The organism is Salegentibacter sp. BLCTC, assembly GCF_015143665.1.
Classification (GTDB): Bacteria; Bacteroidota; Bacteroidia; order Flavobacteriales; family Flavobacteriaceae; genus Salegentibacter; species Salegentibacter maritimus.
Genome location: NZ_WYEW01000004.1, coordinates 288357 through 345139 on the forward strand (window position 1 = coordinate 288357; position 56783 = coordinate 345139).

59 protein-coding genes and 1 other RNA gene (1 of these 60 only partly in view) are annotated in these 56783 nt (G+C 36.5%); 24 read left to right on the forward strand and 36 right to left on the reverse strand.

What is annotated here, in order from left to right:
- Nucleotides 1–159: 159 nt before the first annotated feature.
- Genes GUB10_RS07500 through GUB10_RS07515 form a run of 4 tightly spaced genes read right to left on the reverse strand, consistent with a single transcriptional unit; the run spans nucleotide 160 to nucleotide 5275 of the window.
- Nucleotides 160–1989, reverse strand: a complete 1830-nt coding sequence (locus tag GUB10_RS07500; protein ID WP_193710820.1) for an ABC transporter ATP-binding protein — start codon at nucleotides 1987–1989, stop codon at nucleotides 160–162.
- A 12-nt stretch (nucleotides 1990–2001) separates the two neighbouring features.
- Nucleotides 2002–3732, reverse strand: a complete 1731-nt coding sequence (locus tag GUB10_RS07505; RefSeq protein ID WP_193710821.1) for a phospho-sugar mutase — start codon at nucleotides 3730–3732, stop codon at nucleotides 2002–2004.
- A 48-nt stretch (nucleotides 3733–3780) separates the two neighbouring features.
- Nucleotides 3781–4740, reverse strand: coding sequence for a glycosyltransferase family 2 protein (locus tag GUB10_RS07510; RefSeq protein WP_193710822.1), 960 nt, complete (start codon nucleotides 4738–4740; stop codon nucleotides 3781–3783).
- 4 nt (nucleotides 4741–4744) lie between these two features.
- Nucleotides 4745–5275, reverse strand: coding sequence for a DUF4199 domain-containing protein (locus tag GUB10_RS07515; protein ID WP_193710823.1), 531 nt, complete (start codon nucleotides 5273–5275; stop codon nucleotides 4745–4747).
- Nucleotides 5276–5425: 150 nt separating this feature from the next.
- On the opposite strand from GUB10_RS07515, the gene GUB10_RS07520 reads away from it, so the two are divergent.
- Together GUB10_RS07520 and GUB10_RS07525 are read left to right on the forward strand one after the other, a co-directional pair.
- A complete protein-coding gene (locus GUB10_RS07520; protein ID WP_079722006.1) occupies nucleotides 5426–5677 on the forward strand; it encodes a type B 50S ribosomal protein L31 in 252 nt (83 codons plus the stop codon).
- A gap of 160 nt (nucleotides 5678–5837) precedes the next feature.
- Nucleotides 5838–7010: a GlmU family protein gene (locus GUB10_RS07525; RefSeq protein WP_193710824.1), complete on the forward strand. Its 1173-nt coding sequence runs from the start codon at nucleotides 5838–5840 to the stop codon at nucleotides 7008–7010.
- 204 nt (nucleotides 7011–7214) lie between these two features.
- Here the strand turns inward: GUB10_RS07525 and GUB10_RS07530 are convergent, their stop codons facing one another.
- Nucleotides 7215–8909, reverse strand: a complete 1695-nt coding sequence (locus GUB10_RS07530; RefSeq protein ID WP_193710825.1) for a M23 family metallopeptidase — start codon at nucleotides 8907–8909, stop codon at nucleotides 7215–7217.
- Between the two features lie 185 nt (nucleotides 8910–9094).
- On the opposite strand from GUB10_RS07530, the gene GUB10_RS07535 reads away from it, so the two are divergent.
- The 4 genes from GUB10_RS07535 (at nucleotide 9095) to rny (ending at nucleotide 11470) form a co-directional block, all read left to right on the forward strand.
- A complete protein-coding gene (locus GUB10_RS07535; protein WP_193710826.1) occupies nucleotides 9095–9385 on the forward strand; it encodes a DUF4164 family protein in 291 nt (96 codons plus the stop codon).
- Nucleotides 9386–9390: 5 nt separating this feature from the next.
- Nucleotides 9391–9681 (forward strand): cell division protein ZapA, encoded by a 291-nt coding sequence (locus GUB10_RS07540; protein WP_193710827.1) that lies wholly within the window; start codon nucleotides 9391–9393, stop codon nucleotides 9679–9681.
- Between the two features lie 55 nt (nucleotides 9682–9736).
- Nucleotides 9737–9857: non-coding RNA, 6S RNA (gene ssrS, locus GUB10_RS07545), on the forward strand.
- A 50-nt stretch (nucleotides 9858–9907) separates the two neighbouring features.
- A complete protein-coding gene (gene rny / locus GUB10_RS07550; RefSeq protein WP_193710828.1) occupies nucleotides 9908–11470 on the forward strand; it encodes a ribonuclease Y in 1563 nt (520 codons plus the stop codon).
- Nucleotides 11471–11595: 125 nt separating this feature from the next.
- Here rny and GUB10_RS07555 read toward each other — a convergent pair whose 3' ends face one another.
- Entirely contained in the window at nucleotides 11596–12558 is a 963-nt protein-coding gene (locus tag GUB10_RS07555) for an aldo/keto reductase (RefSeq protein WP_193710829.1), read from the reverse strand.
- A gap of 208 nt (nucleotides 12559–12766) precedes the next feature.
- On the reverse strand, nucleotides 12767–13663 hold the full coding sequence (xerD, locus tag GUB10_RS07560) for a site-specific tyrosine recombinase XerD (protein ID WP_193710830.1): 897 nt from the start codon (nucleotides 13661–13663) through the stop codon (nucleotides 12767–12769).
- Between the two features lie 116 nt (nucleotides 13664–13779).
- Between xerD and GUB10_RS07565 the strand changes: the two genes are divergently transcribed.
- The 4 genes from GUB10_RS07565 to GUB10_RS07580 all read left to right on the forward strand — a co-directional run bounded on the left by GUB10_RS07565 (nucleotide 13780) and on the right by GUB10_RS07580 (nucleotide 16303).
- The gene (locus GUB10_RS07565) at nucleotides 13780–14379 is read left to right on the forward strand and encodes a porin family protein (RefSeq protein WP_193710831.1); all 600 of its coding nucleotides are present in this window, start codon (nucleotides 13780–13782) and stop codon (nucleotides 14377–14379) included.
- A gap of 144 nt (nucleotides 14380–14523) precedes the next feature.
- Nucleotides 14524–15018, forward strand: a complete 495-nt coding sequence (locus tag GUB10_RS07570) for a hypothetical protein (RefSeq protein ID WP_193710832.1) — start codon at nucleotides 14524–14526, stop codon at nucleotides 15016–15018.
- A gap of 137 nt (nucleotides 15019–15155) precedes the next feature.
- Nucleotides 15156–15578, forward strand: coding sequence for a type II 3-dehydroquinate dehydratase (aroQ, locus tag GUB10_RS07575; RefSeq protein ID WP_193710833.1), 423 nt, complete (start codon nucleotides 15156–15158; stop codon nucleotides 15576–15578).
- A complete protein-coding gene (locus GUB10_RS07580; RefSeq protein WP_193710834.1) occupies nucleotides 15578–16303 on the forward strand; it encodes a diphthine--ammonia ligase in 726 nt (241 codons plus the stop codon). The genes aroQ and GUB10_RS07580 overlap by 1 nt, the downstream gene beginning before the upstream one ends.
- 383 nt (nucleotides 16304–16686) lie before the next feature.
- Here GUB10_RS07580 and lpdA read toward each other — a convergent pair whose 3' ends face one another.
- From lpdA to GUB10_RS07605, 5 genes are all read right to left on the reverse strand, one after another.
- Nucleotides 16687–18078 (reverse strand): dihydrolipoyl dehydrogenase, encoded by a 1392-nt coding sequence (gene lpdA / locus GUB10_RS07585; protein WP_193710835.1) that lies wholly within the window; start codon nucleotides 18076–18078, stop codon nucleotides 16687–16689.
- A 419-nt stretch (nucleotides 18079–18497) separates the two neighbouring features.
- Nucleotides 18498–19052 carry a collagen-like protein gene (locus GUB10_RS07590; protein ID WP_193710836.1) on the reverse strand — a complete coding sequence of 185 codons (555 nt, stop codon included), beginning with the start codon at nucleotides 19050–19052 and terminating at the stop codon, nucleotides 18498–18500.
- Nucleotides 19053–19071: 19 nt separating this feature from the next.
- Nucleotides 19072–19464 carry a peptide-methionine (R)-S-oxide reductase MsrB gene (msrB, locus tag GUB10_RS07595; protein ID WP_193710837.1) on the reverse strand — a complete coding sequence of 131 codons (393 nt, stop codon included), beginning with the start codon at nucleotides 19462–19464 and terminating at the stop codon, nucleotides 19072–19074.
- A gap of 108 nt (nucleotides 19465–19572) precedes the next feature.
- On the reverse strand, nucleotides 19573–20058 hold the full coding sequence (msrB, locus tag GUB10_RS07600) for a peptide-methionine (R)-S-oxide reductase MsrB (protein ID WP_193710838.1): 486 nt from the start codon (nucleotides 20056–20058) through the stop codon (nucleotides 19573–19575).
- Between the two features lie 89 nt (nucleotides 20059–20147).
- A complete protein-coding gene (locus GUB10_RS07605; RefSeq protein WP_193710839.1) occupies nucleotides 20148–21017 on the reverse strand; it encodes an alpha/beta fold hydrolase in 870 nt (289 codons plus the stop codon).
- 188 nt (nucleotides 21018–21205) lie between these two features.
- On the opposite strand from GUB10_RS07605, the gene GUB10_RS07610 reads away from it, so the two are divergent.
- Nucleotides 21206–22024, forward strand: a complete 819-nt coding sequence (locus tag GUB10_RS07610) for a M48 family metallopeptidase (RefSeq protein WP_193710840.1) — start codon at nucleotides 21206–21208, stop codon at nucleotides 22022–22024.
- Nucleotides 22025–22107: 83 nt separating this feature from the next.
- Nucleotides 22108–23445, forward strand: a complete 1338-nt coding sequence (locus GUB10_RS07615; RefSeq protein WP_193710841.1) for an MFS transporter — start codon at nucleotides 22108–22110, stop codon at nucleotides 23443–23445.
- A 37-nt stretch (nucleotides 23446–23482) separates the two neighbouring features.
- On the opposite strand, the gene GUB10_RS07620 is transcribed toward GUB10_RS07615, so the two are convergent.
- Genes GUB10_RS07620 through GUB10_RS07635 form a run of 4 tightly spaced genes read right to left on the reverse strand, consistent with a single transcriptional unit; the run spans nucleotide 23483 to nucleotide 26431 of the window.
- A complete protein-coding gene (locus tag GUB10_RS07620) occupies nucleotides 23483–24217 on the reverse strand; it encodes a head GIN domain-containing protein (RefSeq protein WP_193710842.1) in 735 nt (244 codons plus the stop codon).
- Nucleotides 24218–24245: 28 nt separating this feature from the next.
- The gene (locus tag GUB10_RS07625; protein WP_193710843.1) at nucleotides 24246–25331 is read right to left on the reverse strand and encodes a hypothetical protein; all 1086 of its coding nucleotides are present in this window, start codon (nucleotides 25329–25331) and stop codon (nucleotides 24246–24248) included.
- On the reverse strand, nucleotides 25315–25881 hold the full coding sequence (locus GUB10_RS07630) for a DUF4179 domain-containing protein (protein WP_193710844.1): 567 nt from the start codon (nucleotides 25879–25881) through the stop codon (nucleotides 25315–25317). The genes GUB10_RS07625 and GUB10_RS07630 overlap by 17 nt, the downstream gene beginning before the upstream one ends.
- Complete coding sequence (locus tag GUB10_RS07635; RefSeq protein WP_193710845.1) at nucleotides 25871–26431, reverse strand: RNA polymerase sigma factor; 561 nt, start codon at nucleotides 26429–26431, stop codon at nucleotides 25871–25873. Before GUB10_RS07635 ends, GUB10_RS07630 begins: the two co-directional genes overlap by 11 nt.
- 216 nt (nucleotides 26432–26647) lie before the next feature.
- Between GUB10_RS07635 and lon the strand changes: the two genes are divergently transcribed.
- From lon to hemG, 4 genes are all read left to right on the forward strand, one after another.
- Nucleotides 26648–29098: an endopeptidase La gene (gene lon, locus GUB10_RS07640; protein WP_193710846.1), complete on the forward strand. Its 2451-nt coding sequence runs from the start codon at nucleotides 26648–26650 to the stop codon at nucleotides 29096–29098.
- Nucleotides 29099–29311: 213 nt separating this feature from the next.
- The gene (gene cmk, locus GUB10_RS07645) at nucleotides 29312–30004 is read left to right on the forward strand and encodes a (d)CMP kinase (protein WP_193710847.1); all 693 of its coding nucleotides are present in this window, start codon (nucleotides 29312–29314) and stop codon (nucleotides 30002–30004) included.
- 179 nt (nucleotides 30005–30183) lie between these two features.
- Nucleotides 30184–32034, forward strand: coding sequence for a 30S ribosomal protein S1 (rpsA, locus tag GUB10_RS07650; protein ID WP_193710848.1), 1851 nt, complete (start codon nucleotides 30184–30186; stop codon nucleotides 32032–32034).
- A 118-nt stretch (nucleotides 32035–32152) separates the two neighbouring features.
- The gene (hemG, locus tag GUB10_RS07655) at nucleotides 32153–32743 is read left to right on the forward strand and encodes a menaquinone-dependent protoporphyrinogen IX dehydrogenase (protein ID WP_193710849.1); all 591 of its coding nucleotides are present in this window, start codon (nucleotides 32153–32155) and stop codon (nucleotides 32741–32743) included.
- Nucleotides 32744–32797: 54 nt separating this feature from the next.
- Here hemG and GUB10_RS07660 read toward each other — a convergent pair whose 3' ends face one another.
- The 9 genes from GUB10_RS07660 to GUB10_RS07700 all read right to left on the reverse strand — a co-directional run bounded on the left by GUB10_RS07660 (nucleotide 32798) and on the right by GUB10_RS07700 (nucleotide 38988).
- Complete coding sequence (locus tag GUB10_RS07660) at nucleotides 32798–33259, reverse strand: hypothetical protein (protein ID WP_193710850.1); 462 nt, start codon at nucleotides 33257–33259, stop codon at nucleotides 32798–32800.
- Nucleotides 33260–33325: 66 nt separating this feature from the next.
- Nucleotides 33326–34180: a pirin family protein gene (locus GUB10_RS07665; protein ID WP_193710851.1), complete on the reverse strand. Its 855-nt coding sequence runs from the start codon at nucleotides 34178–34180 to the stop codon at nucleotides 33326–33328.
- A 111-nt stretch (nucleotides 34181–34291) separates the two neighbouring features.
- The gene (locus GUB10_RS07670; protein WP_193710852.1) at nucleotides 34292–34909 is read right to left on the reverse strand and encodes an alpha/beta hydrolase; all 618 of its coding nucleotides are present in this window, start codon (nucleotides 34907–34909) and stop codon (nucleotides 34292–34294) included.
- Nucleotides 34910–35079: 170 nt separating this feature from the next.
- On the reverse strand, nucleotides 35080–35316 hold the full coding sequence (locus GUB10_RS07675; RefSeq protein WP_193710853.1) for a hypothetical protein: 237 nt from the start codon (nucleotides 35314–35316) through the stop codon (nucleotides 35080–35082).
- Nucleotides 35317–35359: 43 nt separating this feature from the next.
- Complete coding sequence (locus GUB10_RS07680; RefSeq protein WP_193710854.1) at nucleotides 35360–36178, reverse strand: GIN domain-containing protein; 819 nt, start codon at nucleotides 36176–36178, stop codon at nucleotides 35360–35362.
- 63 nt (nucleotides 36179–36241) lie between these two features.
- The gene (locus tag GUB10_RS07685) at nucleotides 36242–36385 is read right to left on the reverse strand and encodes a hypothetical protein (protein WP_193710855.1); all 144 of its coding nucleotides are present in this window, start codon (nucleotides 36383–36385) and stop codon (nucleotides 36242–36244) included.
- A 5-nt stretch (nucleotides 36386–36390) separates the two neighbouring features.
- On the reverse strand, nucleotides 36391–38115 hold the full coding sequence (locus tag GUB10_RS07690; RefSeq protein ID WP_193710856.1) for a PspC domain-containing protein: 1725 nt from the start codon (nucleotides 38113–38115) through the stop codon (nucleotides 36391–36393).
- The gene (locus GUB10_RS07695) at nucleotides 38108–38452 is read right to left on the reverse strand and encodes a PadR family transcriptional regulator (RefSeq protein WP_057480798.1); all 345 of its coding nucleotides are present in this window, start codon (nucleotides 38450–38452) and stop codon (nucleotides 38108–38110) included. Before GUB10_RS07695 ends, GUB10_RS07690 begins: the two co-directional genes overlap by 8 nt.
- On the reverse strand, nucleotides 38449–38988 hold the full coding sequence (locus tag GUB10_RS07700; RefSeq protein ID WP_193710857.1) for a DUF4870 domain-containing protein: 540 nt from the start codon (nucleotides 38986–38988) through the stop codon (nucleotides 38449–38451). Before GUB10_RS07700 ends, GUB10_RS07695 begins: the two co-directional genes overlap by 4 nt.
- Before the next feature lie 144 nt (nucleotides 38989–39132).
- On the opposite strand from GUB10_RS07700, the gene GUB10_RS07705 reads away from it, so the two are divergent.
- The 3 genes from GUB10_RS07705 to GUB10_RS07715 all read left to right on the forward strand — a co-directional run bounded on the left by GUB10_RS07705 (nucleotide 39133) and on the right by GUB10_RS07715 (nucleotide 40720).
- Nucleotides 39133–39585: a DUF4442 domain-containing protein gene (locus tag GUB10_RS07705; protein ID WP_193710858.1), complete on the forward strand. Its 453-nt coding sequence runs from the start codon at nucleotides 39133–39135 to the stop codon at nucleotides 39583–39585.
- 1 nt (nucleotide 39586) lies between these two features.
- The gene (locus tag GUB10_RS07710) at nucleotides 39587–40387 is read left to right on the forward strand and encodes a TIGR00266 family protein (RefSeq protein ID WP_193710859.1); all 801 of its coding nucleotides are present in this window, start codon (nucleotides 39587–39589) and stop codon (nucleotides 40385–40387) included.
- Between the two features lie 135 nt (nucleotides 40388–40522).
- Nucleotides 40523–40720, forward strand: coding sequence for a hypothetical protein (locus tag GUB10_RS07715; RefSeq protein ID WP_193710860.1), 198 nt, complete (start codon nucleotides 40523–40525; stop codon nucleotides 40718–40720).
- Nucleotides 40721–40850: 130 nt separating this feature from the next.
- On the opposite strand, the gene GUB10_RS07720 is transcribed toward GUB10_RS07715, so the two are convergent.
- From GUB10_RS07720 to GUB10_RS07755, 8 genes are all read right to left on the reverse strand, one after another.
- A complete protein-coding gene (locus GUB10_RS07720; RefSeq protein ID WP_193710861.1) occupies nucleotides 40851–41801 on the reverse strand; it encodes a LysR family transcriptional regulator in 951 nt (316 codons plus the stop codon).
- A 99-nt stretch (nucleotides 41802–41900) separates the two neighbouring features.
- The gene (locus GUB10_RS07725; RefSeq protein ID WP_193710862.1) at nucleotides 41901–42317 is read right to left on the reverse strand and encodes a DUF2141 domain-containing protein; all 417 of its coding nucleotides are present in this window, start codon (nucleotides 42315–42317) and stop codon (nucleotides 41901–41903) included.
- A 202-nt stretch (nucleotides 42318–42519) separates the two neighbouring features.
- Entirely contained in the window at nucleotides 42520–43851 is a 1332-nt protein-coding gene (locus GUB10_RS07730) for a DUF58 domain-containing protein (protein ID WP_193710863.1), read from the reverse strand.
- Entirely contained in the window at nucleotides 43851–44852 is a 1002-nt protein-coding gene (locus GUB10_RS07735; protein WP_193710864.1) for a MoxR family ATPase, read from the reverse strand. The genes GUB10_RS07730 and GUB10_RS07735 overlap by 1 nt, the downstream gene beginning before the upstream one ends.
- Nucleotides 44833–46047, reverse strand: coding sequence for a DUF4350 domain-containing protein (locus GUB10_RS07740; RefSeq protein ID WP_193710865.1), 1215 nt, complete (start codon nucleotides 46045–46047; stop codon nucleotides 44833–44835). The genes GUB10_RS07735 and GUB10_RS07740 overlap by 20 nt, the downstream gene beginning before the upstream one ends.
- Nucleotides 46040–46798 carry a DUF4129 domain-containing protein gene (locus GUB10_RS07745; protein WP_193710866.1) on the reverse strand — a complete coding sequence of 253 codons (759 nt, stop codon included), beginning with the start codon at nucleotides 46796–46798 and terminating at the stop codon, nucleotides 46040–46042. The genes GUB10_RS07740 and GUB10_RS07745 overlap by 8 nt, the downstream gene beginning before the upstream one ends.
- Nucleotides 46798–47655, reverse strand: coding sequence for a hypothetical protein (locus GUB10_RS07750; RefSeq protein ID WP_193710867.1), 858 nt, complete (start codon nucleotides 47653–47655; stop codon nucleotides 46798–46800). Before GUB10_RS07750 ends, GUB10_RS07745 begins: the two co-directional genes overlap by 1 nt.
- Nucleotides 47636–48613, reverse strand: coding sequence for a stage II sporulation protein M (locus tag GUB10_RS07755; RefSeq protein WP_193710868.1), 978 nt, complete (start codon nucleotides 48611–48613; stop codon nucleotides 47636–47638). Before GUB10_RS07755 ends, GUB10_RS07750 begins: the two co-directional genes overlap by 20 nt.
- 35 nt (nucleotides 48614–48648) lie before the next feature.
- Here GUB10_RS07755 and GUB10_RS07760 point away from each other — a divergent pair, with 35 nt between their 5' ends.
- Nucleotides 48649–49365: an RDD family protein gene (locus GUB10_RS07760; protein ID WP_193710869.1), complete on the forward strand. Its 717-nt coding sequence runs from the start codon at nucleotides 48649–48651 to the stop codon at nucleotides 49363–49365.
- Here GUB10_RS07760 and GUB10_RS07765 read toward each other — a convergent pair whose 3' ends face one another.
- The gene (locus GUB10_RS07765; protein ID WP_193710870.1) at nucleotides 49366–50124 is read right to left on the reverse strand and encodes a peptidylprolyl isomerase; all 759 of its coding nucleotides are present in this window, start codon (nucleotides 50122–50124) and stop codon (nucleotides 49366–49368) included. It abuts the gene before it with no gap.
- Between GUB10_RS07765 and GUB10_RS07770 the strand changes: the two genes are divergently transcribed.
- From GUB10_RS07770 to GUB10_RS07780, 3 genes are all read left to right on the forward strand, one after another.
- Nucleotides 50123–50764, forward strand: a complete 642-nt coding sequence (locus GUB10_RS07770; RefSeq protein WP_193710871.1) for a CoA pyrophosphatase — start codon at nucleotides 50123–50125, stop codon at nucleotides 50762–50764. The two genes, GUB10_RS07765 and GUB10_RS07770, sit on opposite strands and share 2 nt — an antisense overlap.
- A 163-nt stretch (nucleotides 50765–50927) precedes the next feature.
- Complete coding sequence (locus tag GUB10_RS07775) at nucleotides 50928–51725, forward strand: 1-acyl-sn-glycerol-3-phosphate acyltransferase (RefSeq protein WP_193710872.1); 798 nt, start codon at nucleotides 50928–50930, stop codon at nucleotides 51723–51725.
- Between the two features lie 33 nt (nucleotides 51726–51758).
- Nucleotides 51759–52550 (forward strand): tRNA pseudouridine(38-40) synthase TruA, encoded by a 792-nt coding sequence (locus GUB10_RS07780; RefSeq protein ID WP_193710873.1) that lies wholly within the window; start codon nucleotides 51759–51761, stop codon nucleotides 52548–52550.
- Here the strand turns inward: GUB10_RS07780 and recQ are convergent.
- Nucleotides 52547–54664, reverse strand: coding sequence for a DNA helicase RecQ (recQ, locus tag GUB10_RS07785; RefSeq protein ID WP_193710874.1), 2118 nt, complete (start codon nucleotides 54662–54664; stop codon nucleotides 52547–52549). The two genes, GUB10_RS07780 and recQ, sit on opposite strands and share 4 nt — an antisense overlap.
- 173 nt (nucleotides 54665–54837) lie before the next feature.
- Complete coding sequence (locus GUB10_RS07790) at nucleotides 54838–55776, reverse strand: C1 family peptidase (protein ID WP_193710875.1); 939 nt, start codon at nucleotides 55774–55776, stop codon at nucleotides 54838–54840.
- Nucleotides 55777–56084: 308 nt separating this feature from the next.
- Between GUB10_RS07790 and ychF the strand changes: the two genes are divergently transcribed.
- Nucleotides 56085–56783 carry the 5' portion of a redox-regulated ATPase YchF gene (ychF, locus tag GUB10_RS07795; protein ID WP_193710876.1) on the forward strand. 396 nt of this gene lie beyond the right edge of the window, so the window shows 699 of its 1095 coding nt (coding positions 1–699); it begins with the start codon at nucleotides 56085–56087; its stop codon lies beyond the right edge, outside the window.

Genomic DNA, 56783 nt, shown 5'->3' on the forward strand with positions numbered 1-56783 from the left:
TTCATCGCTTAATTGAGCGATACCGGAAATTTAAATATTTTCAGAGTTTGATTTTTGAATTCATTTATTGGCACCGCCAAAGGTGTACTACCTCGAGGCTTGCCTTGAAATTAAAAATTTGTTTTCAACGAATGCCTCGTGGGTTTGTTCAGAGGTAGCTTACTCGAAAGATTGCATCTCCACTAATTTTTGATACGTGCCTTTTTGGGCTAGTAATTCGAGATGCTTTCCCTGTTCTACAATTTCTCCACGATGTAGCACTATAATTTTATCGGCGTTTTGAATGGTGGAAAGCCTATGGGCAATAACGATAGATGTTCTGTTTTTCATCATATTCTCCAGGGCTTTTTGTACAAGTTTTTCACTTTGGGTATCAAGGGCAGAAGTGGCTTCGTCCAGGATCATGATTGGCGGGTTTTTAAGTACGGCACGGGCAATGGAGAGTCGTTGTTTTTGACCGCCACTTAGTTTATTGCCGCTGTCACCAATATTTGTGTTTAATCCTTCAGGCAGCTCTTTTACAAACTCCCAGGCATTGGCTATTTTTAAAGCCTCAATAATTTCATCTTCGGTAGCGTGGTCTTTCCCCAGGGAAATGTTGTTTTTTACCGTATCATTAAATAGAATAGAATCCTGGGTAACCAATCCCATTAAATCTCTGAGTGATTTTTTAGTGATTCTTTTTATATTATGCCCATCCAGCTTTATTTCGCCTTCATTAACATCGTAAAATCGTGTTATTAGGTTGGCAATGGTAGATTTTCCGCTCCCAGACTGGCCAACAAGCGCCACCATTTGCCCTTTTTCAACCTGCATAGAGAAATTCTTTAATACATTCTCTTTCTCATACCTAAAGTTGATGTTTTCTACTTTAATAGTATTATCAAAGCTTTCTTTTTTTACGGCATTTTTATCGTCTTGTATCGTTGATTCTGTCTCTAAAATTTCCAGGATTCGTTCTGCACTGGCATTTCCTTTTTGGATAGAGTAGGTTGCTTTAGAGATCGCTTTTGCCGGGGTTAAAATATTATAGGTTAAGACAAGAAAACCAATAAAAGTTTCAGGCTCTAATGTGTTGTCAAATAAAACCATTCGTCCTCCAAACCAAAGAACGATAGTGATAACTACCACTCCCAAAAACTCACTCATTGGAGAAGCCAGGTTTTGCCTATGTAAAAGTGTATTTAAGATTCGATTTAAACGACCTGTACTGCTATAGAACTTTTCCTTAAATTTATTTTCAGCATTAAAGCCTTTAATAATCTTTAAGCTTGAAAGTGATTCTTCAACTATGGTGAGAAAATTTGCATTTTCCTGCTGCGCCTGGGTAGATTTCGATTTTAATTTTTTTCCAATAGAAGAAATTAGTAGCCCGGAGATTGGTAGAAATACCAGCACAAAAAGCGTGAGTTTAGGACTTAATGCAATCATTGCCACTAACGTGAAGATAAGTGTAAGCGGTTCTTTTACAAAAAGCTCTAACATACTTAAAAATGACGTTTGAATTTCCTGAACATCACTGGTAATCCTGGAAATAAAATCTCCTTTGCGTTTTTCAGAAAAGTATGAAACTGGTAATTCTACAATTTTATCGTAGATGCGGTTTCTTATGTCTTTAAGCATTCCGTTTCTAAGGCTGGCAATAAAATATAAGGCTAAATAATTGAATAAATTTTTAAGAAAAAATAGTACGATTACGGTGATACAAATACTTACAAGTGCTGCAAGTTGCCCATATTCCTCAACCTGTTGATTTAGGAAATAGTTGGAGTACTCGTTGGCAAAATCTTTTAAGCTACCAAAATTTCGGTCCCATACCGGTTTTACGTATACGGGCTTCTCCTGGCCAAACAAAACCCTAAGCATTGGAATAAAAGAGATAAACGCCAGGGTGCTAAATAGCGCATAAAAAATATTACTAATAATATTGAGTATTGCAAAACTTTTATAGGGTTTTGCAAACCTGAGGATCTTTCTTAAATACGTCATAGATACGAGCAACTAGCCCAGTTGTAATTCGTTTTTAATTCGCTGAATCTTATCGGCAAGTTTTGCATTTTCCGTTTCAAAATCTTCAATTTTATCCAGTTGCGAATTCACGCTGAAATAAAATTTGATTTTTGGCTCTGTACCACTAGGCCTGGCAGCGATCTTTGTGCCATTTTCGGTATAGTAGATAAGCACATTAGATTTTGGGATAGTTAATTCTTGCTCTCCACGTTCCTGAAAGTTTGTTGCAATAGAAGTGTGGTAATCTTCAATAAGTACTACTTTTTCCCCGTCTATTTCTTTCCAGGGCTTTTCCCTTAAATCTATGAGCATTTGTTTTATTTCGGCCTCGCCTTTAATACCCTTTTTTACCAAGGAAGTAAGTTCTTCGCGGTAAAGGCCATACTCTGTATAAAGTTGCAATAATTGTTGGTAAAAAGAAGTTCCTTTTGCTTTCATTTGTGCCGCAATTTCGCAGGCAAGTAGGGTAGCAGTTGCCGCATCTTTATCGCGTACAAAATCGCCTACCATAAATCCAAAACTTTCTTCACCACCACCCACAAAATCAAGTTCAGGATTATCTTTTATCAATTTAGCAATCCATTTAAACCCGGTTAAAACTTCGTGATATTGTGCGCCATAGGCTTCCACAATATTTTTAAGCATAGGAGTAGAAACAATAGTGGAGGCTACAAAAGAATTTTCAGAAAGCTTGTTTTGTTCTTTATGCTTCTCTAGTAAAAACCAGGTCATCATTAGCATGGTTTGGTTTCCGTTAAGGAGAATCATTTTTCCATTTAAATCACGTACAGCCACACCCAGGCGATCTCCATCGGGATCTGTACCAATTACAATGTCGGCATTTTTTTCTTCAGCCAGTTCTAATGCCATTTGCAAGGCTTCCGGTTCTTCAGGGTTTGGCGATTTTACCGTAGGGAAATTGCCGTTAGGTTCTTTTTGGTCTTCCACCAGGAAAACATTTTTATAACCTGCCTTTTCTAAAATTTGCGGATTGGTTTTGCAAGCCGTTCCGTGTAGAGAGGTAAAAACTATTTTTAGGTCGTCTTTTGCCGCAGGTGTGGTGTCGAAACTGCCATTTTGTACCGAAGCTTGCTGGAATGCCTTATCTACATCGCTATCAATTTTATTTATAAAGTCTGGTTTGGCTTCAAAATTAACCTGGTTGTAGTCTAACTTATTAATTACATCTATAAGTTTTGCATCTTGGGGAGGTACCAATTGGCCACCATCCTGCCAATACACTTTATAGCCGTTATATTCAGGCGGGTTATGGCTGGCGGTTAATACGATCCCTGCGTGACAATCTAGATACTTAACAGCAAAAGAAAGCTCGGGGGTTGGCCTTAATTCTGAAAACAGATAAACTTCAATCTCATTTGCCGAAAATACTTCAGCCACCATCTGTGCCAACTCTTTTGAGTTGTTCCTGCAATCGTAGGCAATAACTACTTTTAATTTTTCTCCGGGAAACTCAGTTTTTAATAAATTTGAGAGTCCCTGGGTGTTTTTTCCGAGGGTATATTTATTGATTCTGTTAGTGCCTACGCCCATAATTCCGCGCATACCTCCTGTACCAAAAGCGGCATTTTTATAAAAAGAATCCTCTAGTTCGGTGGGGTTGTTATCTATAAGATTTTTGATCTCTTTTTGGGTATCTTCATCAAATATATCGGTAAGCCAGGCTTGAGCCTTAGCCAGGATTTCTGGTTTATTTTGAGCCATAATTATCTGTTTAGGAGAACAAAAATAAGGATTAATGCCTTAATGGCATTATAAATTAGAGGTGGTTTTATTGATTAAATAGCGTTCTTTCTCTCGTTTGGAGCGTAAAATGAGTTCGCCAAGGAAACCGGCAAGAAAGAGCTGAGAACCAATTATCATTACTGCCAGGGCTATATAAAACCAGGGATTAGAGGTAACTAAAACATTGGGAAGCCCATGGTATAGTTTGTAGAGTTTAGATATACCAATCCATCCGGCAGAGAAAAAGCCAAATATAAACATAAGTACCCCTAAAGCACCAAATAGGTGCATAGGCCTTCTACCAAATTTAGAAAGAAACCAAATGCTAATGAGGTCTAGGAAGCCGTTAATAAAACGTTCTGCGCCAAATTTTGTTTTACCAAATTTTCGGGCCTGGTGCTGTACTTCTTTCTCGGTGATTTTTGAATAGCCTGCATTTTTTGCTAAAACCGGGATATAGCGATGCATTTCACCGTAAACATCAATGTTTTTGATTACTTCTTTTCGGTAAGCTTTAAGTCCGCAATTAAAATCATGCAGTTTTACTCCCGAAGTTTTTCTGGCGGCGGCATTAAAAATTTTTGAAGGAATATTTTTTGAGATTACCGAATCGTAGCGTTTCTTTTTCCAGCCCGAAACAAGGTCGTAGCCTTGCTCTTTAATAAGTTGGTAAAGTTCAGGGATTTCCTCAGGGTTGTCCTGCAAATCGGCATCCATGGTAATCACTACATCGCCTTGTGCCCTTAGAAAACCTGCGTGTAAGGCCTGCGATTTCCCGTAGTTTCGGTTAAATTTTATGCCTTTAACTGCATTATCATTTTCTGCAAGGGCCTCAATGGTATTCCAGGAGCCATCGGTACTCCCATCGTCAATAAAAATAATCTCGTGTGAAAAGGAATTGGATCGCATTACTTTTGCGATCCAATTGTATAATTCAGTTAAAGATTGTTCTTCGTTTAAAAGAGGAATAACGACGGAAATTTGCATGTATCTATACGTCTTGTGGATTCTTATTTTTCATAATTAAACCGGCTATAAGAGCAATAATAAAACCAAAAAACAAGTTGCCAATAATTGCAAATGCGGCAATAATCCAGGGAGAAGAAAATTTGGCATTCATCTCCATAGCGTCGTTAATTTGGGATTCGCTCATATTAGGAAAATTTTCTGTCATTTGAGTTCGTTGTACCTCTGCCATTTGACTCATGTAATCTGGTTCAAGGATATTCATTAATATTAATTGCCAAACCACGCTTACTAAAGCACCAATTAGTGCAATGCCCAGGCCTAATTTAAAAGCCTCTTTTAAAGATAAATAATTGTTGTTTTGAGCCTTGTAAGCTTTTATTCCTAAAACGATAGCTGCAACTATAAGTATAAAACCAATTGTACCAAAAATCCAACTAGGATTTAAGTAGGCGTTGGTAACATACATTATAACACCAAGAACTATAGATAAGATACCAAGTAAAAGACCATAATTAAGAATTATACTTTTAGAATTTGCGTTAGAATTTTCCATAATTTTAAGATTGTTTAGTTACAACCGGTTAGTAAGCAAATATAATAAAACGTTACATTGCATAGGAATTAAAAATAATTTTGTCTAATACTTGTTTTTATAATTGAAATCCTTAAATTTGCACTTCGAAAAATTAAAAGAACTAAAGCGATGAAGCAGGGAATCCATCCGGAAAATTATAGATTAGTAGCATTTAAAGATATGTCTAACGAAGATGTATTCATTACTAAATCTACCGCAAACACTAAAGAAACTATTGAAGTAGACGGTACAGAATATCCACTTATTAAGTTGGAGATCTCAAGAACTTCTCATCCATATTACACCGGGCAAACCAAATTGGTAGATAGCGCCGGACGTATCGATAAGTTTAAAAACAAATACAAGAAATTTAAGAAATAAGTTTTTGTTATATATAATACTAAAAGTCGTCTTTTTAAGGCGACTTTTTTTTGCTTAAAACTTTTTAACCAGCCGTATTTACAAATTTAGGAACATTTTAAAAAGCGAAACTTTTCAGTTTTAATTTTACTTGTAACTTTGAGTTCTAAAATTTGTGCGGATGAATTATATATTATTTGACGGTTCTGCCAGGAACCGATTACTCCCTTTTACCTTTACACGGCCAGTTGCCGATATTAGGGTGGGGATTCTTACCATTAGAGAAAAATGGGAGTTACTTTTAAAAACTACCACTTCTACAATTACCGAAGATTACTTAGCCGAAAAGTGGCCTATGGTAGAGTTGCAGGAAAATGTAATGATTAATGCTTCGTTTTTGCCTAATCCCGAATTTTTAGAGCAGGTAAAAACCCTGAAGCCCAATCAGGCTATTTTTTATAAGGAAGATATTGTTGCTTTTCATGCTTACGAAGACCAGGAGGTTGATTTAGATGCTTATGAGGCACTGGAATTGGCAGGAGCTGTAATTCAAATAGACAATAAATGGGATATCTTTTTAAAAAATGGAGCGGCCATAGAAGCGGACTTCGAGTTTGTAACACAGGGCAGGAGTTCAAAACCTATTCCAGACTCTAATTTTGTGAAAAACCCGGAACGTATTTTTCTGGAAGAAGGTGCAGAAGTGGAAAATTGTTCCCTAAATGCATCATCAGGGCCTATTTATATTGGTAAAAATGCAAAAGTGCTTGAAGGTAGCCTAATTAAAGGAGCGTTGGCAGTTTGCGAAGAAGCCCTGGTGAAAATGGGGGCTAAAATATATGGCCCTACTACTTTAGGCCCCGGTTGTAGGGGTGGAGGTGAGATGAACAATGTTGTGTTTTTTGCAAACTCTAATAAAAGCCACGATGGCTATTTGGGGAATTCAGTTTTAGGTGAATGGTGCAATCTTGGCGCCGATACCAATACCTCTAACTTAAAGAATAATTATGCCGAAGTGCGAACCTGGAACTACGAAACAGAAGGTTTTGCTAAAACTGGTTTACAGTTTTGCGGATTATTAATGGGAGATCATAGTAAGTGTGGTATAAACACCATGTTTAATACCGGAACCGTGGTTGGTGTAAGTGCCAATATTTTTGGTTCTGGGTTTCCAAGGAATTTTATACCTAGTTTTAGTTGGGGAGGTAGTGCTGGATTTACTACTTATAAAACACAAAAAGCTTTTGAGGTTGTAGAAATTGTGATGAGGCGCCGAAACCTGGATTTTACAGCAGAGGATAAAAAGATTTTGGAACATGTTTTTGAAGAAACCGCTAAGTGGAGAAGAGCTTAGGTAGGTGCTTCAACCTTTTAAAACATCAATTTTGAAAGGCTTAAAATAGAGGCTATCTGAAATATCTTTAACGCGTCATCCTGAATTTATTTCAGGATCTAAGCTGTTTCAAGTGTTCATGCTAGAAGTTGAAACAAGTTCAGCTTGACGAAAATTTGATATTTCAGATAGCCTTTTCTTTCATTAAAAATCTATTTATCCCGGTTAAGAATTCTTTCTAAAAAACGTGGCTTCATAGGTGTTGCTATTTCCAACATTATCAGTGACAATAATTTTTAACTGATTTTCTGTTTCAGTCACTACATCATCACTAAAGTCATGAGTTAATGTATTATTTTTATATTCATATTCCATCAATATAAATTTACCATTAACTGTAGCGCGATAACTTTTTATTCCCGATAAATCATCACTTATTCCAACTTGTAAAGTACTGTTGTTCGAGATCCATTGGCCGTCATTAAAATTTTTGGGCCATATTTTTGGAGGGGTAACATCTGAAGCTAGCGTATATTCCCCAAAGGTTCTTGTTCTGGTGGTGAAACGATTTGCTTTCTTGTAAGTTGAAGAGTAATTAAAACGGTCTCTATAACCCAGCCTGGCAATAAATAGTTTTTCTTTTTCTTCTGCTGAATAGTTGCTCACATCAAATCCTATGCTAATGTTTTTGTGAAGCGGGGTGTGCTCGTTGTGAACTTTTACTTTATCATCTTTAAATTCTATGTCCAGGAAAGTATCTGTGTAAAGGCTTCCTTTGGGAATGTAAATGTCCATTCCGTTGGCTTCGGCGGAAAACGGCTGATTTACCTGTGCAAAATAATCGGTTTTTTCTTCTTCTTTAGGAGGTAAGTCAGTTACGTGTGCTCCCTGAATAGGAATTCTTATTATTCGTTTATTTCCGGCGAAGTCGCTCACTTTAATTGTGTAATTGTAATTTAAGCTATCCTGAATGTGAAGCTCCCCTTTATTAACCACATTTGAATATAGGCTTAGTGGATTGCTATCTTCAACAAAAAGCTTTTGTATGCGCTTTTTGGTTTTACTGTAATGCCCGTAATCAATAAGTTGATTTAAATGACGGGTTTCCGAAAAGGAAAATCGGTTAAAGGGTAGGTTGAGTATTTGGTCTCCATTTAACTCAGTTTCAATTTGATAGATTCCATTTCTGTTAGGTGCCCCATCTTGCTGATCTACAGTAGAAACACCAAAACCTATATTTCCGCAGGCATCTATTTCAGAAGCGATATAGCTACCGTCTTTTAAAGGAGTAAGGTTTATTTTCTGCATTTCACGAGAATTATTTATGTGAGCATCGGCATCTAAAGGATAGGCGTATACACCGTCTATAATGGGGGCGCGGCCATCAGATACAGATATTCCGAAGAGTTTTGGGTTCATAGGGCGTTGGTTACCATCACGAATTTCAAAATGGAGGTGTGGGCCGCCACTACCGCCTGTATTACCACTGTAAGCTATAAGTTCATCAGCAGCTACAGGTAATTCACCTGCTTCGGGAAAAAGTTCTATTTCGTAAGATTCTTTGGCGTATTGTCGCTTTTTTACATATGCTTCAATTTCAGGAGAAAACTCTTTTAAATGGGCATAAACACTGGTATAGCCGTTAGGGTGCTGTATATAAAGAGCTTTTCCGTAGCCATAATGCTGAATATTAATTCGGCTTACATAACCTTTTGCTGAGGCTACTACTTTTAATCCCTGCCGCTGTTGGGTTTTAATATCCAGGCCACTATGAAAATGATTAGATCTTAATTCTCCAAAAGTCCCGGATAATACCAGAGGGACATCTAAAGGGTTTTTAAAATAATCTTTTGGTACGTTTGACTGGGCAAGTAAAACTGCGCTAAAACAAAAAAGAAAAACGCTTAAAACAACTTTCATATAAAATTATTATTTGAGGTCTAAATGAACCGGTAAAGTTAATCAAACTTTAAGTGAAAATTAAATCCTTAGTGCTTAGAAACTTAGGATATGTCCTGCCAAATTTTAAAAATAGACGAAAAAACTATTGGCATATTAAAGTGCGAATGTTAACTTTGTGGGGATAAGCATTACATTTGGCTTTTATGAGTGAATTGACAGAAATCGTTGATAGCCTTGAAAATAGGATCAGTAAACTGCTTCATAAGTATGAAAATTTAAAGCAGGTTCATGGTGCTTTAGAGGCAGAAATGGCTTCTGTAAAAGAAGAAAACAACAGATTGGCTCATAAATTAGAAGGTTCTAATTTAGAAGTTCAAAACCTTAAAGCCGCCAATGCAATGCTTGGCAGTAGCGAATTTAAAACAGAAACTAAGCTTAAATTAAACAGCTTAATAAGAGAAATTGATCAATGTATTGTTCAATTATCTGAATAATAAATATGGCCGATAAATTAAAAATAAAACTTTCTATTGCAGATCGTGTATACCCTTTAACTATTAATCCCGAACAGGAAGAAGGTTTGCGAAAAGCAGCTAAGAAAATTGAGGCTATGATTAAGCAGTTTGAGCAAAGTTATGCCGTAAGGGATAAGCAAGATGTATTGGCTATGTGCGCTTTACAATTTGCTGCCCAAACCGAGCAAAAGGATATAGATAGATCTAAAGAAACACTTCAAGCAGAAGATAAACTCAAATCACTTAATGATTTGTTACAGAAGCATTTAGTGTAATAAACGTTCTTTAAATAAATAAAGGTTACTGCCTGTATTAGTGATATTTTGATAAACTCAACAGAGATTCTTTAAAAAGGGTGAGTCTAAGTTGTAAAAGCGCGCCGCTCCCGATTTTTCGGGATGAGCGGATTCTTGATCAGCTTGTTAGCCCTAAACTTGTTTTTAAGGAGTTTAATACAAAAACCTATCTAATACAGGCTTTTTTTTTACTTAAATCTTAAATATGGAAATATTACTAAATATAGTTATTGGATTAGTTGGTGTAGCAATAGGTTTTGCAATCGCCAAACAGTTAGAGCGGAAAAGAGCTTCGCAAACCATTAAAAATGCCAAAAAGACGGCAGCAAACATTCTAAAAGAGGCGAAGTCTGAAGGAGAAAGTATCAAAAAAGATAAGATACTTCAGGCTAAAGAAAAGTTTATCGAGTTAAAATCGGAACATGAAAAAGTAATCATGAGCCGTGACAAGAAGATGAATGATGCTGAAAAGCGTATTAGGGATAAAGAATCTCAGGTTTCCGGAGAACTTTCCAAAAACAAAAAACTGAATAAAGAGTTTGAGAATAAGCTACAGGATTACAATCACAAGCTGGAATATGTAGAGAAGAAACAGCAGGAAATCGATAAACTTCATAACAGCCAAATCCAGCAATTGGAAGTTATTTCTGGTCTTTCGGCCGAAGAAGCCAAAGCGCAACTTTCTGAAGCTTTAAAAGATAGTGCCCGTACAGATGCTATGGCGCTTATTCAGGACACGGTAGAAGAGGCAAAATTAACGGCGCAACAGGAGGCCAAAAAGATTATTATCAATACTATTCAACGAATTGGAACCGAGGAAGCTATAGAGAATTGTGTTTCGGTCTTCAATTTAGAAAGCGATGATGTAAAAGGTAGAATTATTGGTAGGGAAGGTAGAAACATTAGGGCTTTAGAAGCCGCTACCGGAGTAGAGATTATTGTAGATGATACACCAGAGGCTATTATTCTATCTTGCTTTGATTCGGTAAGGAGAGAGGTTGCCAGGTTGTCTTTACACAAGCTGGTTACCGACGGTAGAATTCACCCGGCCAGAATTGAAGAAGTGGTTAAAAAGACCCGTAAACAAATAGATGAAGAGATCATAGATATAGGCAAACGAACGGTAATAGACCTGGGAATTCACGGATTAAACCCCGAATTGATCAAACTGGTTGGCCGAATGAAATATCGTTCTTCTTACGGGCAAAATTTATTACAACACTCTCGTGAGGTTGCAAAACTTTGTGGTGTAATGGCTTCAGAACTTGGAATTAATCCTAAGCTTGCTAAACGTGCCGGGTTACTGCATGATATTGGTAAAGTGCCTGAAACTGAAACAGAGGTGCCGCACGCAATCTTAGGGATGCAATGGGCCGAGAAACATGGAGAAAAACCGGAGGTTTGTAACGCTATTGGAGCGCACCACGACGAGATAGAGATGAACTCATTGTTATCTCCTATTGTTCAGGTTTGTGATGCAATTAGCGGTGCAAGACCGGGAGCCAGAAGACAGGTGCTTGATTCTTATATTCAACGCTTAAAGGATTTGGAAGAGATAGCTTTTGGATTTGGAGGTGTTAAGAAAGCTTATGCTATTCAGGCAGGTCGTGAACTTCGTGTAATTGTAGAAAGCGAAAAAGTAAGCGACGAAAAAGCCAATAATCTATCTTTTGAAATTTCGCAAAAAATTCAAACCGATATGACTTATCCGGGGCAGGTTAAAGTAACCGTAATAAGGGAAACCAGAGCGGTTAATATTGCGAAATAGGATTAAAGCTTATAGTTTTTAATTAAAAAAATGCCTTAGAATTTTTCTAAGGCATTTTTTTTGGCACAGCCAAAGGCTACAATACCCATAGGCTTGCGACTTAAGATAGTTTACTGTGAATCTTTTTAAGCTTTATAATCGTCGTCATCAAAGATGTTTTCGTAAGAATTACCTTTGGTTACAAAAAACTCTCCGGTTACATACCTAAAATGGCTGTCTAATTTTGCTATCTCTTTAAAGTCGGATTCATCTAGATTTACCCCGGTGCTTTCAAGATTTTCTTTAATTCTATTTTCATTTGTAGACTTTGGAATTACCGCAGTACCGCGCATTTCACTCCATTTAATTAAAATCTGGCCGGCACTGGCGCCGTGTTTTTTAGCGATTCGGTTTATCACCGGGTTTTCTAATAATGACGGCTCGTCTTTAGCTTTCATTCCATCTGGTCTATCTCCACTTCCAAGAGGGGAGTAAGCGGTAAGGTGTATATTATGACGGCTACAAAACTCCAGTAAATCGTTCTGTTGCAGGTAAGGGTGTAATTCTACCTGGTTCATTTCGGGGTTTTCAGACGTTTCTTCCAGTAGTTCTTCTAACTTCATACTGCTAAAATTAGATACTCCCACGTGCTTCACCAACCCTTGCTTTTTAGCTTCCAACATCATATTCCAGGTTTCTATAATTGGAGCTTCTTCTAAAGATAAATAGTCTTCGTCTTTCTCAGGAAAATCCACATCAGGCTTAAAGGCGACCGGCCAATGAATAAGATATAGGTCTAAATAATCTAATCGCAGGTCTTTTAAAGTTTGTTTTAAAGCAGGGATTACATCTTCTTTTTTATGAGCATTATTCCATAATTTTGAAGTAATCCAAACTTCTTCCCGCTTTATTTTACCTCCATTGAAAACTTCCGAAAAAGCTTCTCCAATAGCATCTTCATTTCCATAAGTGGCTGCACAATCTATATGTCTATACCCATTATTTAATGCTATTTTTACGGCTTCTTTAACTTCATCTTTCCCAGATTTCCAGGTTCCTAAACCTATGGCTGACATTTTATCGCCATTTTTAAATTCTAATGTTTTCATTATTTTAAATTTGATTGGAAATAATTTTTCTTCGATTTTATACTTGTAATCGAGATTTAATAGTTCAAGGCTCGCCTCTAAATAAAAACTTTTATTTTATGCTCTGTTGGCTTGCCAGGAATTTATCTATTATACGTTTGCCTGAAAATACTAATAAATAAAAGTAATAGGAAGTCCTGGAGTGGCTTTAACCCAAATTTAATAGCATTTAGCGCCTGGGGTGAAACTGTTCTACTACTTCTCGAAGATGTTTGCGATCTACGTGCATATAGACCTCGGTAGTAGTGATGCTTTCATGACCCAACATTTGCTGAATGGCCCTTAGGTTTGCGCCGTTTTCCAATAGGTGGGTAGCAAAAGAATGACGAAATGTATGCGGACTAATCTTTTTTTGAATGCCTGCTTTTTTAGCCAGTTGCTTTATGATAGTAAAAATCATAGCCCTTGTAAGTTTCCCTCCCCGCCGGTTTAAAAATAAAATGTCTGAATCTTCTTTGTTTATTTTTTGATGAATTCTAACTTCATCCTTATAAATGTTAATAAACTTTTTAGTGTAGTCTGATGTAGGTACCAGGCGCTGTTTGTTACCTTTTCCGGTAATTTTAATAAAGCCCTCTTCAAAATAAAGATCAGAGATTTTTAAATTGGTAAGTTCGCTAACACGCAAGCCGCAGCCGTATAAAGTCTCTAAGATAGCGCGGTTGCGTTCTCCTTCAGCTTTACTTAGATCTATATTTTCAATAAGTAAATCTATTTCATTAGTAGAAATAGTATCAGGTAGTTTTCGGCCTATTTTGGGCGACTCTATTAAGTCTAAAGGATTGTCTTTTCGGTAATCTTCAAAAATTAAATAGTTAAAAAAACCGCGTATGCCAGATATTATGCGTGATTGTGAGCGTGCATTGACTTTCTTTGCCGTATCATAAATAAACTCTTGCACGATTTCTGCCGAAATTTGGGTAGGAGAGACCTTTAGTTTTTTAACGTCTAAAAAGTTGATAAGTTTGACAATATCCATCCTGTAATTGGTGATTGAATTGTCTGAAAGTCCGCGTTCTATGCGTAAGTAGTTACAATAATCCCGTAGTGCTGAAGCCCATTTCATACGTTAAAGATATAAACAATTAGCCTGAATCTTAGTAATACTTTAGGTTTAGGTAACTTTTTTTTAAGAAGCCTGTTCCTACATTTGCCTCAGTAAAACAAATAAAAATAAAAGTCATGAAAAAGTCGATTTTAATTATCGCAATGGTATTGTTTGGAGCAACTACAGTGTCTGCTCAGGAATATTGGAATTTTGGTGTAAAAGGTGGTGTGAACTTCTCTACCGTAACAGGAGATTATTTTGATAGCCCAGATTCACGAACCGGGTTTAATATTGGTGTCTTAGCTGAAATACCACTAGCTGATCGTTTTTCTATTCAGCCAGAGGTATTATATTCAGCCCAGGGATTTACAGAAGCTAGTATAGATCAGGAGAATTTTGCTGATGTAGACGATAATGTAGAATATCAACTAGATTATGTTCAGGTTCCAGTTTTAGCTAAAATTTATCTTGTAGATGGACTTAGCTTGCAGGCAGGTCCGTCGTTTAACTTCCTGGTAAATGAAGAGTTAGACTTTCAACCGCTAGAAGATGGTGGGGATGTTAACCTTGAAAATGCTCAGGATTTTGAATTTGGAGGAGCCGCCGGATTGGAATATAAGTTTAACAATGGTTTCTTTGTTCAGGGACGTTACACTTATGGATTTACCGATGTTATTGAAGATACAGATATTAACAACTCAACTTTTCAAGCTGGGATAGGGTATACTTTCTAAGATAACATAATAACAACACCTATAAAAAAGCGGAGGTCTTGAACTTCCGCTTTTTTTATACGTAAAAACCTGTAAATATTTGCTTTAGTGTGCTCTATTAGCTATTTGTGGTAACTTTAGATAAGTAACCCAAAATGTTTAATTATGAAGCGATTAGTACTTATTGTTTGTTTTGCATTAATTGGAACAACTTTTATGCAGGCTCAAAATGGTCTCCGTGTGGGAGCTAATATAGGTTTACCCGTAGGTGATATTGAAGAAATTAGTGATTTTGCAATCGCTGCAGATCTTGCTTATATGGTGGGTGTTGCCGATATGCTCTACATAGGACCTAAAATAGGATACACACGTTTTTTTATAGAAGATATAGATACTGAATTTGGAGATTTTGAAATTGACGATCCTTCTTTTCTACCTATAGCTGCTACCGGTCGAGTTTCATTGGCAAAGGGCTTTTTCTTTGGTGCAGATCTTGGTTATGCCGTTGGCTTAAACGACGGGAATGACGGAGGTTTTTACTATAGACCCCAGGTAGGGTACAACTTTGGCGTTATTGGGCTTTTTGGATCTTACACAGGTATTATTGTAGATGGCGGCAGTTTTAATTCAGTGAACATAGGAGTTGAATTTGGTCTTTAAGTACAATTAACCAACCAAAAATAACCCTTCAAAAAATGAAGTTTCCAATTTGGAATGTTTGTTTTTCTGAAGGGTTTGTTATGATTTAACTGGATCTTATTTTTACCTTTACCCTTATAACCAGTTAATCGGTAAAAATGAAGATAATGATTATTAACGGCCCCAACCTTAATTTGTTGGGGACCCGGGAACCTGATACCTACGGTAACAAAAGCTTTGAAACTTATTTTTCTGAACTGCAGTTTAGATTCAAAAACACCGAGCTTTCTTATTTTCAAAGTAATATTGAAGGTGAAATTATTAGCGAAATCCATAAGGCAGATGAAGATTTTGACGGGATTGTTTTAAATGCAGCCGCATATACACATACTTCAGTAGGAATTGCAGACGCTGTGAAAGGCATAAAAACACCCGTGGTAGAAGTGCATATCTCCAATACCCATTCCCGGGAAGAATTTCGGCATAAATCTTATATAGCACCTAATGCTAAAGGAGTCATTCTTGGTTTTGGCCTTTTAGGCTATGATTTGGCTATTCAGAGTTTTTTAAAAGTAAACTAATGAAAAAGGCCTACCTAAACTGGAGTAGTGGTAAGGATGCTGCGTTAGCGCTATATAAACTGCAAGAGCATTATAAGTATTCAGTAGAAAAGCTGGTTACAACCGTAAATAGTGATGTTAATCGAATCTCCATGCACGGTGTTAGAATCGAAATGCTAAAAAAACAGGCTGAGAATATTGGTTTGCCGTTGCAGCAAATTAAATTAAATGGAGAAGTTTCTATGCAGGAATATACCAAAATTATGGAAACTGAAACTAATAGACTTCTGCAAGAAGGTTTTGCCTATAGTGTTTTTGGAGATATTCTGCTTGAAGATTTAAAGCGTTACCGCGAAAACCAACTGGAGAAAGTTGGCTTGAAGGCAATTTTTCCACTCTGGCAGGAAGATACCACTCAACTCTTAAAAGAGTTTATAGATAAAGGATTTAAGGCGATTGTGGTCTGTGTAAATACCGATAAACTCAATAAATCTTTCTGCGGAAGAGTCCTGAATGAAAGCTTTTTAAATGACTTGCCTAAAGATGTAGATCCTTGCGGTGAAAATGGAGAGTTTCATACCTTTGTTTTTGATGGGCCTATCTTTAAAGAGCCAATTAGGTTTAAAATTGGGGAGCTGGTTGAAAAATCGTATAAACCTGCTAAAAACTCAAATGATAATTGCTTTACAGAGAACCAAAAATCATGGGATACCAGCTTTGTGTTTTGTGATTTATTGTTGGAATAAATTTTATTGGCACCGCCAAAGGGGTGTAATACCCTGAGGCTTACCTCGAAATTAAAAAATTGTTTTCAACGAATGCCTCGTGGGCTTGCCCCGAGGTAGTTTACTCAGAAAGAAGATTATTGCGAGTATACAGGTTATAGTAATAATTAGATTGCTATTTTTAGAAAAGGCTCTATTTGTCATCCTGAATTTATTTCAGAGCCTGCCCCGATTTTTTATCGGGGATCTAATGTGTTGATATTTGTAGATAATAGAAGCTGAAACAAGTTCAGCTTGACGAAATAATAAATTTAACTAAAGGTTGTTAATTACAAAACAAAAACCCCCGAAACCTTAATGCTTCGGGGGTTTTTTATATAAAATTATTTAGTAAAATATGCTTTTTAAATATGAATTACTTCATCGTAAGCAGCGGCGACAGCTTCCATAACCGCTTCACTCATTGTTGGGTGAGGGTGAACTGCTTTTAATACTTCATGACCGGTAGTTTCCAGTTTACGACCAAGAACTGCTTCTGCAATCATATCGGTTACACCGGCACCAATCATATGGCATCCTAACCATTCGCCGTATTTGGCGTCGAAGATCACTTTTACAAAACCATCAGACTTTCCTGCGGCTTTAGCTTTTCCTGAGGCAGAGAATGGGAATTTACCAACTTTAAGTTCGTAACCGGCTTCTTTAGCTTGCTTTTCGGTCATTCCAACCGATGCAATTTCAGGGGTTGCATAGGTACAACCAGGGATATTGCCATAATCAAGCGGCTCTACATCCATGCCTTTTATTTTTTCAACACAAAGAATTCCTTCAGCAGAAGCAACGTGTGCCAGGGCAGGGCCGTGAACAACATCACCAATTGCGTAAATTCCGTCTACATTGGTTTTATAGAAATCGTCTACAACAATTTTATCCTTTTCGGTCTTTATTTTAAGGTCTTCAAGGCCTATATTTTCAATATTGGTTTTAATACCAACAGCAGAAAGTACAATATCGGCTTCAAGGGTTTCTTCACCTTTTTTGGTTTTCACCTTTGCTTTTACTTTCTTACCAGAAGTGTCTACACTTTCTACCGAAGAACTGGTCATTACCTTAATTCCGGCTTTCTTAATGCTTCTTTCAAATTGTTTAGAAACCTCCTCGTCTTCTAAAGGCACTACATTTGGTAAAAATTCAACAACGGTAACCTCGGTTCCCATAGCATTATAGAAATGTGCAAACTCAACACCAATAGCGCCAGAACCAACCACTATCATAGATTTTGGTTGCTTTTCAAGGCTCATGGCTTCACGGTATCCAATTACTTTTTTACCATCTTGCTTAAGGTTTGGTAATTCGCGTGAACGAGCACCGGTAGCCACAATAATATTATCGGCCTGGTATTCTTTGGTTTTGTCGTTTTTGTCGGTTACAACAACTTTTTTACCGGATTTTAATTTTCCGAATCCTTCAATTACGTCAATTTTATTTTTCTTCATTAAAAATTGAACACCTTTGCTCATCCCACCGGCCACATCGCGGCTACGCTTAATAACTTTAGAAAAATCCTTATCGGCTTTTTCAAGGCTTAAGCCGTAATCTTCGGCGTGTTTCAGGTAATCAAAAACCTCTGCACTTTTTAGAAGTGCTTTGGTAGGGATACATCCCCAGTTTAAACAAACACCCCCAAGGCTTTCTTTTTCCACAACTGCGGTTTTAAACCCTAATTGTGAAGCTCTAATTGCGGTTACGTAACCTCCGGGGCCACTACCTAAAACAATGATATCATATTTACTCATATTCGGAAATTTTTATTAGGCTTAATAAATCTTAGCTCGCTTAGCGAGTGAAGTTGCGAATTTAAGGAATAATCACTTAAACTGAAAAGTTTTAAAAGAGAGTATAAAGGGAAATAATAAAGAGGCTACAAGAATAGCGTTTTCATATATTTTTATACTGAAGATTTCGCGTTTTTCCATATTTCTAAGCCAGGAATAAAATTTAACTGATCAGTTGAGCTAGGGGAGGTGACAATAGTTTTTTATTGGCACGACCAAAGGCTGTGATACCCCTAGGTAGTTTACTCTTAATATCTAAATAAAAAAGCTGCCTGGAAAGTCTCTTAAGATCATCGCACTGAAATAAATTCGGCTTGATGAAAATAGAGCTTTTAGGCAGCTTTGTTAAATTTTATAGGACCTGGGTTTTTACCCCCGGTTTATTTGAGCATACTTACTTTTTTTACATCGCTTTCTTTTAAATCAAGTGCATTCATAACGGCTTTATAATTTGCGACATCTACACCTGTAGTTTCAGCGAAATTTGCTGGAACTATTACTATTCTAATCACCTGGTCTTGTGTGTAAGCAGGATCCAAATTAGAAAAATTGGCAGTACCCTCCATAAAGATTCTCACATCAAAAAAAGTGAAATCGAAATTATATTGTACTTCCCCATCTTCTACATAATAGGTTTGTGGTAATTGTCTAAAAACTTCAACTGGCGCACCATCAGAAGTGCCATCTTCACCATCCTTTAAATAAACCAAAACAGCATCAGATTCAAAAACTTCAATATCATCAAATTCAATCAAAGCAGAATAATCGTTTTCTTCCGTAAAATCTATACCTTCATACTCTATTGTTGTACCAATTAGAGCCTCTCCCGGAGGTCCTTGCGGTCCTTCTGGTCCTTGTGGTCCACGTTCGCCATCACTAGAACAAGCGGCGAATAAAAAAGTTGTCATAAATAAAATTGGAAATATTTTTTTCATAATTATAGGTGTTAGGTTATTATTTATTAAAATTAATACTTGCAGAATTTACGCAATAGCGCTGGCCTGTCTCTGTAGGTCCATCATCAAAAACGTGGCCAAAATGGCCTCCGCAATTAGCACATAGAATTTCGGTTCTTATCATACCAAAACTTTTATCCTGTACATATTCAATTTTTCCGTCTAGGGCTTTATCAAAACTTGGCCAACCGCAGCCGCTATCAAATTTAGCTTCACTATCAAAAAGTTTTTCACCGCAACCGGCGCAAAAATACTCCCCGTCTTCAAAATGCATATTGTATTTGCCGGTATGTGGTGCTTCAGTACCTTTTTTTCTCAATACCCGAAACTGTTCTTCAGAAAGCTGTTCTTTCCATTCGGTTTCAGGTTTTTCTATGCTGTATTTTTTCATATTTAATTTTTAATTATTTCCGCAGCTTGTGTTAAATTATTTCAGTAGACAGAAATCTTATTTTTTTCATTTTCCTTTCAGAAAAAGGGATAAACCCTGAAGTTAATCTTAATTTTTCTCCGGTTTAAAATCCATTGCTACTCCGTTTATACAGTGTCTTTTTCCGGTGGTTTCTCTAGGCCCATCGTCAAACACGTGTCCTAAATGGCCTCCGCATCGGGCACAGTGTACCTCGTTTCTTTGATATCCCAATTTAGAATCTGTACCATAAGCAACCCCGCCTTTAATAGGTCGGTCAAAACTTGGCCACCCGGTACCGCTCATAAATTTATGTTTCGTTTTGTATAATTCATTTCCGCAGGCAGCGCAAACAAAAGTTCCGGGTTCTTTAATATCGTTTAAGGGGCTGGAGAATGAAGGTTCAGTGGCTGCTTTTCGTAAAACCCGGTATTCGGCATCGGTTAATTGTGCTTTCCACTCTTTATCAGATTTAGTAACTTCAAATTTATCCTGATTTTTCTTTTGGTCTTTTTGCGCATTTCCCTGGCAACTAATTATAAAAATGGTCAGTAAAATAGGTATTATCTTTTTCATAGCTTTTAAATTTTAATTCCCACTCCGGTGCATGCTAGCGTACATGCATAAAATATCCGTTATGTGTTTTTATTTTAAAAGTACAAAGATTATACCGCGATGAACGTTGTGATTTTGTTAATTACCTTTGGATCGCCCAAAATGCGCCTATGTCCTAATCCTTTTGTGATATATAGTTCGCTGTTTTCCAACGCTTCGTGAATATCGTGGGCCGAAGAGATTTCTACATCAACATCGTTCTCATCGTGTACTACAAGGCTGGGTGTTTTCACCTCTTTAGCCGAAATAGCGCCGGAATAGCTATCTAAATCTATACCGAATTTTTTATCGAAATGGGCTTTCATCTTATCGGCTACTTTTCTATTCATCTTTAGGTTCCTGGCAAACTCACGGGTTATGTGGGTTATACTATTTGCTGTGCCAATTATTACGAGCTTTTTTGTATCAAGGCCTTCCTTTACAGCTCTAAGAGTAGCCATACCTCCTAAAGAATGCCCAATTACTGCATCAAAACGACCATACTTTTTATCCAGTAGATGGATGGCATCAATAAAATCTAACATCATGCTTTTTCGTCCGGGTGCTTTGCCGTGGGCGGGAGCATCAAAACTAACAGTGCTGTAGCCTTTTGCTTTTAAGGCTTCGGCTATTTTGGCCAACTGGGTCCCTCGGCCACTCCAACCATGAACCAATAATATTTTTTTACTGCTTTCTCCAAATTCATAGACTACTATTTCTCGCTGTGTTTTTGGAATACTAATTCGGTATTGATTGGAGAGCTCATCCATATTTTTTTCCCGCTCCGGAAGTTTATATTTAAATGGCGTTAAAAACAGCTGCGCAGCAAATCTACTGGCGGCCAGGGGGGAAAGTTTAGAAAGTAAGCTTCCTGTATACCTTATATAATTGGGTACTAATAATCTTTGTACCGGGATTTGATCTTTTTTTTGCTGACTCATTTTTTTAATGATAAGAACGGCCAATTTACATATTTCTTATTTGCTTATGGCTTATAAATAATAGCTTTATACAGAGGTTTGTAAATTATGGTATTGTTTTTGAAAACTTGTTATTTGTTAAATGATGCTTAAAACAATAAGCAGGCTTTCGTGGCTTTTGTAATTTTAACAAAACTAAACCAATAAACATGAGACTTATAAAATCAATGAGTATGGTGGTTGTTTTACTGCTTGTAGTAGCTTGTAAGACAAACCCATTTACTGGAGAAAAGAATTTGAATTTTGTTTCTAACGATCAATTATTTCCAGCTTCGTTTGAGCAATACGATCAATTTTTGTCTGAAAATGAAGTGATAAGGGGAACTGCGGAAGCACAAATGATTAAACGTGTAGGTAATAAAATAGAAACTGCTGCCGAAAGGTATTTAAATGCCAATGGTTACCAGGGATTTTTGGAAGATTTTAGATGGGAATACAACCTGGTAAAAGATGACGCGGTTAATGCATTTGCTATGCCCGGCGGAAAAATAGTCTTTTTTACCGGAATTTTACCTGTAGCAGAAAACGAAACAGGTGTGGCCGTAGTAATGGCACACGAGATTGCTCACGCGCTTGCAGACCACGGTGCACAAAGAATGAGTGCAGCCCAATTACAACAACTTGGTGCGGTAGCAGGTTCGGTAGCGGTAAGCGGAAGAAGCCAGGAGACACAGCAAATTTTTGCTCAGGCTTATGGTTTGGGAACGCAGCTTGGAGTAATGTTGCCTTTTAGCCGTAGTCATGAAACAGAAGCCGATAGAATTGGATTGACTTTAATGGCTATAGCCGGTTATAATCCCGATGAAGCTGCCGATTTATGGAGAAGAATGGCAGCCAAGAACGACGGCCAGGCCCCACCGGAATTCTTAAGTACTCACCCGTCTAACCAAACAAGGATTAACAATTTAGAAAAATGGGCTCCGGAAGCTAAAGCCGAAGCCAGAAAATATGGCGTAACAAGTTATTAATACAAGATAACTTAGAAATTATGGTAAAAAGCTGTCTTTTAAGGCAGCTTTTTCTATTTTAGGGCTTTTTAAAAACGGTATAAATGAATGTACTTCCCAAAGGGCATAAAAAATTATTACGTGCCTGGGCTTTCTACGATTGGGCTAATTCGGTTTACAGCCTGGTAATTTCATCGGCTATTTTCCCTATATTTTATGGAGCCCTAACCATTGTTAAAGATGAAAATGGTGCTATTCTTAAAGATACTGTAGATTTTTTGGGAATAAGTTTTAATAACGATTCCCTTATTAGTTATGTGACTGCAATTGCTTTTTTGGTGGTTTCTGTATTAAGTCCGTTTTTATCGGGGATTGCGGATTATGTTGGTAATAAGAAAAATTTTCTGAAGTTTTTTTGCTATTTAGGTGCTATATCCTGTATTGGTCTTTTTTGGTTTAACTTAGAACAGTTGTGGTTCGGGTTACTCTGTTATTTTTTTGCACTTATTGGCTTTTGGGCTAGTTTGGTTTTTTATAATTCTTATTTACCGGATATTGCTTTTCCCAATCAGCAAGATAAGGTGAGTGCCCAGGGATTCTCTTTGGGATATATTGGGAGTGTTATCTTGTTGATTATTTGCCTGGGAATGATTTTAAATTATGAGGCTCTGGGCTTTGAGAGTGAGGCCTTGCCAACACGCTTATCTTTTGTTCTAACCGGGTTATGGTGGATTGGTTTTAGCCAATACACCTATGCTTACTTACCGAAAGGAAACAAAAAAGCGACACTTACCAAAAATGTGCTTTTTAACGGATTTAGGGAGCTTCGTGGTATATGGATAAGCCTTAAGCACAATGTTCAACTTAAAAGATATTTAATTGCATTTTTTGTTTATAGCATGGCAGTGCAAACCATAATGCTTATTGCAACTTATTTTGGAATTGAAGAATTGGAATGGGGAGAGCAGGACGCAACCACAGGATTAATAATTAGTATTTTATTAATTCAACTGGTGGCTGTACTTGGTGCTACCTTAACTTCCAGATTGGCCATAAAATTTGGGAATATTAAAATATTAATTTTTATCAATTTGATATGGATAGGAATTTGCGGTTATGCATTTTTTATAGTAAGTCCGCAGCAATTTTATGTAGCAGCCGCTTCAGTAGGTTTGGTGATGGGCGGAATTCAATCATTATCCAGGTCTACCTATTCTAAAATGCTTCCAAAAAATACCAAAGATACCGCCAGTTATTTCAGTTTTTATGATGTAGCCGAAAAAATTGGGATCGTTATAGGGATGTTGCTTTATGGAATGGTAGCACAAATTACCGGCAGCGTACGGAATTCAATTTTATTTTTAGTGGTTTTCTTTATTGCAGGTGTAATATTACTTTTAAGGGTGCCCATAAAAAATCCTGCCTTAAAAGACAGGATGTAAGCAATTTTCCTTTTTCAAATAAATTATATCTACAAGCTTAATTTGAAGAAATAGAACCCGACCCCGAGGTTGTAAAATCCTGGTTAGTTGGATTCCCTTTATATTTAATATCACCAGAGCCCATAACTTTGGCTTTTAAGCTAGAATTTGCTGAAACCTGGATATCTCCAGATCCCATCACTGTGGCTTCAATATTATCAGCTCTTAGATCATAGGCCTTAAAATCTCCCGAGCCGGTTACTTTGCAGTTAAAATCCCTGGCCTTTCCCGATAAAAGAATGTCTCCCGAACCGGTAATTTTTCCCATCAGGTTTTCTACCTCCAGGTCTAATTTAACATCACCAGAACCGGTAACCTGGATGTTAAACTTTTTGGCTTTTATTTTATGGGTGTTCCATACATCACCTGATCCGGTTACTTCTACAGCATCTAAATCTTTAAAAGGAACAATTACTTTGATTCCTTTATTTCGAGAAGGCTTTAAATTATAGCCTTTTTCTACCGAAATTTTTAAAGTTGTATTGTTAACTTCGGTGGTAATATATTCTAGTAAATTACTTTCGGCTTCTACAATTAGATTACCCTCACTACCCGCAATTAATTCAACATCCATAGAGCCTACGACTGAGATTGCATCATAGTTGCCAGTATTTCTTTTTTCTGAAGTTAAATTACCATTGCCTTCAATACTGTTATTGCTGCTCCACCATTGGCATTGGGCGGGAGTTATAGTTAAAAGTGATATTGCTAAAATTAAAAATAGATTTTTCATGATGTGTTTTTTTTTGATTGATGAATAGTTAGTTTTTATTAAAAGTTACATTTCCGTAATTGGTGTTTATATAAATAGAATTTCCGGTGTTTTCTTGCAGGTGATAGCCTTCATATAATTTACTGGTATTTTTGTCGTGACGCTTTCTAATTTCCAATTGTTCCAGGCCTTTTGCGTTTCCATATGAAGATTTTATAGTGAAATTAAAGGGGTGTTCGCTGTCGTAGCCTAGTTTTACCCCTGCATAATCGGTGTTTATTTCTACTTTAGAAACACCTTTTATAAGTTTTTCTATACTGGCTGAGCCATAATCTAAATTAAGGTCTAAAGATTCAAAAACACGTCCTATTTTGGTGCTCAGGTAATCGCCATTGCCTACAATTTTTTTGGCTTTTTCTATGTTAATACTACCATAATCACAATTAAAATCAAGCTGAGCCACTTTTTTAATTTGTGAATCGGTATAATCGGCATTTACATATAGCTTTTCGGCTTCTTCAATTACATATCCGCTATAGTCTGCGTTTATTTCGGCATTTCTAACATATCCAATATGGCTATTTCGTGTATAATCAAAACTTAGTATGTTCGAGGCTCCTCTTAATTCGCCAATGTCTACTTTGCCGTAATCACAACTTATTTTCGCATTACCCAATAATCGGTCTATATAAATTCCGCCGTAATCGTTTTTAATATCCACACTATGTCTTTCGGGCGCTTTTATCACATAGTTAACCTCCATATTTACATTATTGGAACTATTAAAAAGTGAACTCCACCAGGACTGTTCTTCTTTTTTAAAATGAGTTTTTGCGCTCACCCCCGAAGAAGACTGGTTAAACTCTATGTTTATTTCTTCCAGTTTCTTTTGTACTTTCTCTTTATCGTCACCATTGGTTTTTATGTTCACTTCAATAATCACTTTATTCTGGTCCCAGGTAGAAATATCAATATTTCCGTAGCTGTTATCAATAGTGAGTTTGTCGGTGGCGCTTACATTGTAAGATTTTGTGACTTTTTTAGTCTTGGTATGCCGGCCGTTTAAATCGCTATTACAAAAACTTACTGCCGGAAGGAGTAAGGCTAGCATTATAAGGTTAAATATAGTTTTCATTGCTCTTATTTTTTAGGGATTTAATATTGTCTATTTGCTCAAGTACCTCGTTTAAAAGATCTATTCTTTGCTGAAAATTAGAGATCATCGCATAAATAACTCTTTTGTCCTGGCCGCTATCCCGTAGGTCTTTTTCAAGTTTTTTGTATTCGTTCTCCAGTTTTTTCAGCTGGGTTAAAGCATCGTTTATAATAGCCTCTGTTTCCGGGCTGTTTTCGGCATTTAGGGCTTTAAGTTCAGTTTCAATAAGCTGGGTGTAAAACTGTTTTGTTTCCTTCATTTGTGGGGAAACACTTGCTAGATCACCTTTATTCTGAATAGAATTTTCATTGAATATTCCTGTGAAAACCGTAAAAGCTATTGCAAGAATAGCAGCTATCGAAAATAGTGGCCCCCAAAGGTTTTTTGTAAGCCTGCTATGCTTCTGCTTTTTCGATTGGCTATGTTGCTCTTCGAGCTTTTTCTTAAACCTGCCTTTGTGCCCTGAAGCCGGCTCTGAAATATCAAAATCCAGCTCCTTAAAAAGCGTATTTATATCATCATTTTTCATCTTTCTGCAATTTTTTTCTTAAACTTTCTTTAGCTCTTGAAACCGTAGTTCTGCAATTTGCATAACTAAGATTTAAAATGCTGGCAATTTCTTCATAATCATAGCCTTCAATTAAGTGTAAGGTTAGGGCGATACGGTAATTTTCCTTAAGGCTTTGTAAGGTTTTTAAAATCTTTTTTACCTTTTCATTTTTTGAATCCTTTTCAAGAATAATTCCCTCGCTTTCATTCGCTTCATTTTTTAACTCATCGTTATAGCTTACTTCATTTAATTTTACTTTTCGGTTAAAAGAAGTAATACTTAGGTTGATGACTATTCTTTTTAACCAGGCACCAAAAGTGGAAGCCTCCTGTAAACTATCTATTTTTGAAAAAGCCTTTAAAAACGCTTCCTGCATAATGTCTTCTGCTTCAGCGGTATCTTTAACAATTCGAAATGCTGTATTATACATCGCTTTATAGTAGCGTTCATACACTTCCATTTGTGCACGCTGGTCACCTTTTTGGCATTGTGCAACAAGATCATTAATATGTGTGATGGTTGAAATCAATTAAAAGATTATCTGGCTTCTATAATAAAGATAGCTCGTATTTTGATTTGTTACAGTTTTTGGAAAAAAAATATAAAAAACACGCTGGCATAAGAATTGACTACTTGTAATAGAAATTACTTTAAAAGCCTCTTAGCACACTAAGAATAAGGCTTTGCCAAAATATAAAAGATTAAGAACCATAGGCTGTTGTGACAGTTTGACCTAAAATAAATTATGGCTAAAACAAAATTAACAAGTTTTGACAGTTTGTCATTACAAGATATAGATCAGGATGCAGATTTAATTCCCTTAATGACGCCTGAAGATGAAGAGGAGATAAACCGTGAAGAATTGCCTGAAACATTACCAATTCTTCCTTTAAGAAATACTGTGTTGTTTCCGGGGGTTGTAATTCCTATAACGGCAGGTAGAGATACTTCAATTAAATTAATAAATGAGGCCAATAATGGTTCAAAGATAATTGGGGTTGTTGCTCAAAAAGACGAAGAGGTAGAAAACCCTACGGCTAAAGATATTTACCGTACCGGGGTAGTAGCACGTATTTTGAGGGTTTTAAAAATGCCCGATGGAAATACTACGGTGATTATTCAGGGTAAAAAACGTTTTGAAATAGACGAAATTGTAAAAGAAGATCCTTATTTAATGGCTAGCATTAAGGAAGTTCCGGAGGCAAGGCCAGATATTGCCAATAAAGAATTTCCTGCTATTATAGATTCTATAAAGGAACTTGCACTTGAAATTATTAAAGGGAGCCCAAATATTCCTAGCGAAGCTTCTTTTGCTATTAAGAATATTGAAAGTTCTTCGTTTCTAATCAATTTTGTTTCTTCTAATATGAACCTTGCAGTAGAAGATAAACAAAAACTACTGGAAACAAACGATCTTAAAGAACGTGCCCTGGCGACCTTACGACATATGAATGTTGAGTTTCAAAAACTGGAACTTAAAAACGACATTCAGAGCAAGGTGCAAAGCGATATGAGCCAGCAGCAGCGCGAATATTTTCTTCATCAACAAATGAAAACCATTCAGGAAGAACTTGGTGGGGTATCTCATGAAGATGAACTTGAAGAAATGCGCCAGCGTGCCAAGAATAAAAAATGGGGCGAAAAAGTGCAAAAGCATTTTGATAAGGAGCTTTCCAAGATGCAAAGGATGAATCCGCAAGTTGCCGAGTATTCTATTCAGCGAAATTACCTGGACCTCTTCTTAGATTTACCCTGGAATGAATTCAGCAAGGATAAATTCGACTTAAAACGGGCCAAAAAAATACTGGATCGCGACCATTATGGTCTAGATGATGTTAAGAAGAGGATTATTGAGTACTTAGCGGTTCTTAAGTTAAGGAACGATATGAAATCGCCTATACTTTGCCTTTATGGGCCTCCCGGAGTTGGTAAAACTTCGCTTGGTAAATCTATGGCCGAGGCATTGGGTAGAGAGTATGTAAGAATTTCACTTGGTGGCTTGCGTGATGAGGCCGAGATACGTGGACATAGAAAGACCTATATTGGTGCCATGCCGGGTAGAATTATCCAGTCGCTTAAAAAGGCAGGAACCAGTAATCCTGTTTTTGTTTTAGATGAAATAGATAAATTAAGTATTGGCCACGCCGGTGATCCTTCTTCGGCTTTATTGGAAGTTTTGGATCCTGAACAAAACAGTGAATTCCACGATAATTTCTTAGAAATGGGATTTGACCTTTCTAAAGTTATGTTCGTGGCCACGGCAAATACCCTAAATACCATTCAGCCCGCACTTAGGGATCGTATGGAAATTATAAACGTTACCGGTTATACCATAGAAGAAAAGGTAGAAATAGCCAAACAGCATTTACTTCCAAAGCAATTAAAAGAACACGGTTTAACCAAACAGGATATTAAAATTGCCAAGCCACAATTAGAAAAAATTGTTGAAGGTTACACCAGGGAATCAGGTGTTCGTGGCCTGGAAAAACAGATTGCAAAAATGGTGCGTCATGCGGCCAAAAATATTGCGATGGAAGAAGAATATAATATCAAGGTTACAAATGAAGATATTATAGAGGTTTTGGGAAGCCCAAGGCTGGAGCGCGATAAATATGAAAACAATGAGGTTGCCGGAGTAGTAACAGGTTTGGCCTGGACACAAGTTGGTGGTGATATCCTTTTTATTGAATCTATACTTTCTAAAGGGAAAGGCAATCTAAACATCACTGGAAACCTAGGGAAAGTAATGAAAGAATCGGCTACCATCGCGATGGAGTATATTAAATCTAATGCCGAAGAACTTGGTTTAGACCCTGCGGTATTTGAAAAATATAACGTACATATTCACGTGCCCGAAGGTGCTACCCCAAAAGATGGGCCTAGTGCCGGGATTACCATGCTTACGTCTTTGGTTTCTTTATTTACACAACGAAAGGTAAAGAAGAGCATTGCCATGACCGGAGAGATAACCCTAAGGGGGAAAGTGCTTCCGGTAGGAGGAATTAAAGAAAAAATCTTAGCTGCAAAACGTGCTCGTATTAAAGAAATTATTCTTTGCAAAGAGAATGAACGTGATATTAAAGAGATTAAAGAAGAGTATTTAAAAGGACTTACATTTCATTATGTAAATGAAATGAGTGAAGTTATAGATTTGGCAATCACTAACCAAAAAGTGAAAAACGCCAAGACGCTTTAAATTTTAAGCTGTCTAAAAAGTCCAGTTACCGTCATTCTGAACTGGTTTCAGCTTCTAACACGATTTTAATTGTTTTCATGTTAGAAGTTGAAACCAGTTCAGCTTGACGTTTAAAATAAAATGGGACTTTTTAGACAGCTTTTTTATTTACAGCGAAAATTTCAGGGAGAGTAAAGCTTTATCTAATTTTGCCATTCCTATAGAAACTAAATTATGAGTAAAAAAATAACTATTGCCATAGACGGTTATTCTTCTACCGGAAAAAGTACCGTGGCCAAACAACTTGCAGCAGAGCTTGGATATGTATATGTAGATACCGGTGCTATGTATAGGGCTGTTACCTTATACCTTATGCGTAAATTGTTGGTGACTGATACCCATTTTGATAAAGAAGCCATATTAAGGCACTTACCGTTTATTAATATCAGTTTTGTATTTAATAAAGAGGTGGGTTATGGTGAAGTGCATTTAAATAAAGAAAATGTTGAAAAGGAAATTAGGCTAATGGAGGTTTCTCAGCAAGTGAGTAAAGTTGCAGCAGTGCCCGAGGTTAGAAAGATGTTGGTAGAGATTCAGCAGGAAATCGGTAAAAATAAAGCAGTGGTTATGGATGGTCGTGATATTGGAACTGTGGTTTTCCCTGATGCCGATTTAAAATTATTTATGACCGCTTCTACTGAAAAACGTGCAGAACGTAGGTACAACGAATTAAGAGATCGTGGAGAGGATATTAAATTTGAAGATGTATTGGCCAATGTTAAGGAGCGGGATTACCTGGATACTACGCGAGACGATTCGCCTTTAATAAAAGCAGAAGATGCTATAGAAATTGATAATTCTAATTTGAATTTGGAAGAACAGTTTGAAAAAGTAGCAAAACTGGCCAGAAAGAAAATTGAAGAATAAGCGAGCTGTTTTTAAACTAATTAAGGTTTGAGAAAAGAAAAATAAGTTGTATTTTTGCAGCCCTTTTTGGCGAAGAATCGGAAAATCAAAAGGGGTTGAAAATCAAAATCATAACTACTTCTGTGTTTCATTTGCTTAATTTTTCCGAAAGAATACAGGATACAAATTTTTTATCAGCAATGGCTGAAGATAACAAAAAACAGGACGTTCAGGACGAAAATCTTGACGTTCAACCGGTAGCTGGAATGGCTACATCATCGCAACCTGCTCCTTCAGAGCAACAGGAAAACCCTGAGAAATTTCTTAAAGAATTTAACTGGCATAATTATGAAGAGGGGATAGACCCAATTGATGATGAGAAGTTAGAAGAATTTGAGCAATTGGTTGCAGAGAATTTCGTAGACACTTTAAATGACGAAGTTGTAACAGGTAAAGTAATTAATATTACCGATCGTGATGCAATTATAGACATTAATGCAAAAAGTGAAGGCGTTATCTCACTTAACGAATTTCGTTACAATCCAGATCTTAAAGTTGGCGACGACGTTGAGGTTTTGATAGATGTTCGTGAAGATTCTACAGGACAATTAATTCTTTCTCACCGTAAGGCTCGTGTAATCCAGGCCTGGGATCGTGTAAATAAAGCTCACGACGAAAGTCTTATTGTAAACGGTTTTGTAAAATGCAGAACTAAAGGTGGTATGATCGTAGATGTATTTGGAATTGAGGCGTTCTTGCCAGGTTCTCAAATAGACGTGAAGCCTATTCGTGATTACGATGCTTACGTAGGAAAAACAATGGAATTCAAAGTGGTGAAAATCAATCACGAATTCAAAAACGTTGTGGTTTCTCATAAAGCGCTTATTGAAGCTGATATTGAAGAACAGAAGAAAGAAATTATCGGTCAACTTGAAAAAGGTCAGGTACTTGAAGGTACTGTTAAAAACATCACTTCTTACGGAGTATTTGTTGATCTTGGAGGTGTTGACGGACTTGTTCATATTACCGACCTTAGCTGGTCTCGTATCAACCATCCAAATGAGATCGTTGAGCTGGATCAAAAACTAAATGTGGTAATTCTTGACTTTGATGAAGCGAAGACAAGAATTCAATTAGGTCTTAAGCAGTTAAGCAAACATCCATGGGAAGCTCTAGACGAAAACCTTAAGGTTGGAGACAAAGTAAAAGGTAAAGTAGTTGTAATCGCAGATTACGGTGCATTTATTGAAGTTGCTGATGGTGTTGAAGGTCTAATCCACGTTTCTGAAATGTCTTGGAGCACGCACTTGCGTTCAGCTCAGGATTTCGTAAATGTTGGAGACGAAGTTGAAGCTCAAATTTTAACTTTAGATCGTGAAGACCGTAAAATGTCTCTTGGAATTAAGCAATTAACTCCAGACCCATGGACAGATATTACTACTAAATATCCTGTTGGTTCTAAACACAAAGGAATTGTACGTAACTTCACCAACTTTGGTGTATTCGTAGAATTGGAAGAAGGAATTGACGGACTTATCTATATCTCTGACTTATCATGGACTAAGAAAATTAAGCACCCATCAGAATTTACAAATGTAGGTGATGAGCTTGAGGTTGTAGTTCTTGAGTTAGACGTAGATGGTCGTAAATTAAGCCTTGGTCACAAGCAGGTTGAGGATAATCCTTGGGATAAATACGAAACTGAATTCGCTGTTGGTACAAAACATACCGCAGAGATTGCAGAGATTGTAGACAAAGGAGCGACTATAGAGTTTAATGAAGATATCACTGCATTTGTTCCAACCAGACATCTTGAAAAAGAAGACGGTAACAAATTAACCAAAGGTGAATCTGCAGAATTCCAGATCATTGAATTCAATAAAGAATTCAAGAGAGTGGTAGCATCGCATATGGCTATTCACAAAGAAGAAGAACAGCAAATTGTTAAGCAGGCCGCTAAGAAAGCAGCTGCGCAAAACAACGACAAAACCACTATTGGTGATGTTAATGCCGATCTTCAGGCTTTAAAAGATAAAATGGAAGGGAAGTAATTCTCTAAATTTATCATAAATAAAAACCTCCTTAGTTCAAGCTAAGGAGGTTTTTTTGTTTAATTATGATGTAAATTCTCGCTGGTTAAATATTCATCTTTTAAAAGTTTAATACCTCATGAAGCAAAAAGTTGGAATAATTTATTCTTCTGTAGATGGGCATACGCTAAAGATTTGTAAAAAACTGTGTGATGTATTTAATGAGCAGCAAATTCAGGTAGAGCTTTATGCTGTAGATGATTTTAAGGCCAATTTAGCCGAATTTCATACTGTGGTTATTGGAGCCAGTATTCGATATGGAAAACACAGTGATAAAATTTTTGAATTCCTTAAACAACATAAGCAGCCGTTAAGCCGAATAAAAACTGCCTTTTTCTCGGTTAACCTCGTTGCCAGAAAAGAAGATAAAAACTCGCCCGATACGAATCCTTATATGATTAAATTCCTGAAGAAAACGAATTGGAAGCCGGACTTTATAAGTGTTTTTGCGGGAAAACTCGATTATAAATCCTATTCATTTATTGATAGACTGTTGATCAAACTCATTATGAAATTAACCAATGGGCCAACGAAATCAGAAAAGCCAATAGATTTTACAGATTGGAAAAGAGTTGAGGCTTTTGGTCTGCGCTTATGTGAAGACAAAACCAATATTAATGACCTTAACGCCGATTTTCAAGCTTTAAAAGATAAAATGGAAGGGAAGTAATTCTCTGAATTTATCATAAATAAAAACCTCCTTAGTTCAAGCTGATGATGATACTTATTGGACTTTTTCATAAAATAATCCAGGGCCATCACAAGCCCACCAATTGCTTAGTAATAGGTTTTCATCATTTCTATAATAAAGATATTCTACCGGTTCACTAGAACAATTTCCAATAATAGTATTTGCTTCATTGTAGGTTAGAACTAAAGCTTTTTCAGAAGATTGAGTTTCGTCAGGAATTCTAAAGGAACCGGAAGCCGTAAATGATTCTCCTTCTTGATCAACCCTGGTTTTTGTAAAAGTTCCATCTTCGAAAAAACTATAGGTTTCCTGCCAGGACATATCATCACCTGTGGTTTCAGAATTTTCAAAACTACCGGACATTTTTATTAACTTCCATTCCTGTGGAAGTTCTTTTAGAACTAAATCAAGACTTAAATTTTGTGGTTCGTTTTTTTCTTCGGTACTACAGGACAAAAAGCTTAATACAATAATAAGGGTGTAAACTGCTTTCATTTTTTTATATTTAATGCTATATAGTAGATGCAACTTTTACAAAAAGGTTGCGTCTTTTTATAAAATTTAGCCATTCCAACTTCCAAAAAACCCATTTTGATAATCCAGAAAGGCCTGTTGAATTTCCTGTTGAGAATTCATAACAAAAGGCCCCTGGGCTACAATAGGTTCATTAAAAGGTATTGCATGCCCTAAAAGTAAAATACTTTCTTCTAAAGCCTCAATCTCCATACTTTCGCTATCATTTTCAAATTCTACCAGATTATGTATTTCGGCTTTGCTGCCATTTACAAGTAGTTTTCCTTTAATTACATAAAAGAATATATTCCTTTTTGCAGGAATTTCTACTGAATATTTACCACCTTTATCAAAATGTAAAGTAGCCAGCTGAATGTCGTTTAAAGGTTGAAAAGCTGCTTTGGTATTTTCCCAATTTCCTGAAACGGCAGCTAAGCTAACTTTTCCATTATCTATATTTACCTCGGGAATATCTTCTTTTTGAAGCCCCCTGTAGTTAGGTTCCGTCATTTTATGTTTGGCAGGTAGGTTTACCCAAAGCTGAAGAAGTTCTAATTCTCCGCCATTTCTTTTAAATTCTTCAGAAGATATTTCAGCGTGGATAAGTCCTTTTCCCGCGGTCATCCACTGCACTCCTCCGGCTTTTATTACACTTTGCCACCCAGTGCTGTCTTTATGGGTAAGATCACCTTTTAGGATAAAAGTTACAGTTTCAAATCCGCGATGGGGATGTGGTCCAAAGGGTAATCCATTATTGTTCTCGGGATATTTTTGATATCCGTGGTGATTTAGGAATAAAAATGGATCAATATGATCTATAGTATTTGTGGGCAAGGCCCTATAGGTAATAAGGTCAGCAATTGGTGAACTTACCGCTTTGTGTATTTTCTTTATACTTCTCATAATCTTATATCTGGTTTACTCGATAACTGAGATTTACCCCTTTATCGGGGGCTTCCACGCTTGTTTCAAAATCTCTTTATTTAACGACTTTTTGGCAAGCCGTGAGGGATTTTAATTAAATACAAATTTATTGGCGAGTTTTATTTCGTCTTCGGAAATGGTATGTGGTCTATTTTTATAGATTTCAACTTCAACATTCGCATTCATCTTTTTCAAAATTTCAGCAGATTCTTTTACACGGCTTACTGGAACATGCGCGTCTGGATCTCCGCTGCCTATAAAAATTGGAGTTCCTTCAAAATTACCCGAATAGTTTTCGGTATAAATTTTATCACCAATAAGTCCGCCTGTAAATGCAGCTACTCCTCCAAATTTCTGGGCATTACGTGTTACAAACTCCAGGCTTAAACAAGCACCTTGCGAAAAGCCGGCAAAATATATATTTTCTGAAGTGATTCCTGTTTCTTTAATGTCATTTAATAATTCTTTAAGCAGTTCTAGTGATGAAGCATAGCTTGGTTGGTTTTGGGCAACAGGAGCCAGAAATGAATTTGGATACCAGGTGAAATCTTTAGCCTGAGGAGCTAAAATTGCAAATTCCGGAGTGTTTAAGTGGTTGGCCAAAGAAAGAAACTCTTTGGCGCTTCCGCCACGGCCGTGTAATAAAACCAGGACTTTCTTGGCTACACGTAGTTCTTCGCCTGCGGTATAGATCTCTTTTGTATGCATTTTTTAAATTTTAATTTAAGATACTAAATACGCATAAAAAAAGCCCCGGAAATGGGACTTTTAAAATAATTTTTAGATTTCACTCGATAATCGGGATCTAAGTTGTTAGTCTTGCCCTAAAAGCAAAAAAAATCTATTTAATGTCATGTTGACTTACTAAGAGTAATTCACTAGTTGTCGTCATTATCAATTTTTACTTTTTTCTTTATCTCGCCATCATCTTCTTTGATTTTGATCTTTTTGTCATCGGTCTTTACCTTAATTTTATCTTCTTTTACCTTAACCTTTGCATCTTCTTCTTCGGCCAATTGTTCTATTTCAGATTTTTCCTTTTCCTGCTCTCTACAGGATACAAAACTTAAACTTAAGGCCAATAGTATTAAAATAGATTTTAAAGCAATTTTCATAATTATTGGTTTTAATGGTTTAGTTAAATGTATTTAAAAAAGTTTAATCTTTTTTAGATAACACTGCATTTTCAGAAAATTCTAACAATTCTACTTTAGGATTAGCATATAGATCTATCTCGCTTCTGTTTTTTGCTGTTAGGGTTAAAGTTTCTAAAACTTCGATTTCGTTTTTAGATTTACCTTCGGCAATCACTACGGCCGTTTTTGCTGTTAACCTTTTTCCATCAAATTTAGAAGAGTGTTCAGAACGCAGCTGAAGATCGTTTACTTCCCCTTCAATTTTAGCCTCAGCCTTTTCATAAGTATCAACCTTAAATTTTTGGGCATTTACCAGTGCTTCCATTTCACTGGAACCATTAAGCTGAAAATAAGCATTTTCTGCCGTAAGGTTTAACTCTATTTCAGCATCTTCTTCGTTATAAAGGTCGAATTTAGTGATTGTAAGAGTTAGATATATTTTTGCACTTTCTTTAGCGGTTATTTTAAGCTCCTCGGCGTAAAGCTCTCCTTCAGCTTCTAACTCTATGTTTCCACCAACGTTTAATTGCTGAAGATTTTTAGGATAGGTAATTGTGATTTCCTGAGATTTACTGCGGCCTATTTCTTTTGAGGGCTTTATAAATAAAGTACCGTTTACCACCTCAGCACGAATTATGCTGTGTAGGTTATCATCAGCTTCAACTTCTATCATTGCGGTATTTCCATTCTTAAGTCTTACGTCAGAATTTCCAATTAAATCTATACTATGAAAGTCTGGTAGGCGATTTTTTTCAGTAGTAACATTGCCGCTTCCTGTTATTTTATTACTGCCACAGCTAACTAGCAGGATAGATCCGAAAATTAAAAGTAGTTTTTTCATCTAAAATATTTTTAATGACAAAGATAATAAAAAAGCCTCCCGAAGGAGACTTTTAAGAATTGCTTAGCATTCGTAAACGCTTATAGTGCACTTTCTGGCTAAAAATTGATGATATTCTATATAATCTTTAACCATCTTTTCATTTTCTACTACCGGCTCTCCTAAATTAAAGACCACCAATAGTACCTGTAAAATTAGTTGAATCATAATTTTTAATTTTGGTTATTGGTTTCGTCGTTTTCAACTGGGGTTTTATCTATGCTTACGCCGCTGCTATTAATTTGAATATTAACTTCTTCTTCCCCGGAATTAATTCGGGCGTTAAAATCACCTTCTTCGTCCCATTCATCTTCACTTTCCATATCCCATTCTTCAATTGGGCAGTCTTCACATATAGCTTCATCTTCGGTGATTTTCAGGTATTTTTCAGTATCGTTGCCAGTCATAATATTGCCCATGTAATTGTGGCGATAAAATGTAGCCGTATTTTCCGCACTAAATAAGGTTACCCCTTCTGGCAAAAATAAAGTTACTTTTACTTCCTGGTCACGGTATTTATATTTATCGTCTGAAGTAAAAAAAGAATCTAGAAAAAGTTCATAACTATTTACTTCCAGATTATAAATGATATTTTTAGCTCTATCTTTAGCATCTTTGTGATCTTTACCTTCCGCAGACTTAATTATTTCAATCCGGGCCACTGAATCTTTCGTGGATTTTATAATCAAATTAATATCTGAACTATAAAGAATACGATCTCCATTCTCGTTGAATTTAATTTTGAAATTATCACTTTTCCAAATATTGCTCGAGTATTCGGGATTATTTCTCATACTTAAATAAAGAGTATCCTGTGATTTAATCGGAATTGTTTGGTTAATAATATGTTCCCCATCAAATGCCCGATGCGTTGCCTGTTGTATTCCTATAATTGCCACTCCAACCAGGGCGAGTATCCAAAGCCCAAGCAGTACCAATTTTGCAGGAGTTCCAATAGACTTTAATTTGCCTACCAGGATTTTTAATCCTAAAACAAAAAGGAAGAAAAACGGAATTCCTACAATTAAAAAACTCAATAGCCATAAAAGCCAGAGTGGGGCACCACTAACCGCCATTTCTACATAACTACTCCAGGGAGCGTCTATAATACCAAAGGTCCCTACGGTGAACAAACCTACAAACAGGCTAATTAATACAGAACCTGCCAGTATTATTAGAACAATACCTATTAGTTTAACAAACACCTTTAAAATAAAGGCAATTACATCACCAATTGCCGTTGCGGCAGAGGTCGCACCGCTTTTGGCCTGATTGCCGTATTTTTGATAATCTACATCTTTTACTTTCCCGGTAACATTGTCAAAACCCTCACGAATTTTTTTTTCAATATTACTAATGGTTACTTCTTTGCCACGCATAGCCAATTTATCGGCTGTGCTTTTAGCTTCCGGAACAAAGATCCAAAGGGCAATGTAAATTAGAATAAAAGCCCCACTGGAAAAAATAGTAAGCAATATCCAGAGTAAACGCACCCAAATAAAGTCGATTCCCAAATAATGTCCCAGTCCTGAAGAAACACCACCTACATAAGAATGTTCGGTATCTCTAAACAGTTGTTTGCCTGGAGACTTTGTGGTTTTGGCCGCGGCCGGTTCATCTTCAAAGATTTCTTCATCTACCATATAATCTTCGGGTTGCCCCATGATGGCAATTACTTCTTCTACTTCTTTAAGTCCTATAACCTGGCGGTCTTCTTTCTTTTTCTCATTAAAAAGTTCAGCAATACGCGCTTCAATATCAGCTATAATTTCATCTCTTCCCTGGGTATTGGTAAAAGAACGTTTTATGGCGTCCAGGTAATGCTGCAGTTTGGCATAGGCATCCTCATCTATATGAAAGAATATACCGGCAAGATTTATATTTACTGTCTTATTCATGATTCTTGTTTTTTTGAGTGGTTACAATGTTAACAGCGGTTTGCAGTTCGTTCCAGGTGCCGGTAAGCTCCTTAAGGAAGAGTTTTCCGGTATCGGTAAGTCCGTAATATTTTCTTGGTGGTCCGCTGCTGGACTCTTCCCAGCGATAACTAAGAAGTCCTGCATTTTTTAGCCTGGTCAATAAAGGGTAAATTGTACCTTCAACCACCAGTAATTTGGCGTCTTTAAGCGTGTCTAGAATTTCGGCTACATACGCATCTTCATCTTTTAATACCGAGAGAATGCAGTATTCCAATACACCTTTACGCATTTGAGCCTTGGTGTTTTCTATCTTCATAGCGTTTGGTTTTTAGGGTTGTTAAACTGTTCATTTTTTGATTGTTGATGGTTAGTAAATTGATGATTATTTGAATCTTTTCCAATAAAGTTGATGCAGAGGGGAAAAGAGTAATTTTCTCCGTTACTGGCTTTTATACTTGCACTTATCACCGCAAATATTTCCAGGAAAAATAAGGCAGCCAGTAAAATGGCAAATACAGCAAGGGTAACAACTATAGAGATTGCCTGCCCAAGTTCGTTTATATATAATTGTTCAGCTCCAATTACAATGGGCATATCAAGACCTAATCTAAGAGCCTGGAAAACCACAATGGCCAGGCCTATGGAGAGTAAAAGAATGGTATAAAGAAAAAGGCTAATTTGAAAATTGATTGTTTTTCTGCCATGCTCATCTATAAAAGACTTTTCTTTTTTAGTTAACCATAAGATCAATGGAAAAATAAAATTCCCCAAAGGAATAATAAATTTCGAAAAGACCGACAAATGCAAGATTGTGGCCATTGTTTTTTCTTCTTTTGCTATCTTTAAATCCATAACCTAATAATTTATATAACAAATATATATCTAAAAGAAGGTATTTTGCAAAGCATAGTACTAAATATTAACATAAATTTATGATTTTTGTAGTCTAAGGATATTGATTAATTTGAATACTTTTATTAAAACAAATACTTCATAATGACATTAAACAAGAGTAAACTCAATAAATTTTTAATGCTAAAATTGCCCAGTGCCTGGATTTGTGGAGTACGGGTTGGTGAGATTGAAGAGAATACCTGTAAAGTAACAGTAAAGCATAAATGGATAAACCAAAACCCATTTAAAAGTATGTATTTTGCAGTGCAGGCAATGGCAGCCGAATTAAGTACCGGGGCTTTGGTTATGGGGAAAATTAGAAATTCGAATAAAAAAATTTCTATGTTGGTAGCCCAGAATCGTGCACAGTTTACCAAAAAAGCCACAGGAAAAATAAGCTTTTACTGTTATGATGGTCATTTAATAGATGAGGCCATCAATAAAACATTAGAGACAGGAGAGGGGCAAACTTTCTGGATGAAATCTACCGGGATGAATAGCACGGGGCAACAGGTTGCCGTATTTGAATTTGAATGGACTATTAAAGTAAAATAATATGAATGCACATGAAATAGATTACCAAATTTTTGGCGAAGAAATGCAATATGTAGAACTTGAACTGGATCCGAGGGAGGCCGTAATTGCCGAGGCTGGCAATTTTATGATGATGGACGATGGCATAAAAATGGATACTATTTTCGGAGATGGGGCGAAAGAAAATGAAGGTTTTTTAGGAAAAGTATTAGGGGCCGGAAAACGTTTGCTTACGGGAGAAAGCTTGTTTATGACAATTTTTAGTAATGAAATTCAGGGAAAAAAGCGCATTAGTTTTGCCTCGCCTTATCCCGGAAAAATTATTCCTATAGATCTTACACGTTACGGAAATAAATTCATTTGTCAAAAAGATGCTTTTTTGTGTGCCGCTAAGGGGGTTGCAGTAGGTATTGAGTTTAGCAAAAGGTTGGGGCGTGGCTTTTTTGGAGGTGAAGGTTTTATAATGCAAAAACTTGAGGGAGACGGGATGGCATTTGTTCACGCAGGAGGTACTATGGCCAGAAAGGAATTATCTCCAGGCGAGAAATTAAAAATAGATACCGGGTGTATAATTGGTTTTACCCAGGATATAGATTATAATATAGAGTTTGTGGGAGGAATAAAAAATACAATTTTTGGGGGAGAGGGACTTTTCTTTGCAACCCTAACCGGCCCAGGAACCGTTTATGTGCAATCTTTACCTTTTAGCCGTCTTGCTAACAGGATTTGGCAGGCAGCGCCACAAGGTGGAGGAAAAGATAAAGGTGAAGGTAGTATTCTAGGCGGGATAGGAGATGTTATTAGCGGCGATCGTAATTTTTAGAATCGTTAAACACTTGTGAAACTAAAGGATAATTAGAAATTTTTAGTATCTTTAGATAATTCTAAAGTCTACAGCCTATTATTAAATTTCTACTCTTTTTTTTAAAACCTAACGCTAATCTAAATCTTTCAAATTATGGCGAGAGCGATGTTTGAATACACCAAAACTGTGCTTGACAAAGTTAGTTTTGATCCTAATCTTTTTTGTAGGGAAGTGAAAAAAGCACTTCATAGACTATTACCTCACGAAATAGAGGAATTACGTATCTGGATAACTGCTTTAACCACTAAGAACCCAGAGCTTAATCAATGTTTAATTCTTTTAAAAACATAAAAAAAAGCGGCTTTTGGGCCGCTTTTTAATCTCTAATTCAGTTTTAATTACTTCCGCTAATGGCCGGAAATCAAGTGGCATTTTTCTAAAAAATACCAACTGGATTTTCTTTCCATTAGTTATACTATTTCTAATACGTTTTGTTTTTGTTTAACGGGCTTATAATATTTACATTATGAAAAGTAATAGCTCCTTTTACAACCCCGGCAATAGTACTTCTAATAGCTTCAATAATTTGCATTTTTAACTCACTTCTATTGTAGATAAGGCTTACTTCCCTGGCGGGAACAGGATCTTTAAACATTCTTAGGTTTTTCTTTTCGTTGTCCTTTAAATCTAGCGTATGTAAATAGGGGAGAAGTGTCATGCCCAATCCTTCATTTGCCAATTTGATTAAAGTTTCAAAACTTCCGCTTTCCAGTTGAAAGTGATCTTCGTCATAATTTCGGGACGACTTGCATAAATTAATAATTCCATCTTTAAAACAATGCCCATCCTCTAAAAGAAGCATATCATCTATATCAAGATCGTTTATTTCAATTTTATCTCTATGGTGTAACCTATGTGCATTTGGAATATAACCAACAAAAGGTTCGTAATAAAGTACATTTTCTTTAATGCCCGGTAATTCCAAAGGTGTTGCTGCAATGGCAGCATCTAAATGGCCTTCTCTTAAGCGCTCAATAATGGCTTCGGTGTTTAGCTCCTCTATTTTAAGCTTTACCTTAGGATATTTTTTAATAAAATTATTGATAAACATGGGCAGTAAAGTAGGCATTATCGTGGGGATTACTCCCAACTTAAAAATACCTCCTACAAAGCCTTTTTGTTGATCTACGATGTCTTGAATCCTATCGCTTTCGTTTACAATATTTCGGGCTTGTTGAACAATTTTTTGGCCTGTTTCGGTTAATTGAATAGGCTTTTTAGTTCTATCAAATATTTGTACATCCAGTTCTTCTTCAAGTTTTTGAATTTGCATACTTAATGTAGGCTGGGTAACAAAAACCTTTTGAGCCGCTTTGGTGAAATTTTTATGTTCCGCCACAGCCAATACATAATGCAGTTGTGTAATTGTCATAAAATTGAAAGCTTATTAATACTGCAAATGTATTGGTTTTTTCTATTATAAATTAATATAGATATGATTTTATCTATGTTAATTTCATATTCTTTGGCTTTAAAATGTAAGGTTTATGTCTTTTTGGGAACCATCAAATTGAAATTTCGCATCTTCCCATAAAGGTGGCCCGTATAAATTTATTTGATTGTTAGAGATTCCATAATTTTCTTGAGGAACACCATTTGTATCAAAATCCATTCGTTCATTTCCATTCTTATCATGATAGGCAGATATGGCATAGGTGCCAGGTGGAACTTCAGTAAAGCTTACTTTAGCTATTCCGTTTTTAATTAAAGTTACTTCTCCCTTTAGGGGCTCTTTTTTCAGAAAATTAGCTTCCGTGAAAAGTCCGAAATATACTACTCCTTCTTCCGAAGAGAGGTTGTCTACGTTTACGGTAATAGTTCCTATTTTTTCCTGGCAGAAAGCTAAGCTGCTAAGGAATAGGCTAATTAAAATGGCAATTGTTTTCATAATAACATAGTTTTTATTGGTTTATATATCAAAACTATATAGATGAACGCTGCCTGCTTATTATTTTATACCGAATTGTGAATTTTGAATACTGAACTGTGATTTTTTTATTTAGTACCTGAAAATGTAAATAGTCATCTGAGATATAGATGCAACTGAAGCAGTCCATTATTTTGTTTCTTGTTTTTGCGCAATGAATAGCCTAAAGTATTCCGCGTGCTTTTATTTCAAGATATTTGTTAATTGCGTTAATACTAAGGTCTTCAGGTTTGGTAAGTAGGGTGTTAATGCCGTGTTTTCGTAATTCTGCGGCCATTAATTTTTTATCGTGCGCAAAGTTTTCAGCGATTACCTGGTGGGCTAAGTCGGTAGTGTTGTTTGGCTTGCTTGCTATAACCTTATCTAAGGCTGTATTTTCAAAAAATATAACTACCATCACATGTTTTTTATTGATGGCTTGTAAATATGGAAGCTGTCTTTTTAATGCCGAAATATGCTCAAAATTAGTATAGAGCATAAGTAAACTACGTTGCGGAATGTTTTTACGCAAATTGCTATATAGTATACTAAAATCTGAATCGGGGAACTTTGTATTAATAGCATATAAGCGTTCCATAATTTGTTGCAACTGACTTAATTTTGCATTGGCTTTAAGTATACTTTCAATTTTTTTGGAAAAAGAAAGCATACCTACTTTGTCTTTTTTCTTAAGCGCAATATTAGAAAAAGCAAGGCTGCTGTTAATAGCATAGTCCAATAAGCTTAAACCATTAAATGGCATTTTCATAACCCTACCGGTATCTATTATGGAATAAATTGGTTGTGCTTTTTCATCCTGAAATTGGTTCACCATAAGATCGCCATGTTTAGCAGTGGCTTTCCAGTTTATGGTCCTTATATCGTCTCCCGGCACATATTCTTTAATTTGTTCAAATTCCATAGTATGCCCAATCCTCCTAATTTTCTTTAAGCCTGGCTGTGATAAACGATTATCTATCGCTAAAAAGTCCAGTTTTTTCATTTGAATGAATGAAGGGTAGACTTTAAGCATTTGGTCTTTCCCAAAAATACTTCTGCGTTTTGCAAGTCCTATTTTGGTAGAGGTGTAGATATTAAGTTTTCCGAAGAAATATTCACCACGGGTAACCGGCCTTAGGGAATAGCTGAATTTCTCGGTAGCACCGGCCGTAATTTTTAATTGTTTAAAAAAATCTCGCTTTTGAAATTGTATGGGAACTTCATCTATAATTTCTACTATAACCGAAAACCCATAATGATTCTCCAGAATAATTTCTACGTCGTTTTCATCAGAATTTGAAAACTTCTGAGGTAGAATTCTTTCAGCGTTTACCTGGTTGTTTTTATAAAGACTTACTAAATCGGCTAGAAAAAAGAAGAATAAAAGCAAGCTTAAAACCCAGGTTATCGCATATAGGTTCTCAAAGAAATAAGAGAATAGAAAAAGTAATGCGAGCGTAAATATCGCATAGAAAAAACGCTGGTTTAGATATAAAGATTTGAAGAATTTTAGCACTAACGTGGAATTTCTACAGATTGGGAAATCATTTCTATTACTTCTTTAGCGGTAATTCCTTCCATTTCCCTATCAGGACTAATAATAAGTCGGTGGGCCAATACAGGATTTAGTACTTTTTTAATGTCTTCAGGAATCACAAAATCTCTTCCGTTAATGGCGGCAAAAGCTTTTGAAGCGCTCATTACAGCTATAGAAGCCCGGGGAGAAGCGCCAAGATAAATATGTGAGTGATTTCGGGTTTTTCCTACAATACTGGCAATATAATGCATCAGCTTTTCTTCAATAATTATTTCCTGGATTTGATCCTTTAATTCTTTTAGGTTTTTAGGGTCTAAAATTGCTTCAATTTGGGAAATAGGTTGGGAGCCTTTGCGCTCATGATGCGTTTTTAGTATAGCAATTTCATCATCAAGTCCCGGGTAGCCTACTTCAATTTTAAACAAAAAACGGTCTAATTGTGCCTCGGGTAAAGCGTAAGTACCTTCTTGTTCTATTGGATTTTGTGTGGCCAGTACCATAAATGGTGCCTCCAAATTATGCTGAACCCCGTCTATGGTAATTTGACGTTCTTCCATGACCTCAAAAAGAGCGGCCTGGGTTTTAGCCGGGGCACGGTTAATCTCATCTATTAAAACAATGTTAGAAAAAATGGGACCGGGTTTAAATTCAAATTCGCTTTTTTGAGCATTTAAAACCGATGTTCCCAAGACATCGCCCGGCATAAGATCTGGTGTAAATTGAATACGGCTAAAATTGGTATTTAGGCTTTTTGCGAATAGTTTGGCCGTTAAGGTTTTGGCAACACCGGGAACACCTTCAATTAAAACGTGGCCGTTGGAGAACAATCCGGCTATTAGCAATTCTACAAATTCTTTTTGCCCAACAATAACCCTGGCTAGTTGATTTTTTAAATTTGAAACCGCTTCTTTAAGATCGTCTAAAGGAATACGACTATCAAAATTTAGGGATTCGGTTTCTTTATTTTCCTGATTTTCCATTGGAGTGCGATTTAAAATTATTTATGGCTTCGGCAAGTTCTAAAAAGTCAGTTTTGCCGGCATTCTTCTTAGTAGAAAAGTGTTGTATTTTTTTAAATAGTTTCTTCCCGTCAGCAATACTGTTTCCAGATTTTGCTGCCAGTAAAATATAGAATTCTTCGTCTATATTTTTGGTTGAAATTCTATAATTTATTCTAATATACTCTAAAAATAAATTGATTTTTTGAGAGATTAATTTAGCATATTCTTTTTCCTCCAGGTAGAGATCGCCAAGGGTTTTGGCGTATTCATAACTCTGGTTTTTTAATGGGTTTACAATTGGAATTGCGCGTTGCTTTCGCTTTCCTTCAAAAAGAATAAAAAGGATGCAGCCTGCCAATAAGAAATAATAAGCCCATTTAAGTTGGTTTTGGCTAAGGAGCAAATAAAGTGGGGAAGCGTAAAAACTTTTTCCCGCCTTGTAATAGTTGTCTAAAAATACGGGATTCCTTTTGTTTATGTAGGCTAAAATTTTCTCTGCATATTCATAATTCTGTTGTGATAGAAGAAAGTAGTTACTAAAGGCCTCAGGAGTACTATGCAGGTAGATTGTTCCTTCTCCAAACCTTGCACTTATAAAATTAGGCTGTTTGTTGCCTTCATCGCCCTGAATATTGATTAGCCCATGCACATGAATATTGCTACTATCTCTTTGCTCAAAATAAAGAGGTGAAAATTCATTGGTAAATTTAAATCCGGTCTCGTTTTTTAAAGCGGTGTTTTTAAAATTTAGTTCGGGTTTTGAGCTTAGATCGTTTTTAGGAATAAAGACTTTGGTTTCCAGTTGAAGTGTATCCAGTAAAGCCGGACTTATATTTCTGGCCGAAACAAATAATTTGTTTCCTTTACTCGTCCAATTAAGTAAAATATCCAATTCATCTGTATCGAAAGCCGCAGCATTATTCAGGAAAAAATAAGTGCCGTTCTTAAGACTATCGGTAAGTTTTTCGAAAGGTGGAATGCTTACTTCTTCCAGATCCCATTTTTGTGTACTCTTCCAGCTTTCGTAAAAAACCAAACTTCCAAGCGGTATTTTATCATCGCTCATATAACTGGGCGTCCAGTTTACGGGTTCGGGCTCGGTAGCTTCAAGGTAAGTTAGGAAAACAACCAGGAGCAGGAAAAAACCAAAAAATACTTTTGATGTTTTATTCATTAATTCCCGATTTTAAGCTTTCTTCCATTTTCTTAAACTCCCCATTTACCTTTGTAAAACGTTCTTTAGACAGGTTAAAATCTCCATACCAGATAAAATCGTACAAGCGGGTAATTTTAATGAACTGTTCTTTTATTTTAGTTTCCTTTATTTCAGTAATATAATCTTCGTTTGTTTTTTGAAATCGATAAGATATGTGTTTGTTTTTGTCCAGTATGCGAAGACTTTTTAAATATAAATATCGAACCGCCAAACGGTAATTTTCATCATCGATTGCCCGATCGATTAGGGAGGAAATATCAGCTGTTTTTACAATTTCTTCTTCTTTTTGAAGATTTATAGTTCCCTTTATAGGCTCTGCCATAACGGCATTTGCAGGGTTTAAACGAATAAAAAGCCAGGTAATTACTACAATTACCAAAACAAGTAATAGATAGGGCAGGGCCTGTAGAACAGCACTCCAAAAAGCATTGGTTTGGTAATCGCCAAAAAGCCATTGCAAAAATGCGTTCCATTTTAAGTTTAGCCAACGTTTTAAGCGGGTCCACCAGGAATCTTCTTCAATTTTTTTTAAATAATCAAATGCTTTTTCAGTTTTATATGCTTCAATTTTTTCCGAATCAAAATCAGCTTGCTCCAGTGCGGGCTCGAGTGTGCTTTGACTCAAGTCTATCGCATTAGTAGCCAACTGTTCCTGCGGAATAAAGTTTCCGAAGAAAAATAAATTTAAAAAAAGCAGAAATTTAATCATTAATCGTTTTTGCCAAGATTTTCAATGCTTTCGTAGGCGCCTGTAAAATATTTTTGCTCATTTAGGTTATAATATACAAACGCAACCCCAATAGGCGTAATGGCATAAAGTAAATATTGAATGGCTGAAGATATAATAGTTAAGCTTAGGTAAACCCAGTCGAATATATCGGCGACGTTAGGGCCAGAAGCGGCGTTTTCTTCCATTATCGTAAACATTTTAATAAAGCTGTAAATAAGCACCGGAATTTGAAAAACAAAGCTTATAACATACACGATAAGCCAAATAAGAAATAAGCTTATAAAGCTCATCCACCAGTTGTTTTTTATTAAATGAAAACCTTCAGAAATACTACCGCCAATACTTTCGTTTTTAAAAACAAGAACGGCGGCTGCAATACTTAAGGGAACACTCAAATATATTCCGGGGATAATAAAAATAATAAGTCCAACGAAAATTAGAATCCAGGTAATCGCTCCAAGCCCAAACATTTTTCCCAGGTCTGTTTTAACACCCTGTTTAATTTCGTCCTGGTTTATCTCTCCTTTATTGTGTACATATGATTTTACAGAATGAAAGGCTGCCACATTCATAACAGCAAAATATAAAAGAAGGCCAATGAACAGTGAGCCAAAACTTATAAAAAAGCCACCATCCTGGTTAAACATAAAGGTATTACCTATGGTGCTGTAGGTGTAATAGGATACCGCAGCAATTAAAAGTAAAAAAGCAGGCCAGATTATTTGTACAATACTTTTAAAATAGGCTTTATAGTTTTCGCGAATAAATTTGAAGGTATAACTAATAATGTCTCCAATTTCCCGCTCTTGCTTAAAATTAATGTAATCTGGCTTCATGAATTTGTTTTTTATGTAAAATATGAGGGTAAAAAATATAGTAGAATAAAATAAGGGCTAAAGAACTACCAATTATTAAAATGGCCAACCAATCTGGCATTTGGGTTTGTCTGGTTACAAAACCCTCCAGGAAACCGGCGATAATAAAAAAGGGAACAGTGCTAATTACAATTTTAAGTCCGTTTTTCACTCCTTTGGTAAACGAGTTTAGACGAGTGTAAGTTCCCGGAAATAGTATGCTTTTTCCAAGTACCAAACCGGCGCATCCTGCAATTATTATTACTGAAATCTCTATAGTTCCATGAATCCAAATGGTTCTGGCCGATTCCCATAACAGACCCTGATCGTAAAAGAAATATTGAAACGAGCCCAGCATTATCGCATTTTGCATTAAGATAAAAACCGTGCCTATACCCGCTAGAACCCCCATACTAAAGGCCATTAAAGAGACTCGTATATTATTTATAGTAATACCCAGAAACATATCTGTAGCTGCCATTTTTTTGTACACCGCCATAGGATCACCTTCGGCGATATTTTGCAGGGTCATATTTACGTAAGCATCTCCTAAAATACCTCTTACAAAAGTATGATCTGAGGCTGCTGAAAATGCACCTACTGCAGAAAAAAGGCTGAAAATTAAAAAGCTAAGTAATAATTGTTTCTGAAAATTGTAAAAGAATAACGGGAATTCTTTTGTAAAAAACGTGATAAAACGGTTTTGGGATTCCTTTTTGTTCTTATAAATCCTTTGATGTGCAGAAGCGGCTAATTGATTTAAATAAGTAGTAGTGTTGCTTTTAGGGTAAAATGTTTTAGAGTAGCTTAAGTGGTCGCTAACTTCAATATAAATATCAGAAAGCTGTTCGGCCGGTACCCTGTTGTTTTTATTTTGAAGCAGGCTTTCAAACCTCAGCCATTTATCCTTATTTTGCTTTATAAAAGCAGCCTCTCGCATGTTTTCTTTTATTAAGACTCAAAGAAACAGATTAAATGGATAATTTTCAAATAGAAACCGCTCAAAATATTAGTATTAATCAGAATGTTGCCAGCGTGGGCGACCGTATACTGGCATTTGTAGTAGACGTATTTATTATAGGTGTTTATATAGTAATTAGTTCACTGGTACTGGCAGGTACCGGGTTAGATGCTGCGGGCCAATGGGTTTACTATTTGGTAATGGGGCTTCCAACCTTGCTTTATTATTTGTTGTGGGAAAGTTTATATAATGGGCAAACCCCCGGTAAGGCCGCTTTGCAAATTAGGGTGGTAAAGTTAGATGGTAGCAGGCCTGCTTTCGCTGAGTATTTAATTAGATGGCTACTACGTTTTATAGATATTTCCCTTAGTAGTGGAGCTATTGCAGTAGTGACTATTTTACTTAATGGAAAAGGACAGCGTTTAGGTGATCTTGCGGCAAAAACAACGGTAATTTCAGAAAAACCCAGAACTAATTTAAGTCGAAGTCTAGGAGTAGACCTGCCCGAAGGCTATCAACCCAAATATCCCCAGGTAAGCCTTTTAAAAGATGCCGATGTGCAGAATATTAAAAATTTGTATCAAACCGCTAAAATAAATCGTAATCACCAACTTATTTTATCGCTTTCAGATAAATTGGCCGAATTACTGGAAACCCAACCCCAGGAAGCCCCTATGGAGTTTGTACAGCAAGTAATTAGCGATTATAACTATTATACACAGCGGTTGTAATTAGTCTATAATTTCAATATCCATTTCTACATTGTCTATGGGCCATTCAGACTTGCCGGTTTTAACTTTTGCGATTTTTTCAGCTACATCCATTCCTTTGGTAACACGCCCAAAGACAGTATGGTCGTTATTTAGGTGCGGGGTTCCATTTTTATCCATCACAATAAAGAACTCGAAGGGAGAAGAAGCTTTACTCACATTTTGTTCGCTGTATTTTGCTGCTGAAAACGCTCCATAGGTATGTTTATGCCCGGCTTTAAATTCGCTTGGAATAAGGTAATCGCCAATTTGTGAACGTTTTCTGGGGGTAGCTACATTGTCTGAATTTCCACCCTGAATTACAAAGCCGGGGGCTACGCGATGAAAAAAAGTATTATTGAAATACTCTTTTTTTACCAACATTATAAAATTAGCACGATGTAAAGGCGTGTCGTGATAAAGCTTTACTTCAATATTTCCAAAACTGGTAATTATGCGAATATGGTTTTCTGGGTTTTCTTTTCCATATGCTGTTAAAAATGGAATTAGTTGCTCTTGTGGAATAGGGAATCTATCATCGGTTTCTTTTTCATCTTTAGTAGCTTTTGCTTCTTTTTTAGAATATTTAGCTTTTAGAGAGTCTATTTTTGAAGTTTTCTTAGTAACTTCTTCTTTGGTAGAGCCACTTTCCAGGGTGTTTTTACTGGAAGATTCCTTATCTTCACAGCTTGCAAAAGAAAGAATTAGGAAAAGATATAAGATAGAAAGCGAGGTTTTCATGGATTTTAAGGATTTTAAAGACAGGGTACCAAAATTAAAAAAAATTGGACTTCCGGGAGAAAAGGCGCATCATAAATTAGTGCCGGGGAATCGTCGTGAGGTTATGAAAACCCTGGATATTAATAGTCTTAAGCCTAATAAAGCGGGTGTTATGGCAGTTTTTTATCCTAATAACCTGGGGAAAACGCATTTGGTATTAATTCTAAGGAAAACCTATAAAGGAGTTCATTCTAATCAAATTGGTTTTCCCGGCGGGCGTGTAGAGCCCGAAGACGAGAGCCTTGAGCAAACCGCATTACGGGAAACCGAGGAAGAGGTTGGGATCCCCCGGAATAAAATAGAGGTAATAAAGGAACTTACTCGTTTGTATATTCCGCCCAGTAATTTTTGGGTGCAGCCTTATTTGGGCTTTATGCAAGAAACCCCAACTTTAATTGCACAGGAGAGCGAAGTAGAACGCATTTTAGAGGTAGATTTAGACCACTTTTTAGATCATTCTAATTTTGTGACCGAAGAATTAAGTACCAGCTATGCCAGCAGAATGCGCGTGCCAGCGTTTAAACTAAATGAACAAATTGTATGGGGAGCTACCGGGATGATGCTTAGCGAAATACGAGAAATATTTAGAAAGAGCTTCTAAAACCTAAGAATTGCTATATTTGCGCGGCTTAATTTTTATTATATAATCGATATTTAAATAGTGTTCGCGCTGTTTCAAAATTAATTGGTTAGATATCGTGAACTGGAATCTTAACTTAATGGAACTATAGGTTTACGGGAAAGTAAGAATTGAAATTTAAACTATGGGATTAGTAAAGAGAAATCCGTTTGGACACATTTTATTTCTGAAAAAGTGGCTTATCCGTATTTTTGGATTGCTAACCCACCGTCGTTATCGTGGTTTTAATGAATTAAACATTGAAGGTTCAGAAATCATTAAAAACCTTCCCGAAACAAATGTGCTTTTCGTTTCTAACCATCAAACTTATTTTGCCGATGTCACAGCTATGTTCCACGTTTTTAACGCCAGTTTAAGCGGCAGGGTAGATACCATAAAAAACATTGGGTACATCTGGCAGCCTAAACTTAATATTTACTATGTAGCTGCCAAAGAAACCATGAACGCGGGTTTGCTTTCCAGGGTAATGGCTTATGCAGGAGCTGTAAGTGTAGAGCGTACCTGGCGGGCAAAAGGGCGGGAAGTAGAGCGTAAGGTAAATCCTAACGATACCAAAAATATAGGGGTAGCTTTAAAAGACGGTTGGGTAATTACTTTCCCTCAGGGTACAACCAAACCTTTTAAACCTATTAGAAAGGGGACAGCCCATATTATTAAACAATATAAGCCCGTTGTAATCCCTATTGTAATAGATGGCTTTAGACGATCTTTTGATAAAAAAGGAATCAGGATTAAGAAACGGGGTATTCTACAAAGCATGCAAATTAAAGAGCCGCTTCAAATAGATTATGAAAATGATTCGGTAGAAGAGATTGTAAGCAAACTGGAATATTCCATAGAGCAGCATTCTTCTTTTATGAAGGTGATTCCGCCAGAAGCTGTAAAGGAAATGGAAGAACTAAACAAAAAAAGGAAATATTAATAACTTTATTTCAAACCCCCGAAATAGATAGATTTGCAACCCAGGCGTTATTTTTACTTAATTAAAATTCAGTATTTAGGTTATCGGTTACACGGTTGGCAAAAGCAGCCCGATGTAAAAACGGTAGAAGAGTTAATCACTAAAACCCTAAGATATGTGTTGCCTGAAGAAAAATTTAAAATTTTAGGCACCAGTAGAACCGATGCCATGGTATCTGCTCAGGAATCGGCTTTTGAGCTGTTTTTAGATTACCAGCCATTAAAGGATTTAGATGAATTCTTAAAAGAGTTCAATCTTAATTTGCCACAAGATATTCGGGCACTTTCTATAACCGAAGTAGATGCAAAGTTTAATATAATTCAACATCCAAAACTTAAGGAATATGCGTACCTGTTTAGTTTTGGAGAAAAAAACCATCCGTTTTGTGCACCTTTAATGGCGAATTTTCAATTTGATTTGGATATCGAATTAATGAAAAAGGGAGCCAGGCTTTTTGAAGGTAAACACCAATTTAGGAATTACTGTGTGCGGGTTTCTAAGAACAGTAAATTTGAGCGCGAGATCATAAAATCTGAATTGGTAGAGAACACCGAAATAACCGCCAGTTTTTTTCCTGAGAAATCTTATATTTTTCATATTCATAGCGCCGGTTTTTTAAGACACCAGGTAAGGCTTATGATGGGCGCTTTATTAAAGCTTGGTAAAGGGGAATTAAGCTTAACAGATCTTGAAAACAGCTTAAAACCGGACGTGCAAATGCAAATGAATTATGTTGTGCCGGCTTCAGGATTGCTTTTAAATAAAATTGGCCTGGAAGATTTTTAAACCTCTGCTTCCTGTTTTTCCAGGACAGTTAAAGCCAACCGAATACTACCGTAATCTATGGCACCTTCAAAATGCTCAAAATACACTTTTAAACCTTCGGGGTTTTTTAGTTCGGCTTTTGCTTTTTCAATAGCTTTAAAATCGGCTTTAGAAATATATTTTAATGGGTCTACTGCTTCATTTTCAGCATATAGTTTAGCTAAATGGGAGTAGATTGTAGTAATGGCCAATTCCCGCTTTTGGGCTATTTCCTCTAAACTTAAACCTTCATTTAATAAATTAAGGGTTGCCTTGTAGGTATTTGATTTTTTTCTCTTTTTGTTAGTTCTTTTGGCTTTACTGAAAGCGATAATCTCTTTGATGAATTCATAGCCGTAATCCTGCATTTTTTGTCTTCCCACACCATTAATTTGAAGAAATTCATCATCGGTCATAGGGCGGGACTTCTCCATTTCCTTTAAGGTTGCATCATTAAAGATAAGGTAGGCAGGGATTTCTTCTTCCCGGGCAATTTTTAAACGCAATTGCCTTAATTTTTCGAAAAGGGAATTATCGGAAGAATTTTCTTCAACAATATTTTCTTCACGACGTTTGAGCTTTTTTCGATCGGGAACTTCGGCAAGTTGTACTTTTTCACCTTCAAAAAGCACATTTTTTGCCATGGAAGTGAGCTGTAGGTTATTGCCCCTGTGAAAAGCAATCTCTATATAACCAAGGTTAATAAGTTGTATAATATACTGTTGCCAATGATGCCAGGAAATATCTTTGCCTATACCAAAGGTTTTAATTTGCTGATAATTTTTGCTGAAAACTGCTTCGTTTTGTGAACCGCGAAGCACATCTATCACTAAAGTAATGGGTTCATTCTCCTTTAGCCTGAAAATACAGGAAAGGGCTTTTTGAGCGATTACTGTTCCATTAAAAAACTGCGGCGGATTCTTACAAATATCACAGTTGCCACAATCTTCTTGTTTTAACTCTCCAAAATAGCTTAATAATATTTTTCGCCTGCAGCTTAAAGCTTCCGAATATTGTTTCATTCGGTCTAGCTTTGCTAGCTGCACCTCTTCATTTCCTGAGTTTGAAGCAAATTTTTGTAGCTGCACCACATCGGCATAACTGTGAAAAAGCAAAGTATCTGAAGGCAACCCGTCCCTACCGGCCCTACCAATTTCCTGGTAGTAACCTTCCAGGTTTTTGGGCATGTTGTAATGAATTACCCAGCGAATATTAGATTTATCTATTCCCATCCCAAAAGCGATAGTAGCACAAATAATCTTTGAGTGATCGTTGATGAAATTATCCTGGATCTCAATGCGTTTTTCTGCCGATAAACCGGCGTGGTAAGCTTCAGCCTCAAAACCTTTTCGTTGCAGTTTTTCAGCGATTTCTTCAGTGTTTTTCCTACTTAAGCAATAAATTATTCCGCTTTCTTTTTTACGTGTTTTAACGAAATTAGTTATTTGTTCAAAGCGCTTAATTCCCGGCCGTACATCAAGGCTTAGATTTTCCCTATCGAATGAAGCTATGTGCTTTTCGGCATTTGGAATATTTAATTGCCGGCAAATATCTTCACGCGTCGCTTTATCGGCTGTAGCGGTTAGCGCAATCATTGGGGTAGTAGGGAATCGGTTTTTTAAATATCCCAACTGCGTATAAGCCGGTCTAAAATCGTGTCCCCAGCTAGAGATACAATGGGCTTCGTCTACGGCAATCAGGCTTATTTTTCCATCGGTCATAAACTTATCAACAAACTGTAGGCTTTCCGGGGCTACATAAAGCAATTTTAGTTCTTTGGAATCAATTTTTTTAAAGATTTCCTGTTGCTGGCTTTCTGTTTGGCTGCTGTTTAAAAAAGCGGCAGGAATGCCATTGGCTGTAAGCCCGTCTACCTGGTCTTTCATTAAGGCGATAAGCGGCGAAATCACTAAGGTAATTTCAGGAAGCAAAATAGCAGGAAGCTGGTAGCAAATAGATTTACCGCCACCGGTGGGCATAATTACCAGGTTATCTTTTCCTGCAAAAACCGAATCTATTATTTTCTTTTGGAGTGGTCTAAAACTATCGTAACCAAAATATTCTTTAAGCGTATGTAAAACCCGGGTATCTTCCATAGCTGCAAAGTTAGTTTAAACTAATAATTAGCAAACAATGCCAGGTAGAAATATGGAAATCACCTATTTTAATATCGGGTTAACCTAGATTGAAAAGTAAAGTTTTTAGAATCGGGACAGCCTAAGGATTTTAAGAAATTTATATTTCACCTTTTCCTGAAATCAAATAAATTTTAAAGATCGTAAGCCACGTAGGCCTGGTTAATTATCCTAAAAGAGGCACCGGGGTCGTTAACATTTTCAAAAGCCTGGTAATCTATCCAAACAAATCCGTTGTCGCCCCAGTCTTCCCCCCAGGAGTTTACCAACTTAAAGGCATTATACTCATTGCTAAAACCAACTACCAACATAGCGTGGCAGGTTACATCATTATAATCTATGCTGTGCTCGCGATAAGCGGTTAAGCCAAAACTATCGGTTTTTCCAAATTCCGGAGAAAGGACTGCACCTACTATAATGGGTTGTTGCTGGGTAAGCAGAGTTTTCATTTCGGCAATCATATTTTCTCCACTTAAAGCTTTATAGTCGGCTATTCGAGCTTGAGCAGCCACTTCAATTGTAGCTTCGTCGGGTTGTGTTTCGCATTCATTTTCGGTATAAGGAAAAAGTTCCAGCGCTGCGACACCCTGTTCTTTAATTAAAGCAAGCGTTTCAGAGATAGAAGTCCCACCGCAGTCATCGGTTGTAAGTTGGTTGTAGGTATAAGACGGGCTCAGGGTGGTTGCTTCAGAATAGGCAAGGCCCGATTCAATTTTCTCCTGAAAAGATTTCATATAATAGCTGGTGGCCCAGGAAGCACAGGAACCCAATTCACCCTGATTGCCAACCGGAGGTAGAAATTCAGATAAATCAAAGCTTTCGGGTAAATCTTCGGGAATATTTAGCGCTTCCAGTAGGTTTTCAGTATCTATAGTGTAGTTTCCATTGCCTTCACAGTCTAATCCTGTAGCATATACTTCGCCATCTTCAGAAATAAACTGATTTTCGGTTTCCTGCGGTATTTCAGGACTTTCCGGGTTATTGCTACCGGAAGTATTTATATCGTCCCTGTCCGTATAACAGGAAATAAGACTTAATCCAATTGCTAAAAATAGTAGTTGAAGTTTTTTCATAATGGTTCCGGATGTTTTTATAAGTATTTAAGCATCAATGATTGCACCAATTTATTTAACTGCTGTGAGATATCTTTAATGATTTCAAAATAGTAGATAAATTTATATGTTGAGCCTTTAATTATGTAATCCTAATTTGTCGCAAAACTTAAATAGCCTCATTATATGTTCACGGTTAATTATAAAAAAATGGATTCTTTAGGACACTCTTATTTTTAAGCTCTTTAGCTTATTAAAATACTATTTAAAAAGAAATTAGTGGCTGCCATGGAAAATATGTACATTTGCAGCCGCAAAAAATCAATACTATGAAAGCCGGAATTGTAGGATTACCAAATGTAGGAAAGTCGACACTTTTTAATTGTCTTTCTAACGCCAAGGCACAAAGCGCAAACTTTCCTTTTTGTACCATAGAACCTAACGTGGGAGTGGTGAATGTTCCAGATCCAAGAATCCAACGTTTAGAACATTTAGTAAATCCGGAAAAAGTACAACCGGCCACCGTAGAAATAGTAGATATTGCCGGTTTGGTAAAAGGAGCCAGTAAAGGCGAAGGCTTGGGGAACCAGTTCCTGGGAAATATTAGGGAGACCGATGCAATTTTGCATGTTTTACGTTGTTTTGAGAACGATAATATTGTACACGTAGATGGTTCTATAGATCCTATTCGGGATAAAGAAACCATAGATATGGAACTTCAGCTGAAGGATCTTGAAACCACCGATAAAAAGTTGGAGAAAGTAAAGCGTGCTGCCCGTACCGGGAATAAAGAAGCACAAAAAGAACTGGAGGCTTTAACCAAAGTAAAAGACGGTTTAGAAGCCGGAAAATCTGTTAGGGCTATTGATCTTACCGAGGATGAAAGAAAGGAATTTATAAAACCATTGCAATTTATTACCGATAAGCCGGTAATGTATGTTTGCAATGTAGATGAAGGTTCTGCGGTATCTGGAAATGAACACGTAGACAAGGTTAGGGAAGCGGTAAAGGAAGAAGGTGCTGAGGTT

Bases quoted from the DNA above. Each gene is read 5' to 3' on its own strand.
- GUB10_RS07725 (WP_193710862.1), bottom strand. From the start codon at position 42,317: ATGAAAACAATTGCCATTTTAATTAGCCTATTCCTTAGCAGCTTAGCT.
- GUB10_RS07675 (WP_193710853.1), bottom strand. From the start codon at position 35,316: ATGAAAATTGCTTTAAAATCTATTTTAATACTATTGGCCTTAAGTTTA.
- GUB10_RS07665 (WP_193710851.1), bottom strand. From the start codon at position 34,180: ATGAGAAGTATAAAGAAAATACACAAAGCGGTAAGTTCACCAATTGCT.
- GUB10_RS07570 (WP_193710832.1), top strand. From the start codon at position 14,524: ATGAAGCGATTAGTACTTATTGTTTGTTTTGCATTAATTGGAACAACT.
- lpdA (WP_193710835.1), bottom strand. From the start codon at position 18,078: ATGAGTAAATATGATATCATTGTTTTAGGTAGTGGCCCCGGAGGTTAC.
- GUB10_RS07760 (WP_193710869.1), top strand. From the start codon at position 48,649: ATGGATAATTTTCAAATAGAAACCGCTCAAAATATTAGTATTAATCAG.
- GUB10_RS07770 (WP_193710871.1), top strand. From the start codon at position 50,123: ATGGATTTTAAGGATTTTAAAGACAGGGTACCAAAATTAAAAAAAATT.
- GUB10_RS07685 (WP_193710855.1), bottom strand. From the start codon at position 36,385: ATGATTCAACTAATTTTACAGGTACTATTGGTGGTCTTTAATTTAGGA.
- recQ (WP_193710874.1), bottom strand. From the start codon at position 54,664: ATGGAAGATACCCGGGTTTTACATACGCTTAAAGAATATTTTGGTTAC.
- GUB10_RS07790 (WP_193710875.1), bottom strand. From the start codon at position 55,776: ATGAAAAAACTTCAACTACTATTTTTAGCAATTGGATTAAGTCTTATT.
- lon (WP_193710846.1), top strand. From the start codon at position 26,648: ATGGCTAAAACAAAATTAACAAGTTTTGACAGTTTGTCATTACAAGAT.
- rny (WP_193710828.1), top strand. From the start codon at position 9,908: ATGGAAATATTACTAAATATAGTTATTGGATTAGTTGGTGTAGCAATA.
- xerD (WP_193710830.1), bottom strand. From the start codon at position 13,663: ATGAAATGGGCTTCAGCACTACGGGATTATTGTAACTACTTACGCATA.
- rpsA (WP_193710848.1), top strand. From the start codon at position 30,184: ATGGCTGAAGATAACAAAAAACAGGACGTTCAGGACGAAAATCTTGAC.
- GUB10_RS07510 (WP_193710822.1), bottom strand. From the start codon at position 4,740: ATGCAAATTTCCGTCGTTATTCCTCTTTTAAACGAAGAACAATCTTTA.
- msrB (WP_193710838.1), bottom strand. From the start codon at position 20,058: ATGAAAAAGATAATACCTATTTTACTGACCATTTTTATAATTAGTTGC.
- GUB10_RS07500 (WP_193710820.1), bottom strand. From the start codon at position 1,989: ATGACGTATTTAAGAAAGATCCTCAGGTTTGCAAAACCCTATAAAAGT.
- GUB10_RS07710 (WP_193710859.1), top strand. From the start codon at position 39,587: ATGAATGCACATGAAATAGATTACCAAATTTTTGGCGAAGAAATGCAA.
- cmk (WP_193710847.1), top strand. From the start codon at position 29,312: ATGAGTAAAAAAATAACTATTGCCATAGACGGTTATTCTTCTACCGGA.
- GUB10_RS07580 (WP_193710834.1), top strand. From the start codon at position 15,578: ATGAAAAAGGCCTACCTAAACTGGAGTAGTGGTAAGGATGCTGCGTTA.
- GUB10_RS07620 (WP_193710842.1), bottom strand. From the start codon at position 24,217: ATGAAAAATCTATTTTTAATTTTAGCAATATCACTTTTAACTATAACT.
- GUB10_RS07630 (WP_193710844.1), bottom strand. From the start codon at position 25,881: ATGAAAAATGATGATATAAATACGCTTTTTAAGGAGCTGGATTTTGAT.
- GUB10_RS07720 (WP_193710861.1), bottom strand. From the start codon at position 41,801: ATGACAATTACACAACTGCATTATGTATTGGCTGTGGCGGAACATAAA.
- GUB10_RS07520 (WP_079722006.1), top strand. From the start codon at position 5,426: ATGAAGCAGGGAATCCATCCGGAAAATTATAGATTAGTAGCATTTAAA.
- GUB10_RS07525 (WP_193710824.1), top strand. From the start codon at position 5,838: ATGAATTATATATTATTTGACGGTTCTGCCAGGAACCGATTACTCCCT.
- GUB10_RS07535 (WP_193710826.1), top strand. From the start codon at position 9,095: ATGAGTGAATTGACAGAAATCGTTGATAGCCTTGAAAATAGGATCAGT.
- GUB10_RS07740 (WP_193710865.1), bottom strand. From the start codon at position 46,047: ATGAATAAAACATCAAAAGTATTTTTTGGTTTTTTCCTGCTCCTGGTT.
- GUB10_RS07695 (WP_057480798.1), bottom strand. From the start codon at position 38,452: ATGAAGATAGAAAACACCAAGGCTCAAATGCGTAAAGGTGTATTGGAA.
- GUB10_RS07680 (WP_193710854.1), bottom strand. From the start codon at position 36,178: ATGAAAAAACTACTTTTAATTTTCGGATCTATCCTGCTAGTTAGCTGT.
- GUB10_RS07745 (WP_193710866.1), bottom strand. From the start codon at position 46,798: ATGATTAAATTTCTGCTTTTTTTAAATTTATTTTTCTTCGGAAACTTT.
- msrB (WP_193710837.1), bottom strand. From the start codon at position 19,464: ATGAAAAAATACAGCATAGAAAAACCTGAAACCGAATGGAAAGAACAG.
- GUB10_RS07670 (WP_193710852.1), bottom strand. From the start codon at position 34,909: ATGCATACAAAAGAGATCTATACCGCAGGCGAAGAACTACGTGTAGCC.
- GUB10_RS07700 (WP_193710857.1), bottom strand. From the start codon at position 38,988: ATGGATTTAAAGATAGCAAAAGAAGAAAAAACAATGGCCACAATCTTG.
- GUB10_RS07530 (WP_193710825.1), bottom strand. From the start codon at position 8,909: ATGAAAGTTGTTTTAAGCGTTTTTCTTTTTTGTTTTAGCGCAGTTTTA.
- GUB10_RS07660 (WP_193710850.1), bottom strand. From the start codon at position 33,259: ATGAAAGCAGTTTACACCCTTATTATTGTATTAAGCTTTTTGTCCTGT.
- GUB10_RS07775 (WP_193710872.1), top strand. From the start codon at position 50,928: ATGGGATTAGTAAAGAGAAATCCGTTTGGACACATTTTATTTCTGAAA.
- GUB10_RS07565 (WP_193710831.1), top strand. From the start codon at position 13,780: ATGAAAAAGTCGATTTTAATTATCGCAATGGTATTGTTTGGAGCAACT.
- GUB10_RS07715 (WP_193710860.1), top strand. From the start codon at position 40,523: ATGGCGAGAGCGATGTTTGAATACACCAAAACTGTGCTTGACAAAGTT.
- GUB10_RS07765 (WP_193710870.1), bottom strand. From the start codon at position 50,124: ATGAAAACCTCGCTTTCTATCTTATATCTTTTCCTAATTCTTTCTTTT.
- GUB10_RS07555 (WP_193710829.1), bottom strand. From the start codon at position 12,558: ATGAAAACATTAGAATTTAAAAATGGCGATAAAATGTCAGCCATAGGT.
- GUB10_RS07755 (WP_193710868.1), bottom strand. From the start codon at position 48,613: ATGCGAGAGGCTGCTTTTATAAAGCAAAATAAGGATAAATGGCTGAGG.
- hemG (WP_193710849.1), top strand. From the start codon at position 32,153: ATGAAGCAAAAAGTTGGAATAATTTATTCTTCTGTAGATGGGCATACG.
- GUB10_RS07625 (WP_193710843.1), bottom strand. From the start codon at position 25,331: ATGAAAACTATATTTAACCTTATAATGCTAGCCTTACTCCTTCCGGCA.
- GUB10_RS07610 (WP_193710840.1), top strand. From the start codon at position 21,206: ATGAGACTTATAAAATCAATGAGTATGGTGGTTGTTTTACTGCTTGTA.
- GUB10_RS07750 (WP_193710867.1), bottom strand. From the start codon at position 47,655: ATGAAGCCAGATTACATTAATTTTAAGCAAGAGCGGGAAATTGGAGAC.
- aroQ (WP_193710833.1), top strand. From the start codon at position 15,156: ATGAAGATAATGATTATTAACGGCCCCAACCTTAATTTGTTGGGGACC.
- GUB10_RS07615 (WP_193710841.1), top strand. From the start codon at position 22,108: ATGAATGTACTTCCCAAAGGGCATAAAAAATTATTACGTGCCTGGGCT.
- GUB10_RS07605 (WP_193710839.1), bottom strand. From the start codon at position 21,017: ATGAGTCAGCAAAAAAAAGATCAAATCCCGGTACAAAGATTATTAGTA.
- GUB10_RS07590 (WP_193710836.1), bottom strand. From the start codon at position 19,052: ATGAAAAAAATATTTCCAATTTTATTTATGACAACTTTTTTATTCGCC.
- GUB10_RS07540 (WP_193710827.1), top strand. From the start codon at position 9,391: ATGGCCGATAAATTAAAAATAAAACTTTCTATTGCAGATCGTGTATAC.
- GUB10_RS07735 (WP_193710864.1), bottom strand. From the start codon at position 44,852: ATGGAAAATCAGGAAAATAAAGAAACCGAATCCCTAAATTTTGATAGT.
- GUB10_RS07705 (WP_193710858.1), top strand. From the start codon at position 39,133: ATGACATTAAACAAGAGTAAACTCAATAAATTTTTAATGCTAAAATTG.
- GUB10_RS07505 (WP_193710821.1), bottom strand. From the start codon at position 3,732: ATGGCTCAAAATAAACCAGAAATCCTGGCTAAGGCTCAAGCCTGGCTT.
- GUB10_RS07690 (WP_193710856.1), bottom strand. From the start codon at position 38,115: ATGAATAAGACAGTAAATATAAATCTTGCCGGTATATTCTTTCATATA.
- GUB10_RS07515 (WP_193710823.1), bottom strand. From the start codon at position 5,275: ATGGAAAATTCTAACGCAAATTCTAAAAGTATAATTCTTAATTATGGT.